We start from the raw sequence: 57,671 nt of genomic DNA on the forward strand, positions 1-57,671 counted from the left end.
ATATCATAGTATATTATTTTCGTCAACAAGTTTTTTAAGATAATTTGTATCTCTCATTTGCTGACTCTGCCTATTATATAGAGTTTTCTATCGCTATGCAAGTATTATTATAAAAAAATAAAGAGGGGAGAAATCTCCCCTCTTATTCTTCTGAAGAAACCTCTTCGCTTGTTTCTTCCTCATCATCTTTTTGTGCTTTTGCTACTGTCGCTACCTCTTGCTCATCCTCTAAACGAATTAGACGAACACCTTGTGTATTACGTCCCATTTGAGAGATTTGATCAACTGGCATACGAATAATAACGCCTGCCGCTGTAATTAGCATGATGTCTTCTTCACCTGTTACAGACTTAACTGCTACTAATTTACCGTTCTTATCTGTAATGTTACAAGTCTTCAGACCTTTACCGCCACGACTTTGTAGACGATATTCATCAATCGGTGTACGCTTTCCGTAACCATTTTTCGTTACAATTAGAACATTTACATCCTCTTCGACAATTTCCATGCCTACGACTTGATCTTCATCACCTAATGTAATTGCTTTTACACCAGCCGCATTACGTCCCATAGAACGTACATCTTGCTCGTTAAAGCGAATTAACATACCATTGCTTGTTCCTACAATAATATCCTTATCACCAGATGTTAAACGTACAGATATTACTTCATCCTCTTCACGAAGAGAGATTGCAATTAAACCATTCGTACGTATATTCGCAAATGATGAAAGTGGTGTTCTCTTAGAAATACCTTGTTTTGTTGTGAAGAATAAGAATTCATCGTCACCAAATTCCCGAATTGGAATAATGGCGTTGATCCATTCACCCTTATCTACACCTAATAGGTTAATAATCGGTATACCTTTTGCTGTACGGCTATACTCTGGGATTTCATATCCTTTCGTACGGTATACTTTACCCTTATTAGTGAAGAATAAAATATGATCATGCGTAGAAGTAGTTAATAAATGCTCTACGAAATCATCATCATTTGTTCCCATTCCTTGCACACCACGTCCACCACGGTTCTGTGTTTTGTACGTAGAAGCTGGCAACCTCTTAATATAACCATTATGAGTTAACGTAATAGCGATGTTTTGCTCTGGAATCAAATCTTCATCTTCAATAAATTCCATGCCACCAATTGTAATTTCCGTTCGTCTCTTATCATTGAAGCGCTCTTTAACTTCCGTTAGTTCTTCACGAATAATCTCAAGAACTTTCTCTTCATCTGCTAAGATTGCTTTTAATTCAGCGATTAACTTCATTAAGTCTTGATATTCTTGCTCAATTTTTTCACGTTCTAATCCTGTTAAACGTTGCAGACGCATATCTAAAATTGCTTGTGCTTGTTTCTCACTTAAACCGAAACGTTCCATTAAGCCTTGCTTTGCAATATCTGCTGTTTTCGAACTACGAATTAACGTAATAACTTCATCAAGATGATCTAGAGCAATTCGTAATCCTTCTAAAATATGAGCACGCGCCTCTGCTTTTTCTAATTCATAAGCAGTACGTCGACGAATTACTACCTTCTGATGCTCCAAGTAATGATATAAATTTTGTTTTAAATTCAACACTTGTGGCTCTCCATTTACAAGAGACAACATATTAATACCGAAACTTGTTTGAAGTGCTGTATGTTTATATAGATTATTTAATAGTACATTGGCATTGGCATCACGGCGTACTTCCATAACAATACGCATACCGTTTCGATCTGACTCATCACGTAAATCCGTAATACCTTCGATTTTCTTATCACGAACTAATTCTGCAATTTTTTCAATTAATCGCGCCTTATTCACTTGATAAGGTAGTTCAGTTACGAGAATAGATTGTTTACCATTTGACTTCTCTTCAATTTCAACTTTAGCTCGAAGCATAATAGAGCCTCTACCTGTTTCATATGCTCTTCGAATCCCACTTCGTCCCAAAATTAAACCTGCTGTTGGAAAATCTGGTCCTGGAATAAACTCCATTAATTCAGCAATCGTAATATCGGGGTTATGGCTTAGTGCCAATACACCATCAATTACTTCACCGAGTTGATGCGGTGGAATATTTGTTGCCATACCAACCGCAATACCCGTCGTACCATTCACTAATAAATTAGGGAAACGCGCTGGCAATACAATTGGCTCTCTTTCAGAACCATCATAGTTATCTTGATAATCAATCGTATTTTTTGAAATATCACGTATTAATTCCATAGAAATCTTAGACATTCTTGCTTCTGTATAACGCATTGCTGCTGCTGAATCACCATCAACAGAACCGAAGTTACCATGCCCATCAACAAGCATATAACGTTGGCTAAAATCTTGCGCCATACGTACCATCGTCTCATAAACAGCTGAATCACCGTGAGGGTGATACTTACCGATTACTTCACCGACAATACGTGCTGATTTCTTATACGCTTTATCAGCTGTAATTCCTAAATCATTCATCGCATATAAAACCCTACGATGCACAGGTTTTAATCCATCACGAACATCTGGTAATGCACGAGATACGATAACACTCATTGCGTAATCTAAAAATGAGGTACGCATTTCATGACTAATATTAATTTCTCGAATTCGTGCTTGTTGTTGATTGTCTGACATCAACGAGCACCTCCTCTTACATTTCCGTTACACATACATTGATTTATATGTAGAAGACAGGAATACTTAGATTCCTGTCATTACTCATTTAAATATCAAGGTTTTTCACGTATTTTGCATTTTCTTGGATAAAGTTACGACGTGGCTCTACTTTATCTCCCATTAAAATTTCAAATGTTTCATCCGCTTCAATTGCATCTTGAAGAGAAACTTGAAGTAATGAACGTACTTCTGGGTCCATTGTTGTCTCCCATAACTGAGTTGGATTCATTTCCCCTAGACCTTTATAACGCTGAATCCCTGGCTTAGGTTGTGCTGGTAATTCCGCTAAGATTTTTTCAAGTTCTTTATCATTATAAGCATATTGAATTTTCTTACCTTGTTGTACTTTAAACAAAGGTGGCTGTGCGATATATATATAACCGCACTCAATTATTTGACGCATATAACGATAGAAGAACGTTAATAATAGGGTACGAATATGTGCACCATCAACATCGGCATCGGTCATAATAATAACTTTATGATAACGTGCTTTTTCAATATCGAAGTCTCCGCCGATATTTGTACCGATCGCTGTAATAATTGTACGAACTTCATCATTTGATAAAATCTTATCTAAGCGTGCCTTTTCAACATTAATAATTTTACCCTTCAGCGGTAAAATCGCTTGGAAATGACGATCGCGCCCTTGTTTTGCAGATCCACCCGCAGAGTCACCCTCTACGATATAAATTTCACTAATTGCTGGATCTTTAGAAGAACAGTCTGCCAATTTCCCTGGTAAACTTGAAACTTCTAAAGCACTCTTTCGGCGAGTTAACTCACGAGCCTTTTTAGCTGCTACACGCGCACGCGCTGCCATCGTACCTTTATCTATAATTTTACGTGCAACATTGGGATTTTCCAGTAAGAACTTTTCAAATGCCTCTGAGAATACTGACTCTGTAATTGTTCTTGCTTCGCTATTTCCAAGTTTCGTCTTCGTTTGTCCTTCGAATTGTGGATTCGGATGTTTAATTGACACAATTGCCGTTAAACCTTCACGAACATCTTCACCAGTTAAATTACTATCCGCATCTTTTAAAATATTATTTTTACGACCATAATCGTTGATCACGCGAGTTAAGGCTGTTTTAAATCCTACCTCATGTGTACCACCTTCATACGTATGAATATTATTCGTAAATGAGTAAATATGATTTGTATATCCTTCGTTATATTGAAGCGCAACTTCAACCTGAATACCGTCTTTTGACCCTTCTACATATACAGGTTCTTCATGAATTGGCTGTTTTGAACGATTTAAATGTTCAACATATGATTTAATTCCACCTTCATAGTGAAACTCTTTCTTTTGCTTATGTTCACGCTTATCTTCAATTGTTAATTTAATATTACGATTTAAAAATGCCAGCTCACGCATACGAGTCGCTAACGTATCAAATTCATATTCTGTCGTTTCTTTAAAAATCTCTGGGTCCGGCTTAAAGCGAGTTATTGTTCCAGTTTTATCTGTATCACCGATGACTTTTAAATCTGCAGCTGGAATACCTCTTTCATACTTTTGATAATGGATTTTTCCATCACGATGTACAAATACTTCTAGTTCTGTTGATAAGGCATTTACAACAGATGCACCAACACCATGCAAACCACCAGAAACCTTGTAACCACCACCGCCAAATTTACCTCCGGCGTGAAGGACAGTCATGATAACTTCTACTGCAGGACGTCCCATTTTTTCTTGTATACCAACTGGAATACCACGTCCATTATCCGTTACAAGAATACTATTATCTTCTTCGATACTAACGTTAATTTCATCACAATACCCTGCAAGTGCTTCATCAATACTATTATCGACAATTTCCCACACAAGATGGTGAAGTCCTTTTCCACTTGTAGATCCAATATACATCCCAGGGCGTTTTCGAACTGCTTCTAGTCCTTCAAGTACCTGTATCTGACTTTCATCATACGAATTTTCTTCCATTTGTTTTTGTTCCATTGACACAAAGATCACCTACTTTTCCATTTAAACAGGGATTACGCCCTATCTATTTCACAATCTACCGTGCCGTTCGTTACATGAATTGTTTTCGCTTCTTTTAATGTTTCGTGTTCAATTCCGTCGACACTCGTCGTTGTCACAAATGTTTGCACTTTTCCTTGAATTGTATTTAACAGATGCGATTGACGATAATCATCTAATTCTGATAATACATCATCCAATAAAAGAATCGGATATTCCTTAACTTCTGAGTAAATCAATTCAATTTCAGCTAATTTTAGGGACAGTGCGGTCGTTCGTTGTTGTCCTTGCGAACCAAAGACTTGAACATTTTTACTATTAACGAAGAATTGTAAATCATCACGATGAGGACCAATTAAAGTCGTACCACGGAAAATCTCACGTTGTTTCACAGATTGAAAATTTTCATAGTATACTTCTTTTATTTTCGACAAATCCATTGATTCTGATACATCTACGCTTGGTTTATAGACAATTTCTAATTCTTCTAATCCACGGCTTATACCGCGATGAATTGGAGCTGCCCATTCTTGTAGTAAATGCAAAAATTCAAACCGTTTTTGCAATATTTTTGTACCATGCTCAATAAGTTGAAGTGTAAATACATCCAACATCGTTTCCTCATTCTTACTATTCCCTTGCATTTTTTTCAGCAAGTGATTTCGTTGCGTGAGCACCTTTTGATATTGACTCAATTCATACAAATAGACTGGAGCTATTTGGCCTAATTCCATATCTAAAAAGCGTCTTCTTACTTGAGGGCTTCCTTTTACAAGATTTAAATCTTCTGGGGCAAACATGACAACATTCATCATGCCAATATATTGACTCAATTTTTGTTGTTCAAGTTGATTTAATTTTGCCTTTTTACCTTTTTTCGAAATATTTAATTCCAAAGACAAAGAACTATTTCTCTTTTGTAATTTCCCTTTAATTTGACCGAAATCTTCATCCCAGCGGATAAGCTCGCGATCATTAGAGGTTCTATGAGATTTCGCCATCGCTAAAACATAAATAGCTTCCATCAAATTCGTTTTCCCTTGCGCGTTTTCACCGATAATTACATTTACTTTATCTTCAAAGGAAAGCTCTAACTTTTCATAATTGCGATAGTTTTTTAATTGTATTTCTGAAATAAACAAAGGGCTCCCCCTTTATGCCTGAACTTGGAAACTTCCGCTTCCTGGAATTTCAATAATATCGTTCGCATATAGTTTGCGACCTCTTCTATTTTCAAGTTCTTGATTCACGTACACTTCATATTCTTGTAAAAACCATTTTACAGCGCCACCTGTATCAATTACATCGGCTAACTTTAAAAATTGTCCTAGTGTAATATACTCTGTTGAAATTTTAATACGTTTCATAAAATCGCTCACTTTCTGAAAGTGTTCATTCTTTCATTGTACTAAATAAACTAACATTAGGAAAGTAATACCCAAAAATCAAATAAGGGCCACTAGCATCTGAAAACTAGCAACCCTTACTTCTTACTTAGTAAGTACGAACAGGTAAAATTAATTGAATAATGGACTCATCATTTACTGTACGAATTAAGAATGGTCTCATTGCGCCAGTAAAGCTAATTTTAATTTCAGTACTATCTAAGGCTTTTAGTGCATCCATCATATATTTTGCACTAAAAGATATTTTTAACTCTTCCCCATCTACTTTTTCACATTGAACTTCTTCTACTACTTTCCCGATTTCTGGTGAATTCGAAGAAATTTCCAGCATTTCCTGTTCTAAAGTTGATAATTTTACAACATTATTACGACCATCTCTTGCTAATAGAGATGCACGATCAATTGCTTGTAAAAATTCTTTTGTATTTACAAAAATATCTGTTTTACTCTCGGCTGGAATTAAACGAGTTGTATCAGGATAATTCCCTTCTAATAATCTTGAGAAGAATAATAAATGTTTTGTACGGAATAATACTTGATACTCCGTAATAACGATATCTACCATTTCTTCAGACTCATCTAGAATTTTGCTTAATTCATTTAAGCTTTTACCAGGGATAACAACATTTGCTTGGAATTCATCTGCAATGTTATATCCTTCGATTTTTGCTTTTCGAAGAGCCAACCTGTGACTATCTGTAGCAATGCAAGTTAATTCGCTGTTATATACCTTCCAGTTTACACCTGTCAAGATCGGTCTTGTTTCAGAAGTGGAAACTGCGAATACAGTTTGTCTGATCATATGTTTTAGTAAATCTGTTGGAATCTTAAAAACATGATGTTCTTCAATTTGTGGTAACAATGGATATTCAGCAGAATCTAAACCATTTAAATTAAACTCTGACTTTCCAGAAGTTATTTTTGTCATAAAATGATTTTCCACTGAAATTTCGACAGTCTCTTTAGGTAATTTTTTTACAATCTCACTAAAATATTTTGCTTGTAAAACAATACTGCCTGATTGTGCTACTTCTACGATTTCTTTTCCATCTTCTTCAACTGGGATAAAAGATTCGATAGAAATATCCGCATCGCTTCCTGTTAACGTAACTCCTTCTTCCGTAGCGACAACTTTAATTCCTGTAAGGATCGGAATTGTTGTACGAGAAGAAACTGCCTTCATTACATCTTGTACACTTCTTACAAGATAGTCTTTTTGTATTGTAAAACGCATAAAGAAAAACCTCCGGTAAGTATAAGATTTTATTTAATTAATAAAGATAAAAAAATAGTAGTAATAGTAGTAGGGCTTGTGGATATGTGGATAACTCCGTTGAAGGATGTAAAAACAGTCTATCTACATGTGGATAGACTGTGCGTAAAACAAGGAAAGTTATTCACACTATTCAGCTACTACTTTAAAATATCGTTAATTTCTTCAACTTGCTTTTGTAATTGCGTATCTGTTTTAAGCAGCTTAGAAATTTTTTCATGGGCATGGATAACTGTTGTATGATCACGTCCACCGAATTCTTCACCTATTTTAGGTAAGGAGGAGTCTGTAAGTTCGCGTGATAAATACATTGCAATTTGGCGAGGGAAGGCAACTGATTTTGTTCGCTTTTTCGCCTTGAAATCTTCCAGTTTTATTTGGTAAACATCCCCGACAGCCTTTTGAATATCATAAATAGAGATAATTTTTGGTTTAGAATTTGGAATAATATCTTTAAGTGCCTCAGCAGCTAAATCAGCATTAATATCTTTGTTAATTAAAGATGAATAAGCTACAACTCGGATGAGTGCACCTTCTAGTTCACGAATATTTGAATCGATTTGATTTGCAATATAAAGCATAACCTCATTTGGTATATCGAGTCCTTCAGCCTTTGCTTTTTTACGTAAAATTGCAATTCGTGTTTCTAAATCTGGTGGCGTAATATCCGTAATGAGTCCCCATTCAAAGCGAGAACGAAGACGATCTTCTAAAGTTGGAATTTCTTTTGGTGGCCGATCACTTGAAATTACAATTTGTTTACTTTCTTCGTGTAATGCATTGAATGTATGGAAAAACTCTTCTTGAGTTTGTTCTTTTCCTGCTAGAAATTGAATATCATCTATCAATAAAACATCTACATTGCGGTATTTATTACGAAAATCGACCGCTTTATTATCACGAATAGAATTAATGAACTCATTTGTAAATTTTTCTGATGATAAATATACAACCTTCGCGTTTGGGTTATGTTCAATTACATAATGACCAATTGCATGCATTAAATGGGTCTTTCCAAGTCCAACTCCCCCATAAATAAAGAGGGGATTATATGCTTTAGCTGGCGCTTCGGCTACGGCCAATGAAGCAGCGTGGGCAAAACGGTTACCAGAGCCAATAACAAATGTATCAAACGTATATTTTGGATTTAGCATACTCTGTGGTAAATGATTAGAATCATCCTGTGCTGAATTTGGTTTAGAAGGAGGAAGATCAATCTCCTCTTCAGTTTGACTTTGGGGAATAATAAAGCGAATAGCTAACTTTGCCCCTGTTAAATCATAAAGTGTTTCCGAAATTAGCTCTGAATAATGAGATTCTAACCAATCACGAGCGAATTCATTTGGAGCTGTAATTGTTAATACGTCTTTCTTTAAATTATGTGCGGTTGTTGATTTTAACCATGTTTCATAACTAGGTTTACTGACCTTTTTTTCTAGTTCTTTTAAGGCGCTGTTCCATAAATCAGAGATGTTTTCCAAAGGTGTCCCTCCTTTACTAAGATGGTAAAAGAATAAGGTTGCGCAACAAATGTACAACCTAAATAAATATAAAATGTATATTTATACGAAACGTATTTTAAAACCTAAAAACGTCGTTTGTATATGAGATAGGGTTTTCGACAAAAAAAGTAAATGTGGATAATCATTTACCCACATGTGATTAAAACTGTCCACATGTTATACACAAATTGTGGATAAGATAAAGATGTGGAAAACTTATTCAAAGTGAAAACACAACTATAATATCAAAAAAAAGTAGCTATAGCAATGAAATTAAGAAAGTTATCCACAAAATCAATACCTTGTGGAATAAACTTGTCCACAACACGATATACTGTGTAAAAGTACGAAAAGAGTTTGTGGATATAAAAAACAAGAAAAAACATTTATCCACAAGGAAATATGGGGTCTGTGAAAAAGTATGTGAATAGGTTCAAAATGAATATTTGATGAAAATTTCAAGAACCATTGACATTTTCCTAGTTGATTAACTATAATTTATAAGACTGTCTTTAACAGATATTCCTCAGGGAGGTGTCATATAATGAAAAGAACTTACCAACCAAATAAACGTAAGCGCAGCAAAGTACATGGTTTCCGCAGCCGTATGAGCACAGCGAACGGACGTAAAGTGCTAGCAGCTCGTCGTCGTAAAGGAAGAAAAGTATTATCTGCGTAGACCACTGATCGTTCAGTGGTCTTTTTTTCTAATAATAGTGAATTTCCGCTGATGAACTACAGGAGTGTCAATTGATATGAAGAAAAAACATCGTATAAAAAAGAATGATGAATTCCAGACGGTTTTTCAAAAAGGAAAATCTTATGCGAATCGTCAGCTTGTTGTCTATCAACTAGATAAAGAAGGACAGCCAAACTTTCGTATTGGCCTTTCTGTCAGCAAGAAAATAGGAAATGCAGTAGTGCGTAACCGAATTAAACGTATGATTCGCCAGTCGATCACAGAATTAAAAGATGAGATAGATTCTGGAAAAGATTTTGTTATAATAGCAAGGAAGCCTTGTGCAGAGATGACATATGAAGAATTAAAGAAAAGCTTAATTCATGTCTTTAAACGCTCTGGTATGAAAAGAATAAAAAAGTAGCGTAAGGAAATGAATTACACTATATACATACCGATACAAGGAGGAGTAGGCTTTGAAAAAGAAATTAGGTTTACTAGCCATGGTTATTGCATTAATGGCGATTACTGCTGGCTGTAGTGAAGTAAAACAGCCAATTACACCAAAAAGCACTGGAATTTGGAATGAATACTTCGTATACCCGCTTTCTCAGTTAATTACGTATTTTGCCAACTTATTTGGTAGTAATTACGGTTTAGCAATCGTTGTTACGACTCTTATTATTCGTTTTGCATTATTACCATTAATGATTAAACAAACAAAGAGTACGAAAGCAATGCAAGCGTTACAACCAGAAATGGTGAAGTTAAAAGAGAAATATAGCTCTAAAGATCAAGCAACACAGCAGAAACTACAACAAGAAATGATGCAGTTATATCAAAAAAATGGTGTAAACCCATTAGCAGGATGTTTACCAATCTTTGTTCAGATGCCTATTTTATTCGCGTTTTACCATGCGATTATGAGAACAGCAGAAATTAGTAAGCATACATTTTTATGGTTCGACTTAGGACAGGCAGATCCGTACTATATCTTACCGGTTGTTGCGGCAATTACGACATTTATTCAGCAAAAGCTTGCAATGGCAGGAACAGCTGGTCAAAACCCGCAAATGGCAATGATGATTTGGCTTATGCCAATTATGATTTTAGTCTTTGCAATTAACTTCCCAGCTGCATTATCACTTTACTGGGTTGTTGGTAATATCTTTGGTATCGCTCAAATGTACTTGATCAAGGGGCCAGAAATTAAGGCTAGTAAGGCAGGAGGATCAAGCAAGTGAGTATAATTACTGCTAAAGGACAAACAGTCGAGCTGGCAGTACAAGATGCTTTAAGGCAACTAAATGTTTCAAAAGACCGAGTAGATATAAATATTATCGATGGGGGTAAAAGAGGGTTCTTAGGTTTATTTGGGAATCGACCTGCAGTAGTAGAAGTTGTATTGAAGAAAGATCCAATTCAAGAATGTGAAGAATATTTAAAAAATGTTATTCACGATATGGGTGTGGAAACTGAGATTAGTAAAATTGTAAAAGGACGCGAAGTTGAATTTACAATTTCTGGCGAAAATATAGGTGTTTTGATTGGAAAAAGAGGAAACACCTTGAATTCTTTACAGTATTTAACAAAACTTGTGGCGAATCGTAATACGAAGCAGTATATTGGTATCACACTAGATGCTGAGAATTATCGTAGTAAAAGAAAAGGTACATTAGAAGCACTTTCTTATCGATTAGCAAAACAAGTAGTAAGTACGAAAAAAAGAGTTGTATTGGAGCCTATGCCATCTTTTGAACGAAAGATTATCCACCAAGCATTATCTAATCATCAAAATATCATTACAACTTCTGAAGGAAAAGAACCACATCGACATGTTGTAATATCTTCCAAGTGACCGGTTACTCAATTGAGTGCCGGTTTTTTTGAGGGAAAAATAGATGTGGATAACTAAAAAACACTAAACTTATCCACTGTGAATAAGTTTAGTGTTTTTCACATGAGGACATAATAAAATGAGTTATTATTCTTTTGTAGATAGGTTCGTTATGGTATTCTAATAATTTAGTGAAGAAAATAATCATGTTGAAATAGAGATAAATAAGCAAGTGAGGTGAAAGGACATGGAATTTGATACAATTGCTGCGATTTCCACGGCGCTTGGAGAGGGTGCAATTGCCATTGTTCGAGTAAGTGGGGATGATGCGGTTGAAAAAGTTAATCGTATTTTTAAAGGGAAGGATTTAACAGAGGTTCCTTCGCACACAATTCATTATGGTCATATCGTTGATTTAGATACAAATCAGGTTATTGAAGAAGTGATGGTGTCTATTATGCGTGCACCAAGGACTTTTACACGTGAAAATATAGTAGAAATTAACTGTCATGGCGGACTTGTTTCAGTAAATAAAGTATTGCAACTTATTTTAGCGCAAGGAGTACGATTAGCGGAGCCTGGTGAATTTACGAAACGTGCTTTTTTAAATGGTCGTATTGATTTATCACAAGCAGAGGCTGTTATGGACTTAATCCGCGCAAAAACAGATCGTGCAATGAACGTAGCGATTAATCAAATGGAAGGGCGTTTATCTAAATTAATTGGCCGTCTGCGTCAGGACATATTAGAAACGTTAGCTCATGTTGAGGTAAACATAGATTACCCAGAATATGATGATGTGGAAGAAATGACACATAATATTTTAATTGAGAAAGCTACACATGTTCGTACTGAAATTGCAAAAATATTAGAAACATCGAAGCAAGGAAAGATTTTACGTGAAGGTATTGCTACTGCAATCATCGGTAGACCTAACGTTGGGAAATCATCGCTATTGAATAGTCTCGTTCAGGAGAAAAAGGCAATTGTAACCGATATTGCAGGAACAACTCGTGATGTTATTGAAGAGTACGTTAATGTGCGTGGTGTACCACTTAAACTTATAGATACAGCCGGAATTCGTGAAACAGAAGATGTTGTGGAACGAATTGGTGTAGAGCGCTCAAAAGAAATGATGAGCCAAGCTGATTTAGTGTTAGTTGTCGTTAATTATAGCGAAGCTTTAACGAATGAGGATGAAGATCTATTCCGTGCTGTACAAGGAAAAGATTTCATTGTTATTGTAAATAAGACAGATTTACCGCAAGCAATCAATATGGAACGTATTACAGAATTGGCAGCGGGAAATCGTGTTATTACAACATCGTTAATTGAGGAACAAGGAATAGATGAACTTGAACAGGCAATAGCTGATTTATTCTTTGAAGGAACAATTGATTCTGCAGATGTGACATATGTTTCTAACGCGAGACATATTGGATTATTAACACAAGCAGGAAAAACAATTGGAGATGCAATTGAGGCGATAGAAAATGGTGTTCCAATTGATATGGTGCAAATTGATTTAACAAGAACGTGGGAAATACTTGGTGAAATTACTGGTGACACAGTCCATGAGAGCCTAATTGACCAGTTGTTCTCTCAATTTTGTTTAGGAAAATAATATAGAGATGTTTTAGAAAGATAGAGATTATTAGGAGGAATAAACAATGGGATACAATGCCGGTTCATACGATGTCATAGTAATCGGTGCAGGTCATGCAGGATGTGAAGCTGGTCTTGCGGCAGCACGAATGGGCTCCAAAACATTAATGTTAACAATTAACTTAGATATGGTAGCGTTTATGCCATGTAACCCTTCTGTTGGTGGACCAGCAAAAGGGATTGTTGTTCGTGAAATTGATGCATTAGGCGGAGAAATGGGACGCAACATTGATAAAACATATATTCAAATGCGTATGTTAAATACAGGTAAAGGACCAGCTGTACGTGCACTTCGAGCACAAGCAGATAAGTTCTCTTACCAGCATGAATTAAAGAAAACAATTGAAGAAACACCAAACTTAACGTTGTTCCAAGGAATGGTAGAGCGTTTAATCGTTGAAGATGGCGAATGTAAAGGGGTAATTACGCAAGCTGGTGCTGAATATACAGCAAAAACTGTTGTAATTACGACTGGAACATTTTTACGTGGTGAGATTATTATGGGAGATTTAAAATATTCGAGCGGTCCGAATAATCAACAACCATCTATTACTTTATCTGAACATTTAGAGGAGCTTGGATTTGATCTTGTTAGATTTAAAACAGGTACACCTCCGCGTGTAAATAGTAATACGATTGATTACAGTAAAACAGAAATTCAGCCAGGTGATGATAAACCACGAGCTTTCTCTTTTGAAACGACAAAATTTATTATGGATCAAATTCCATGTTGGTTGACGTATACAAGTACGGAAACACATCGTTTAATAGATGAAAACTTACATCGCTCAGCTATGTATTCTGGTATGATTAAGGGAACAGGACCTAGATATTGTCCTTCGATTGAAGACAAAGTAGTAAGGTTTAATGATAAACCACGTCATCAAATTTTCTTAGAGCCAGAAGGACGTAATACACAAGAAGTGTATGTACAAGGTTTATCCACAAGCTTACCAGAAGATGTGCAACGTGATATGCTTAGAACAATACCTGGCCTAGAAAACGTTGAAATGATGCGTACAGGTTATGCAATTGAATATGATGCAATCGTGCCAACACAACTATGGCCGACACTTGAAACGAAAAAAATCAAAAATTTATATACAGCAGGACAAATTAACGGAACTTCTGGTTACGAAGAGGCGGCAGGACAAGGGCTTATGGCTGGGATTAATGCAGCATGTCGTTCTTTAGGTAAAAAAGAAGTTATTTTAGGTCGCGCAGATGCTTATATTGGTGTCTTAATTGATGATCTTGTAACGAAAGGTACAAATGAACCATATCGTTTATTAACGTCTCGTGCAGAATATCGCCTATTATTACGCCACGATAATGCTGATCTACGTTTAACTGAAGTTGGTCGTGAAATTGGATTAATTAAAGAAGAGCGCTACGAGCGATTTACAAATAAAAAATTACAAATTGAACAGGAAAAGGAACGTTTAGGAAGCATTATTATTAAACCACGTCCTGAAGTTCAAGAATTAATTCGTAGTATTGGCGGAAGTGAATTGAAAGATGGAATACGTGCAAGTGATTTATTACGTCGTCCAGAGATGACATATGAGCATATTCATCTTTTAGTACCAAGTGAAGTAGAATTAAGTGATGAAATTACAGAACAAGTTGAAATTCAGATTAAGTACGAAGGATATATCGAAAAATCTTTACAGCAAGTAGAGCGTATGAAGAAAATGGAAAACAAAAAAATCCCTGTGGATATTGATTATGATGCAATTTCTAGTCTTGCCTCAGAAGCTAGACAGAAATTGAAAGATGTTCGTCCACTTTCAATGGGTCAGGCTTCACGTATTTCTGGCGTAAATCCAGCGGATGTTTCCATCTTGCTTGTGTATATTGAACAAGGAAAAATTGCGCGAGTATCGAACCAATAAATAGTAAGGAGATATTGTTAGATGAACATAGAACAATTTCAATCTATGCTAGAAGAGAAGGGTATCATCCTCTCTTCTAGACAGTTAGAGCAGTTCGAAATCTACTTCGAAACATTAGTAGAGTGGAATGAAAAAATGAACTTAACGGCTATTACGGAGAAAGAAGAAGTATATTTAAAACACTTTTTTGATTCCATTACCGCTGCTTTCTATTATGATTTTTCAAAACCATTCTCAATTTGTGATGTTGGTGCAGGAGCTGGCTTCCCAAGTATTCCTTTAAAAATCTGTTTCCCGCACTTAAAAGTGACAATTGTAGATTCATTGCAAAAACGTATTAACTTCTTAAATCATTTAGCACAAAAATTGGGATTAAGTGACGTTGCGTTTTGTCACGATCGTGCTGAAACATTTGGGAAAAAAGAAGGTGTACGTGAATCGTACGATATTGTAATGGCACGTGCAGTTGCGCGTCTTTCGGTATTAAGTGAATTATGTTTACCACTTGTAAAAGTTGGGGGAACATTCATTGCAATGAAAGGTGCCGCAGCAAATGAAGAAATTGAAAATGGCAAGTATGCTTTAGAGGTGCTAGGCGGGAATTTAAAAGAAATGTCTACGTTCCAATTACCGTTTGAAGAAAGTGAACGTAATATTTTATTAATCGAGAAAAAGCGCAAGACACCAAAGAAATATCCACGCAAACCGGGAACACCCAATAAATTACCTATTGAAAAATAAATCTTATTAGACGTAAGATTAAATTATATAAATGAAAACGTAAATGTTTCATAGGAAACATTTTATGGAGAATAGTCAATAGGCCTAAAAGGTGGTGGAATATGTATGAAAAATACGTTTTCTCGTTTATTTGGCTTTGGAGATAAAGAGAGCGAATTCGAATTACAAGACGAAAGCCATGAAGAAATAGATAAAAAGGTATATGAAGAAATACAGGAAATTCCGATAGTAAATATTACCCCTAACCGTTATCAACCACGAACAGTTTTTGATGATGCGCGTATTGAAGAGCTAGCATTAACGATTCGTACACACGGACTGATTCAGCCAATTGTTGTGAGGCAATATGAGGATGATAAGTACGAGATTATCGCTGGAGAAAGGCGTTTCCGTGCGGCAACAAAGTTAGGGTGGGAAAAGGTACCTGCAATTATAAAGAACTTAAATGATACAGAGACAGCTTCTGTAGCTTTAATTGAAAACTTGCAGCGTGAGGAACTAACAGCAATCGAGGAAGCTGTGGCATATCAAAAGCTAATTGAGTTACATAATTTAACACAAGAAGCATTGGCACAACGACTTGGAAAAGGACAATCCACAATCGCAAATAAGTTGCGATTGTTAAAGTTGCCTGAAGAAATAAAAGGTGCGTTATTAGAAAAAAGTATTACAGAACGCCATGCCCGTGCGCTCATTCCTTTAAAGAATGAGGAATTACAACTGAAGGTTTTACAGGAAATTGTGGAGAAACAACTGAATGTAAAGCAAACAGAGGAACGAATTGCGAAATTACTAGAGGAAGCAAAACCGAAGCGTAAGGCGAAGCAAAAAGCAGTAAGTCGAGATACGAGAATCGCCATGAATACAATTAGGCAGTCATTACAAATGGTTGCTGACAGTGGTTTAAATGTTAATTCTGAGGAAGAAGAATTTGATGAGTACTATCAAATTACAATTAAAATTCCGAAGAAAAAATAATAATGGCATGTTAGAGACCTTATCCTATTGGATAGGTCTCTTTTACTATATTTTCTTGTTAGATGAAGAAGGAGTTTAGAAATAAATTTTGAAGTTTAATAAGGACGTAAAAGAAAAACTTTTATTTCATGTTACAATAAACGTAATTGTTACTAGAATAAGATAGAAAGGTTGAAAGTAGGTGACATCATGGGAAAAATCATTGCTATTGCCAATCAAAAAGGTGGCGTTGGGAAAACAACAACATCTGTTAATTTAGGGGCTGGATTGGCACAAGTAGGTAAGAAGGTCCTTCTTGTAGATATTGATGCTCAAGGAAATGCAACGACTGGTGTGGGAATTGAAAAATCCGAATTAGATCAATGTATTTACAACGTTCTTGTGGAAGATGCAGATGTTCAAGGGGTTGTACGGAAAACCGCAACTGAAAACTTAGATGTTCTACCCGCTACAATTCAATTGGCAGGTGCTGAAATTGAATTGGTACCGACTATTTCCCGGGAAGTACGTTTGCAAAGGGCATTACAGTCAGTTCGTGATGAATATGATTATATTATTATCGACTGTCCCCCGTCCTTAGGGTTATTAACGATTAATGCATTAACAGCAGCAGATTCTGTTATTATTCCTGTTCAATGCGAATATTACGCACTAGAAGGATTAAGTCAGCTATTAAATACAGTTCGACTTGTGCAAAAGCACTTAAATAAAAATCTAGCAATTCAAGGTGTATTGCTAACGATGTTGGATGCCCGTACAAATTTAGGGATTCAGGTTATAGATGAAGTGAAAAAATACTTTAGGGATAAAGTATACCGTTCGATTATTCCTCGTAATGTTCGTTTAAGTGAAGCACCAAGTCATGGGAAACCAATTATGCAGTATGACGCTAAATCAAGAGGGGCAGAAGTATATATAGATTTAGCAGAGGAAGTGATTGCAGGTGGCTAAAGGATTAGGAAGAGGAATCAATGTGTTTTTTCCTGATTTAGATGTGAAAGAAGAAGAGACAATTCAGGAGGTTGTGATAACTGAATTAAGACCGAATCCATATCAACCACGTAAACACTTTAATAAAGAGGCGATTCAGGAATTAGCGGCTTCTATTAAGGAACACGGTATATTGCAACCGTTAATTGCTAGAAAGAGTATTAAAGGATATGAAATTGTTGCAGGTGAAAGAAGATATCGTGCTGCCAAAGAGGCAGGACTCGAGAAGGTACCTGCTGTTGTAAGACAATTAAGTGAGCAACAAATGATGGAGTTTGCATTGCTTGAAAACTTACAACGAGAAGATTTAAATCCAATGGAAGAAGCAATGGCATATCAAATGTTAATGAATGAGCTAAATGTAACGCAAGAACAATTAGCGAAACGTCTTGGTAAGAGCAGACCTTACATTGCAAATTATACGCGGTTATTAAGCCTCCCCTCTTTTGTGCAAGATATGATTGCAAATGGTCAGCTTTCAATGGCTCATGGGAGAACTTTGCTTACGATAAAAGATGAAGAACAATTAAATTCTTTATTAAAACGAATCGAAAAAGAAGGATTAAATGTTCGTCAATTAGAGAAAATTGTTCAGGAGATTAATCAACGCGTTTCACGTGAAACAAAACAAGTGAAAAAAGAGAGAAACATATTTTTCGTAGAACGCGAAACGTTCTTAAGAGAAAAGTTTGGTACAGATGTGAAAATTAAAGAAACGAAAAGAGAAAAAGGTAAAATCGAAATTGAATTTTTTAATAAAGAAGATTTAAATCGTATTTTAGAATTGTTAGCACAGAAAAACTAAAAAGCAAACCATCTTATTATTTATAGATGGTTTGCTTTTTTTAATACAGATAGTTTTTGGTCGGTTTCTTTTATACTCTGCGCAATTACATCAGCCATTTTCATGACTAAACTTAGTCTTGTATTTTGCAGGACGAAAAACTCCATAAAACCATTTAGGTTTACGATGCCATGAATATGTAAATCACCAACTGCAGGTAATTTTTTATTCATTGCAGCTCCAGGCTTACTAGGCCCCATTCCGGTAGTGATGGAACCAATACTTTGAGACTTTCCTAAACAGGCATCAACCGCAATGATAAATGAAGTAGGATTATCTTTCTGTATATTCTGAATTTTCTCTTCTAAATTTAGCGCGTGTACTGGCTCATCTAGTGTGCCGAAAACTTGGAAGTTTTTAATTCCTACTTGTTCTAGTTTCGTACCGACTAACGGACCGAGTGCATCGCCTGTAGAACGATCTGTGCCGATACAAATGAGAATAACCGGTATATTCGTTTTAATAGGGATGTGGGCAAGTAAGAAGTTACTAATTGTCTCGGAGGCTTCTACGTCTTGGTGCATAACATTTTGAGTTTCTTTTTCGAAAAAAGGTAAGCGAAAACTTCCAATATTCATGAAGCATCCATCCTTTTAATAAATTTTCAAAATATGTTATATGGTGAGTAAAATGGAAAACTATAAGTGCGTAATTCCTGTAAAACTTGAGTGGAAACGGAAATAATAGTACTAGTATATATATATTCATTCCATTTTATACCTGTATGGAAGTTAACAAATGCAATTAAAGTCATAAAAATTTTTCAGCAATTAGGAGACTTCTGATACAATAAGAAGGATAACTAAAAAGAAATTTTGGCTGGAGAGGTAGAGGTACATGGATTTATTAACACAGTGGTTTAATGCCACGAAACAGTATTTATTAAATGCTGATCGTTGGGCTGATATTGGAACGGCGACATTGAAAATATGTATTATTTTAATAATCGGTGCAGTTGTGGTACGAGTTGCGCGTGCAATTGTACGAAATGCGTTTCGCATGGGAAGCCGTTCACCAATTCAAATTTCAGAACGTCGTACAGTTACAGTAGCGAAGTTACTTGAAAATATTGTGGCATACGTTGTTATGTTCATTATGTTAATTGCGATTTTAGGTGTGTTTAATATTAATGCATCTGGTTTATTAGCAGGTGCCGGGGTAATTGGTTTAGCGGTCGGATTTGGTGCTCAAAGTTTGGTAAAAGATGTCATTACAGGATTATTTATTTTGTTAGAAGATCAATTTTCAGTCGGTGACTATGTAAAAATTGGTCAGTTTGAGGGAGTCGTTTTAGAAATTGGACTTCGTACAACAAAAGTAAAGAGTTGGACAGGCGAAATTCATACTTTACCAAACGGAAGTATTATTCAAGTTACGAACTATTCAGTTAGTAACAGTGTTGCATTTGTTGATGTATCTATTTCGTATGAGGCTGACATAGCGAAGGCGGAGCAAGTCATTGAAGAGTTATTAGAAGAATTACCTGCACAGTATGCGCAAATGGTAACAACGCCTCAGTTATTAGGTGTGCAAACATTGGCTGCATCGGAAGTTATATTACGTGTTATTGCGGAAGTAGAGCCGATGCAACATGCGGTTGTTGCAAGAGCACTTCGTAAAGAAATTAAAAATCGTCTAGATTTACATGGTATTGAAATTCCATATCCACGTATGGTTTTATATAATCGTGAAGAATTGGTGAGTGGAAAAGCAATTTAGTATGGAGAGGGGTTTGGAGAATGGAGCAAAAGCAGTATAACTTGTACGATGTTGTGGAAATGAAGAAAGCCCACCCATGTGGTGAGAATCGTTGGAAGATTATTCGTATGGGAATGGATATCCGCATTAAGTGCGAGGGATGTGACCATTCAGTAATGATTCCTCGAAGAGAGTTTGATCGTAAGGTGAAAAAAATACTTGTGAAGCACGAAGAATAGAGAGAAAGTAACAGTTGCAATGGGTAGCTGTTACTTTTTTTCGTTTGGAGGAAACTTGTCATTTTTTTCGTTACTATCTATAATGATGAAAGATTGAGACATAGGAGTGAAAAATATGGGATTAACGGCTGGGATTGTTGGATTACCTAACGTAGGGAAGTCCACTTTATTTAATGCAATTACACAAGCAGGAGCAGAATCTGCAAACTATCCATTCTGTACAATTGATCCAAACGTAGGAATTGTAGAAGTACCAGATGAGCGTTTAAATAAATTAACGGAATTAGTAGAACCGAAAAAAACTGTTCCGACTGTATTTGAGTTTACTGATATTGCAGGTATCGTAAAAGGTGCTAGTAAAGGTGAAGGTTTAGGAAATAAATTCTTATCTCATATTCGCCAAGTAGATGCAATTTGCCAAGTTGTTCGTTGTTTTGAAGACGAAAATATTACGCACGTTTCAGGGAAAGTAGATCCAATCGATGATATTGAAACAATCAACTTAGAGCTAATCTTAGCAGATTTAGAATCTGTTGATAAACGTATCGAGCGTGTTGCAAAATTAGCAAGACAAAAAGATAAAGAAGCAGTATATGAGCATGAAATTTTAGTGCGTTTAAAAGAAGCTTTCGAAGAGGGAAAACCGGCTCGTACTGTTGAATTTACAGAAGAGCAAATGAAGATTGTGAAGGGCCTTCATTTACTTACAACGAAAGAAATGTTATACGTAGCAAACGTAAGTGAAGATGATATTATGGATCCTTCTGAAAACAAATACGTACAAATGGTAAAAGAATTTGCTGCAAATGAAAATTCTCAAGTAATCGTTGTATGTGCAAAAATCGAATCAGAAATCGCTGAGTTAGACGAGGAAGAGAAAAAGGTATTCCTTGAAGAACTAGGCATTGAAGAATCTGGTTTAGATCAATTAATTCGTGCTGCATATGATTTATTAGGACTTGCTACATACTTCACAGCTGGTGTGCAAGAAGTACGTGCATGGACGTTTAAACAAGGTATGAAAGCACCACAATGTGCTGGTGTAATTCATACAGACTTTGAGCGTGGATTTATTCGTGCAGAAACAGTTTCTTATGATGATTTAATGACAAACGGTTCTATGACAGCTGCAAAAGAAGCTGGAAAAGTACGTTTAGAAGGAAAAGAGTATATCGTAAAAGACGGAGACGTTATGCACTTCCGCTTCAACGTTTAATTTAATATTTCCTAGGAAAAATAAAGATATGAGCTTGGCAAATATATTATGTGTTTGCCAAGCTTTTTATGTATGGGTGAGTTGATTCATCCAACTTACTATGATATAATCTAAACTCGTGAGTAATTACTATAAATTAATTGCTCCTTGCCCATTATGGGCCGTTTAGACCAAAAGGAGGTGAAAGTGTAATGAGAAAGTACGAAATTATGTACATCATTCGTCCTGGCGTTGAAGAAGAAGCTCAAAAAGCTTTAGTTGAACGTTTTGCAGGTGTTTTAACAAACAATGGTGCAGAAATCATTAACACGAAAGAGTGGGGTAAGCGTCGTTTAGCTTACGAAATCAACGACTTACGTGAAGGTTTCTACATGATCTTAAACGTGAACTCTAACGCAGAAGCGATTAACGAATTCGACCGTTTAGCTAAGATCAACGAAGATATCCTTCGTCATATCGTTGTTAAAGAAGAAGAAAAATAATTGATATATAAGGGAGAGTGGTTCGATTGATGAATCGTGTTATCCTCGTTGGTCGTTTAACTAAGGACCCTGACTTACGTTACACGCCCAATGGTGTTGCAGTAGCTACTTTTACGTTAGCTGTGAATCGCGCATTTGCCAATCAACAAGGTGAGCGTGAAGCTGACTTTATTAATTGTGTAATATGGCGTAAACAAGCAGAAAACGTAGCAAATTATTTGAAAAAAGGTAGCTTAGCAGGCGTAGACGGACGTCTTCAAACTCGTAATTACGATGGACAAGATGGTAAACGTGTATACGTAACAGAAGTTCTTGCGGAAAGCGTACAATTTTTAGAGCCGCGTAATGGCGGTGGGGAGCAACGTGGTTCATTTAATCAGCAACCATCAGGAGCTGGTTTCGGTAACCAAGGCTCTAACCCATTTGGTCAATCTAGTAATCCGGGTAACCAAGGTAACCAAGGTAACCAAGGTAACCAAGGTAACTCTGGATTTACGAAGAATGACGATCCATTTTCAAATGTAGGTCAACCGATCGACATTTCCGACGACGATTTACCGTTCTAATACAGTAAATTTGTTAGTTTTAACAAAGAATGGAGGGAAATAGATATGGCAGGACGCAAAGGTGGACGTGCGAAACGTCGTAAGGTGTGTTTCTTCACAGCTAACGGCATCACTCGCATTGACTATAAAGATGTTGATTTATTAAAACGTTTCGTTTCTGAGCGTGGTAAAATTTTACCTCGTCGTGTAACAGGAACAAGCGCGAAATACCAACGCAAACTTACAGTTGCAATTAAACGTGCTCGTCAAATGGCACTTTTACCATATGTTGGTGAATAATAGCGTATGAAATGCACAGTAGAGTCGGACTCTACTGTGCATTTTGCTATGCTTTTCTTTTTTGAAAGAGAGGTTAGAGGATGAAAAATACGAAATTTATTACTGAGGGTGCAGCGTTGTTAGCAATATATGCAATGTTATTGCTTATATCTATGTATGTTCCGATTTTAGGTACGGTTGTAACGTTTGCGTTGCCATTGCCATTTATATTGCTAACGATTAGATATAAATTATCTAATGCCTTTGTAATTTTTACGGCGGCGCTTTTTATTACTGTTATTGTCAGTCAGCCGATGAACCTAGTGAAGACAACTATGTTTGGATTGATAGGTATCGTTTTAGGATATATGTATAAAAAACAAAAAAAGCCGGTAGAAATTTTGATAGCGGGGACGCTTGCATACTTAATTGGTATTATGCTCATTTATGTTGCGAGTATAAAGTTTTTTAACATAGATTTAATGAAGCAAATGCAAAATATGTTCAATGAAAGTATGACGCAAAGCGAAAAGATAGTCAGTGCTGCTGGTATGCCGATTAGTAAAGAACAAAAAGAGTTATTTGCACAAATGAATGATATGTTACAAACGTTATTTCCAAGTATACTTGTGCTCGTTTCTGCATGTTTTTCTTGGATCACAGTAATATTATCGGGCAGTGTTTTGAGAAAGTTAAAACATGATGTTATACCTTGGCCTAAATTTAAAGATATACAATTACCAAAGAGTATTGTTTGGTATTACGTTATATTTATTTTGCTATCAACTTTTATAAAAGTAGAACCGACATCATATTTACATATGGTATTTTCTAACCTAAATGTCATATTTGCATTATTACTCGTACTGCAAGGTCTGACATTTATTGCTTTTTTAGCGCATAGAAAAGGTTTTACGAAAGGTGTTCCTATTATTAGTTTTATTGTCTGCATGTTTATTCCGATGCTGTTTCCTCTTGTGACAATCTTAGGTATAATTGATTTAGGGATTTCATTGCGTTCTAAAATAGGAGGATAAAGTAATATTCCTTATACTATTTTAATCTGTTTAACTAACTGGAAGGTGAGTTAGTTTTACTTTATAGGAGTTGTATACATGCCTGAATTTTATAAGAAACAGTGGTTTTTATATCCTGTTTATGTATTGGCATTTTTCGTGTTTGTGCTCATTTCGATCCTCTGTTATTTTCATTTAATGATGGGGATAGCCGCCTTTTTTATTTTTTGTATCGTCCTTTTTGTTGTTGTACGATTTGAACTTACCTTTCAAAAGAATTTTGAAAAACATACGACAGATATGATTACAAGGGTAAAGAAAGTGAGTAATGAGGCATTTAACCAAATGCCGATCGGTATTTTGTTATACAATAAGGATTATGGGATTGATTGGGCGAATCCTTATTTATCTTCATGTCTGGGACAGCATGCGTTAGCTGGATGGCACCTTTATGATGTATCAGAAACGTTACTTCTTTTTATTAAGGGAGAAACTTCCGATGATATAGTCTCTTTAAATAATCGAAAGTTTCGTGTTTTTGTAAGGAAAGAAGAAAAGTTAATTTATTTCTTTGATGTAACGGAACAAACAGAGATCGAAAAGATGTACGAGGATCAACGTACTGTTTTGGCTGTCATTTATTTAGATAATTATGATGAAGTTACACAAGGTTTAGATGATCAATTACGTACGAATATAACAAGTCTTGTAACTTCACGACTAAATGAATGGGCCGTTAAGTATGGGGCATATTTAAAACGTGCATCTTCAGAAAGATTCTTCGTTGTACTAAATGAAAGTATTTTAGCACAGATGGAGAAAGGGAAATTTAGCATTTTAGATCAGGTGCGTGAAGAAACTTCCAAAAGGAATATACCACTTACTTTAAGTGTGGGTGTTGGATCAGGTGATTTACCTTTATCAGAGCTTGGGGCGATGGCGCAGTCCGGTTTAGACCTTGCGCTTGGCCGTGGTGGAGATCAAGTAGCTATTAAACAGGCAACAGGTAAAGTTAAGTTTTATGGTGGTAAGACAAATCCGGTTGAAAAACGTACTCGTGTACGTGCCAGAGTTATTTCGCATGCATTAAAGGATTTAGTATTAGAAAGTAGCAATGTCATTATAATGGGGCACAGGGCTCCTGATATGGACGCAATTGGTGCTGCGATTGGTATTTTAAAGGTAGCGCAATTAAATGAGCGCAAAGGATATATTGTGCTAGATGAAAATGATTCTGATAAGGGAATTAAGCGTTTGATGGATAAAGTGAAACAAAACGAAGAATTATGGTCACACTTTATTACACCAGGACAAGCGATGGAATTTGCAAATGATGATTCTTTACTTGTAGTTGTTGATACGCATAAACCTTCAATGGTGATGGAAGAAAAGCTTTTACGCAAAATTGAAAATGTAGTTGTTATTGACCATCATCGCCGAGGAGAAGATTTTATTGAAGATCCATTGCTTGTTTACATGGAGCCATATGCTTCTTCTACGGCAGAACTTGTTACAGAATTACTTGAATACCAACCGAAAAATTTAAAAATGACAATGTTAGAAGCGACAGCATTGTTAGCGGGTATTATTGTTGATACGAAAAGCTTTACATTCCGGACGGGTGCTCGTACGTTTGATGCTGCTTCTTATTTACGCTCACATGGTGCAGATACTGTACTTGTACAAGAGCTTTTAAAAGAAGATATGGATCAGTATTTACGGGTTGCAAAAGCTATTAAAAATGCGTACATTTATACAAATGGAATTGCGATTGCAAAAGTTGATAGTGATGATTACTACGATCAAGTGCTTATTGCGCAATCGGCGGACACATTATTAACAATGACAGGAATTATTGCGTCATTTGTTATTGCAAAACGTGGCGAGAATTTCATTGGAATTAGCGGCAGGTCTTTAGGTGAAGTGAATGTGCAGCTAATTATGGAAAATTTAGGCGGTGGTGGGCATTTAACGAATGCAGCCACACAAATGAAAAATGTTACAGTAGATGAAGCTGAGGAGAAGCTTCGATTTGTTATTGATGACTATTTACAGGGAGGCACACAATCATGAAAGTAATTTTTCTAAAAGACGTAAAAGGTAAAGGGAAAAAAGGAGAAGTAAAAAACGTACCAGATGGTTATGCAAATAACTTCTTATTAAAACAAGGATTAGCTGCTGAAGCAACAAATAGCAGTATGAAAACTTTAGAAGCTCAAAAGCGCAAAGAGGAAAAAGATGCAGCAGCAGAGGTTGAAAATGCAAAAGAATTGAAAGAAACATTAGAGAAACTAACTGTAGAAGTAAAGGCAAAATCTGGAGAAGGTGGCCGTTTATTCGGTTCTATTACGAGCAAACAAATCGTAGATGCAATGCAAAAATCACACAAGATTAAACTTGATAAGCGTAAATTTGAAATGGATGATGCAATTCGTGCATTAGGCTATACAAATGTTACTGTGAAATTGCATCCGCAAGTAACAGCAACAGTAAAAGTTCATGTTAGTGAACAATAAAAATAAGTTAAGCAAGGAGGATTGCGTATGAGTGATGTAATGGCTGATCGTACCCCTCCGCATAATATAGAAGCTGAGCAGGCAGTCTTGGGTGCTATATTGATTGATCAGGATGCGTTAACGTCAGCATCGGAACTATTAGTACCTGACTCATTCTATCGAACGAAACATCAAAAGATTTTTGAAGTCATGCTTGGGTTATCTGATAAAGGAGAACCGATTGACTTAGTAATCATGACATCAGCGATGGCTGATCAAGGATTATTAGAAGAAGTTGGTGGAGTTTCTTATCTAGCAGAGTTAGCAGAAGTTGTTCCAACGGCTGCTAACGTAGAATATTATGCACGTATCATCGCTGAAAAGGCACTTTTACGTCGTTTAATTCGAACAGCGACTCATATTGTGTCAGATGGATACGAGAGAGAAGATGACGTGGACGGCCTTCTAAATGAGGCTGAGAAAAAAATATTAGAAGTATCTCACCAAACAAATGCAAAAGCATTCCAAAACATTAAAGATGTTCTTGTAGATGCTTATGATAAAATTGAACTTTTGCATAATCAAAAAGGTGAAGTTACTGGGATACCAACTGGATTTACTGAATTAGATAAGATGACCGCAGGTTTCCAGCGAAATGATTTAATTATCGTAGCGGCACGTCCATCAGTAGGGAAAACCGCATTTTCATTAAATATCGCACAAAACGTAGCGACGAAAACGGATGAAAATGTAGCGATTTTTAGTTTGGAGATGGGCTCTGATCAGCTTGTTATGCGTATGCTTTGTGCAGAAGGAAATATTGATGCGCAAAGACTTCGTACCGGATCATTAACTTCTGATGATTGGGCGAAATTAACGATGGCGATGGGTAGCCTTTCTAATGCTGGTATATATATTGATGATACACCAGGGATTAAAGTAAATGAGATTCGAGCGAAATGTCGTAGATTAAAGCAAGAACAAGGTCTTGGGATGGTTTTGATTGACTATTTACAGCTTATTCAAGGAAGCGGGAAATCAGGAGAAAACCGTCAGCAGGAAGTATCTGAGATTTCTCGTACACTAAAAGGGATTGCACGTGAATTGCAAGTGCCTGTTATTGCCTTGTCACAGTTATCTCGTGGTGTAGAATCTCGTCAAGATAAACGTCCGATGATGTCTGATATTCGTGAATCGGGAAGTATTGAGCAGGATGCTGATATTGTAGCCTTCTTATATCGTGAAGATTACTACGACCGAGAAACGGAAAATAAAAATACGATTGAAATTATTATTGCAAAGCAGCGTAACGGTCCAGTAGGCTCAGTAGAGCTCGCATTCGTTAAAGAGTTCAATAAGTTCGTTAACTTAGAACGTCGCTTCGAGGATGGACATGCGCCGCCTGCATAAAGATAGTATAAAAAAGAAACACATTTCTTATAATAAGATGTGTTTCTTTTTTTTTATAGGAAAGATAAGGCTTTCATAATGTGAAAATATAATTCTTACGAACGAAAATGTTTTTTTATAAAAAAATGTTCGCTTTTTGGTTGACTTCTTTTTCGGTTTTGGTACAATTATATTGTTTGAATAGATCGTTTGAAAATTGCGGAGGTGCTTTAATAATGTCTTCAGTAGTAGTTGTAGGAACACAATGGGGCGACGAAGGAAAAGGTAAAATCACTGATTTTCTTTCTGAGCATGCGGAAGTAGTTGCAAGATATCAAGGTGGAAATAACGCGGGACATACAATTGTTTTCGGCGGAGTTAAATATAAATTACACTTAATTCCATCTGGTATTTTCTATAAAGAGAAAATTTGTGTAATCGGAAACGGCTTAGTAGTAGATCCGAAAGCATTACTTGAAGAGTTAAAATACTTACACGATCGTGGTGTAAGTACTGATAATTTACGCGTAAGTAACCGTGCGCATGTTATTTTACCTTATCACTTAAAACAAGATGAGTTAGAAGAAGCGAGTAAAGGTGATAACAAAATCGGTACAACGAAAAAAGGTATCGGTCCTGCATATATGGATAAAGCTGCTCGTATTGGTATTCGTATGGCTGATCTTTTAGACCGTGAAGCATTTAAAGAAAAGCTTGAGCGCAATTTAGTAGAAAAAAATCGTTTATTTGAAAAAATGTACGATACAGAAGGTTTCAGTGTAGAAGAAATCTTTGAAGAGTACTTCGAGTACGGACAACAAATCGCGCAATATGTATGTGATACGTCTGTTGTATTAAATGATGCACTAGATAACGATCAACGTGTATTATTTGAAGGTGCACAAGGTGTTATGCTTGATATCGACCACGGTACGTACCCGTTCGTTACATCTTCTAACCCGATTGCTGGTGGTGTAACAGTTGGAACTGGAGTTGGTCCTGCGAAAGTTACTCGCGTTGTAGGTGTATGTAAAGCATATACAAGCCGCGTAGGTGATGGCCCGTTCCCTACTGAGCTTAATGATGAAATTGGTCATCAAATTCGTGAAGTTGGTCGTGAGTATGGAACGACAACTGGTCGACCACGCCGCGTAGGTTGGTTTGATAGTGTTGTTGTAAGACATGCACGTCGTGTTAGTGGTTTAACAGATCTATCATTAAATTCTATCGACGTTCTAACAGGTATTCCAACTCTTAAAATTTGTGTTGCTTACAAATACAATGGCGAAGTTATCGATGAAGTTCCAGCAAACTTAAACATTTTAGCGAAATGTGAGCCTGTATACGAAGAACTTCCAGGTTGGGAAGAAGATATTACTGGTGTAAAATCATTAGACGAGCTTCCTGAAAATGCACGAAAATACGTAGAACGTGTTTCTGAGTTAACAGGAATTCAATTATCTATGTTCTCAGTTGGACCAGATCGTAACCAAACAAATATCGTTCGTAACGTATACGAAGCTTAATTGATATTTTTGAGAAAAAACTCATGTCCGCATGAGTTTTTTCTTATCTTTTATAAAAAAATAAAAAAAGATGTTGCAAAAAATAAAGAAGATATGTTATGATACATCTTGTCGTCACGAAAATATGACGTTGGTGAGTATGAGCCATTAGCTCAGTTGGTAGAGCATCTGACTTTTAATCAGAGGGTCGAAGGTTCGAATCCTTCATGGCTCACCATTTTATTTTTCGTGGCCCGTTGGTCAAGTGGTTAAGACACCGCCCTTTCACGGCGGTAACACGGGTTCGAATCCCGTACGGGTCATGTTTTTTTTATTTTCATTTTTGGTCCCGTGGTGTAGTGGTTAACATGCCTGCCTGTCACGCAGGAGATCGCCGGTTCGACCCCGGTCGGGACCGCCACTTTTGTTTATACCACCATTAGTGGTTTTATATATAGTTTTGGCTCGGTAGCTCAGTCGGTAGAGCAGAGGACTGAAAATCCTCGTGTCGGCGGTTCGATTCCGTCCCGAGCCACTCTCAGGATATTAAGTGGGCCCACTTAATATCCTTTTTATTTTGTGTAGTTTTACAAATGTGTGTAGTTATTTTACAATAGGATGAGGAGCCTCTAGCAGTTGAAGCTAGAGGTTTTTCTGTAGATCGTATAGGATTCCGTGTAAAGGTGGATCATACATGAGTCTATGAGAATAGAGGAGAGAACACTTAAATAAAGGTTGCTGTCATATAGGGATATACTATAGAAACATCAATATATTTAAGAATCATTGACCATATTTTTATGAGGAGGAAATAGACGATGATGGGAAAGAAAATTTTAGTAGTTGATGATGAAAAGCCGATTGCGGACATTTTGAAGTTCAACCTAGAAAAAGAGGGTTTTGAAATTGTAATGGCGCATGATGGTGATGAAGCAATTGAGAAAGCGAATGAAGAACAGCCAGATATGGTTTTATTAGATATTATGCTACCAGGTAAAGATGGTTTAGAGGTTTGCCGTGAAATACGTAAAAGCTCAGAAATGCCGATTATTATGCTTACAGCAAAGGACTCTGAAATCGATAAAGTATTAGGGCTTGAGCTTGGGGCAGATGATTATGTAACGAAGCCATTTAGTACGAGGGAATTACTTGCTCGCGTGAAGGCGAATTTACGTCGTCATCAACAAGGTGGTGCTGCAGAAAAAGAAGAAAATACGGAAATGGTTATTGGACCAATTGTTATCAATCCAAATGCGTATAGTGTAACGAAACGTGAGGAAAATATTGAACTTACACATCGTGAATTTGAGCTACTACATTATTTAGCAAAACATTTAGGACAAGTTATGACACGCGAACATTTATTGCAAACAGTTTGGGGTTATGACTATTTTGGAGATGTACGTACAGTGGATGTAACAGTGCGTCGTTTACGTGAAAAAATTGAAGATAATCCAAGTCATCCTACTTTAATTGTAACTAGACGTGGAGTAGGGTATTACTTGCGTGACCCAGAGCAGGAATAGTATATGAAGAAAGTCGGTTTTTTTCAATCTATTCATTTAAAATTTGTACTCATATATATGCTATTAATATTAATAGCTATGCAAGTTATTGGAGTATATTTCGTAAGAGAGTTAGAAAAGAGCCTTGTGCAAGGCTTTAGAGATTCTTTAACGCAGCAAACGAACTTATTAGCGTATAACTTGAAACAAGAGTTTAAAAAAAGTTATACAAAAGCAGAAACAGAGTCAACAGATGAGACGATTAAAACGTCAATTCGAAAATTTGCCTCTGATCGAAAGAAAGATATTCAAGAGGTAAGTGTATTTGATTCGCATAGAAAGTTACTCGCTATTTCAGATGAGTCAAAGCAAAATAAGGTAAATAGAACATCAACTGATATAGCTGTTCAGCGGGTATTGGTACAAAAAAAGCCAGAAGTGAAAATTGAGAAGGATGGCCGTACGGGCCATCGCGTACAAGTTATGCTTACTCCGATTCTAGATGATAACGGCAAAGATGCACTTGGTGTTATTTACATTGTTGCATCTATGGAAGATGTTTATAAACAGATGAAGGATATTAATCAAATTTTTGCGACTGGAACTGTAATTGCATTACTCGTAACAGCTGTACTTGGAATTTTGTTAGCTCAAACGATTACGAGACCAATCTCAGATATGCGAAGACAAGCGATTGAAATGGCAAAAGGAAACTATTCAAGGAAAGTAAAAGTGCATAGCCATGATGAAATTGGACAATTAGCATTATCTTTCAATAATTTATCAAAAAAATTACAACAAGCTCGTTCTTCAACGGAAAGTGAAAGACGTAAATTATCATCTGTTTTATCACATATGACAGATGGAGTAATTGCTACTGACCGAAAAGGGGACATTATTTTATTAAATGATCCTGCGGAAAAGATGCTAAATGTTTCGCGTGAAACGGCGCTCGATCAGTCTGTTTTAGAAGTATTAGGGATACAAGAAGAATTTACACTTGATCATTTATATGAAGAGCCGGATTCTGTTTTATTAGATTTTAGTACAAGAAATGAGCCATATATTTTACGCGCTAGTTTCTCTGTTATTCAAAAAGAGACAGGGAAAGCAAATGGTTTAATTGCCGTATTATATGATGTAACTGAGCAGGAGCGTATAGAAAGGGAACGCCGTGAGTTTGTAGCAAACGTTTCTCATGAATTAAGAACGCCATTAACAACAATGCGCAGTTATTTAGAGGCACTTACAGACGGTGCGTGGCAAGATCCGAATATTGCACCGCAATTTTTAACAGTTACACAAGAAGAAACAGAAAGAATGATTAGACTTGTAAATGCGTTATTGCAACTATCTAAACTTGATAGTACAGAACATCGTTTAATGAAAGAATGGGTCGACTTTACTGACTTCTTTAATAACATTATTGATCGTTTTGAAATGTCTAAAGAGCAAAACGTAAGTTTTAAACGATCTTTCTCTAAAAAATCCCGATTTATTGATATGGATACGGATAAAATTACGCAAGTTTTGTATAACATTATTTCGAATGCATTAAAGTATTCACCAGAAGGTGGAACGGTAACATATCGCTTACGTGATCGCGGGGAATTATTAGAGATTAGTGTAAGCGACCAAGGAATGGGTATTCCGAAAGAAAACGTCGATAAAATCTTTGAACGTTTTTATCGCGTAGATAAAGCACGTTCCAGACAAATGGGTGGTACAGGACTTGGATTAGCAATTGCGAAAGAAATGATTGAGGCACATGGTGGCTCGATTTGGGCGAAGAGTGAGGAAGGAAAAGGGACAACTATTTATTTCACATTGCCAATGGCAGCGGATGAAGAGGACGATTGGGAATGAGTATGGAAAATGTTAAAACGATAGTTTTAATTAATTTAGTTGTAATTAGCCTATTTCTTACTTTTAACTTATGGACGTATGTGCCAGATTCCACATCTATGCAAAACGCAAAATTTGTGCAGGGGAACGAAGGAACTACTCAAACTAAAATCGCTGATGTTGTCCGCCCTACTTCTATCATCGTGCATAAAGATAAAAATCATTACGGGAGCAAAAGAGAGGGAGATATAGAATCAATCTATAAACCTTTGGAAGCAGGGGAATTACATGATTTCAGAGAGATATCGATTGCTAAGGCTGATTTCCTTTCTTATGTGCATGGTGAAGGGAAAATTGAGCTTGTTTTTCCTACCAACGTCCCATTTGATGCAGTTAAATCTATGTTTAATATGAAAGAAAAAAGTATAGATAAGCCGAAACATTTTAATCGAATTATTCTTGATCCTTCTAGAAGTAGAGATCAAGAAATTAAAATTAATTTTGTTTCTGATAGTGATAACTCTAGAATATATGAAGCAAAATTAAGTGGTGTGTATTTAAAAGATGTTGTAAACGCACAAAATCAATTTATAGTATCGGCGAAACCTTACTTTGATTATCAAATTAATGATATGAAGAAGCTATTTTTACCAGATGGAACGACAGAATTAAATAATATAACATATATTTCATCTAATTTAGCAGTTGATACATTTAAGAATGCTCTTTTTAGTGACCCACGTTATTTAAGCCCAATTACCGAGAAATCGAAAGAGACATTTACAGATGGTATTAGATCCATGGAGATTGAAAACGATTATCATATGCTAAAGTATAAGAATTCTTCTGTTTCAAGTGAGAAAACGACAGATAATTTAATGCTTTTACAAAAAAGCTTTGATTTTGTAAATGGTCACAGTGGGAGTTTGGATTCATATCGTTTGGACTATATGAATAAAGGACAGACAGTATTCCGTTTACATGAAGATGGATATTCCGTATTCAATACAGATGGATTAGCTGAATTGAGACAAGTATGGGGATCAGAAGAAGTAATGGAATATGAAAGACCATTGTTGTCTTTAAATACGAAAGGTATAGAACAGAAGGTTACTCTTCCATCAGGTCACGTTGTGATAGCATCTTTAGAAAATAATGCCGCGGTAGATAAACGATTCATTAAAGACATTGGTATTGGATACAAATTATCACTAGATGGGCAAGTGGCTCGACTACAGCCAATCTGGTATGTAAAGTTTGTTGAAGATGAAGCTGGCAAACAAAAAATATATGAGTGGAGTGAGGGAGGACTAAATGGATTGGGATCGGATTAAAACCATATTTATTGTGACCTTTTTTGTTTTGGACCTCTTTCTCATTTTTCAATTCATTCAAAAGCAAGATAGTAATCAATTGGAGCTTATTGCAGAAACAAAGATAGATCAAGAATTAAAAGCAAACAAAATTACTATGGGTAATTTCCCTAAAGAACCGAAAAAAGAGTCATTTATTAGGGCGGAAAACAAGGCATTTAAAGAAGAAGATGTACAGTCTTTAAAAAATCAAACGGCGCATATACAAAATATGTACAAGATAGAAAGTAAGCTAAAAGAGCCCTTTTTAAATACAAAATCATTATCTAAAGACAAGTATAGTGATTTTTTGAAGAACTATGTATTGGATGGACAAAAGTATGAGTTTGGCGCGATGAAAGACTCTAAAATTTACTTCTTCCAAAAATATAAAGATAAGCCTATTTTCTATAACGATCAGGCAATGATTGTTGTGGAATTAAATGAAAAAAATGAACTTGTGTCGTATACGCAGACGATGCTAACTGATTTAAAAGAAATGGGCGAAAGTGAAAAAACGAAACAGCAAGAAATTATTACTGCCCAAACGGCTTTAGAAAATCTGTATTTAAAAAATAAAGTTCATGGGAATACACATGTAAAAGAAGCACAAATTGGTTATGCCACCCTTACCGCATCTACTTCTAATAACCAAGTACTCGCTCCAACATGGAATTTAAAAACGGAGCAGAAACAGGACTTCTTTGTAAATGCAATTGAAGGACAAGTTATGGAACTAGGGGAAAGGGAAAATCAAGTGGTTGATGAACATACTGGAGTGAGAAAGAATGGGTTTGCATTTTAGCGTGCTTGCAAGTGGAAGTACAGGGAATATGCTATATGTAGGAACGGATGAAAAAAAATTACTCGTCGATGCAGGTTTAAGTGGTAAAGCAACAGAGGCTTTATTTAAACAGGCAGAACTAAATATAAATGATGTATCAGGTATTCTTGTAACACATGAACATAGTGACCATATTAAAGGATTAGGTGTATTGGCACGTAAATATGATTTGCCTGTTTATGCAAATGAGAAAACATGGAATGCAATGGAACATTTAATAGGAAATATCCCAACTGAGCAAAAATTTATTTTCTCAGTTGGGGATGTAAAAACATTCGGCGATATTGAGGTCGAATCATTTGGAGTTTCTCATGATGCTGCAGAGCCGATGTTTTATGCTTTTCATAATAATAATAGAAAGTTAGCCCTTATTACAGATACGGGGTACGTGAGTGACCGTATGAAAGGTGTTATTAAGGGAGCTAATGCTTTCGTATTTGAAAGTAATCATGACGTGGAAATGCTTCGTATGGGACGTTATCCATGGAGTATTAAGCGACGTATTTTAAGTGATGTTGGGCACGTATGTAATGAGGATGCTGCATTAGCGATGGCGGATGTAATTACAGATGAGACAAAACATATTTATTTAGCCCATTTAAGTTTAGATAATAACATGAAAGAACTAGCACGTATGTCAGTATCACAAGTATTAGAGGAAAAAGGATTTGGAGTGGGAGAAGCTTTTGAAATTCACGATACAGATCCGAAAATGCCTACAAAAATTCAATACGTATAATTCTTCATTTTAGTAAACAATAAAGGTGAATATAGTTGTTTTCAGGAAGATAGGTGAACAAATATGTCCTTTATTGATGAAGAAAATTACCGTATGAAACGTGCAAGGAAAAAGAAGCATAAAGGTATTGTTATTTCTAGCATAGCAGGAACAATTGTAGGAGCTTCATTATTTGCATTTGGAGCTCCTTTATTTTCAAATGATACGGACGCGTTTCCGCAAGCTGAAGCAAGTGGAAGTAATATGGCCGAAGCTCAAGGAATTAAACAGATTAGCTTTGTGGATGCTGTTGATCGTGCGTCTGAAGCTGTTGTTGGAGTTATTAATATTCAACGAGATAATTTTTCAGAGGCAGATTCAGAAGCAGGTACGGGATCAGGTGTAATTTATAAGAAGACAGATGGTCAAGCTTATATTGTAACGAATAATCATGTTGTTGCTGGAGCAAATCGTATTGAAGTAAGTTTAAGTGACGGTAAGAAGGTTTCAGGAAAGGTATTAGGAACCGATGTAGTCACAGATTTGGCTGTACTAGAGATAGATGCAAAGCATGTGAAAAAAGTAATTGAGATTGGCGATTCTAATACTGTTCGAAGAGGAGAACCAGTCATTGCGATTGGAAACCCACTAGGGCTACAATTTTCTGGAACCGTCACACAAGGCATTATTTCGGCTAATGAGCGTATTGTCCCTGTAGACTTAGATCAAGATGGACATTATGATTGGCAAGTAGAAGTATTGCAAACAGACGCAGCAATTAATCCAGGTAATAGTGGTGGTGCGCTTGTAAACGCAGCAGGTCAATTAATTGGTATTAACTCAATGAAAATTGCTGCAAAAGAAGTAGAAGGAATTGGGCTAGCTATTCCTGTTACTAGAGCTGTTCCAATTATGAATGAATTAGAGAAGTATGGAAAAGTAAGAAGACCGTATGTTGGAATTGAACTGAGATCATTAAATGAGATTCCAAACTACTATTGGTCAAAAACATTGCATTTACCAGGCAATGTAACAGAGGGAGTTTGCATTTTAGATGTGAAAAGTCCTTCGCCAGGTACAGATGCTGGTTTACGAGAACACGATGTAATTGTAGCAGTAGATGGAAAACCGGTTCGCGATATTATCGGATTCCGTACGGCCTTATATGATAAAAAAATTAATGATAAAATGACTCTTACGTTTTATCGTGGTACAAAACGAGCAACAACAACGGTTAAACTAGGCATTCAAAAGTATTAAAAACAGGAGGGCCTACCTCCTGTTTTCTATTGTAGAAAAGTGAGGTGAAGAATATGAATTTACCTTGTTGTTTAGAACATGTTGAATTAGCTTTAGATATTATTGTGGATGAGTGTGAAGTTGCACCAGTTATCAACAATGTGGATAACTCAGAAAAAGAGAAAAAAACATGTGAATTTTGTCAAAATGAGGCGACATATGTTGTATCGAACACAGATTCTCACACAATATGTGGGTAACATTTGTGGATATGTGGATAAGTCCTGTGGATAACATGTTTGTAAGGTGGGGAATACGTGTGAATATCTCGATTATTTCAATTGGGAAATTAAAAGAAAAATATTTAAAACAAGGTATAGCAGAATATTTAAAACGATTATCTGCATACGCAAAAGTAGAAGTAATTGAATTGCCAGATGAAAAGGCACCAGAAAATTTAAGTGAAGCAGAAATGTTAATTGTAAAAGAAAAAGAAGGTATACGTATACTGGATAAAATTTCTGATGATACGCACGTGATTGCGTTAGCGATAGAAGGAAAGCAAAAATCATCAGAAGAATTTGCGATAAGCTTAGATCGTCTTGCTACATATGGAAAGAGTAAAGTTGCCTTTGTAATTGGTGGATCCCTTGGACTAAGTTCAGAAGTAATGAAGCGTTCAAACGAATCTCTTTCTTTTTCAAAGATGACATTACCACACCAATTAATGCGATTAGTATTGCTTGAGCAAGTGTATAGAGCATTTCGGATTAATCGTGGTGAACCGTATCATAAATAAAACTACTTTTATATATAACAAGAGTAAAAAGGACCATTGGACAAAAATTACCGATGGTCTTTTAAACATTAATAGATGGTATATAGGTTTCCTAAAATAAGTATGTTTCTATTTCTAAAAAAGTGTGATGTAATATGAAGAGGAAAAAAGTATAAGTAGTCATAGAAGTGAGGAATTAAAGGTGAAGAAGTTTAAAAAGTTTTACTTGGAGATTACGAGTGTATGTAATCTTGCGTGCAGCTTTTGTCCGCCGACGGAAAGGCAGAAGCAATTCATTTCTGTGGAGGATTTTGCTAAAAGATTAGACCAAATTAAACCTCACACAGACTACATTTATTTGCACGTGAAGGGTGAGCCGTTGCTTCATCCGAAAATAGATCAGCTGTTAGATTTAAGCCATGAAAAAGGGTTTAAAGTTAATATTACAACGAACGGAACGTTAATTAATAAGAGAAGGCATAGACTGTTAAATAAGCCTGCGTTAAGACAAATGAATTTTTCACTGCACAGTTTTGATGGACACCCAGGCTCGCAAGATAAAGAGGGCTATGTAAGAAGTATACTTTCCTTTATTAGGGAAGCGACAAGTCAATCGGATTTAATTGTTTCGCTAAGGTTATGGAATTTAACTCAGGATAATAAAACAAATGCTGAAATCCAGAAAAATAGAGATTTATTATCCATCATTGAAAATGAGTTTGATCTATCTTATCAAATTGAAGAGAAGCTTACACCAGGAAAAGGTATAAAAATTGCGGACCGTGTCTTTATTAATCAAGACTATGAATTCCAGTGGCCGGCATTACATGAAGAAGAGGATGATGGAAAAGGATTCTGTCACGGTCTTCGTAATCAGGCTGGAATTTTAGCGAACGGAACGGTTATTCCTTGCTGTTTAGATGGTGAGGGAATTATTAACCTTGGGAATATTAATAATGACTCATTTTCTAACATTATAGAAGGTGAAAGAGCAACAAACATTGTCGATGGATTTTCGAAAAGAGTTGCAGTCGAAGAGCTATGCAGGAAATGTGGATACCGTAAAAGATTTGGAAAGTAAATATGAAATAAGCCCTCATAAAGCGAGGGCTTATTTTTTATTCTTGATAAGAGCGCTCTAATTCATCAATTAAGGAACCGACGTAAGAAACAGCTTTACGGATTGCATCTGGTTTGGACATATCTACTCCGGCGTGTTTCATTAATTCAAGTGGTTTCATCGTACCACCAGCGCGAAGTACATCTAACCAGCGATCAACGGCAGGTTGTCCTTCTTCTTTAATCATTTGGGCTACCGCAGTAGATGCAGTGAGGCCTGCGGAATAGGTGTAAGAATATAAGCCCATATAATAATGAGGTTGACGCATCCAAGTTAAGCCAGCGCCTTCGTCAATTTCTACGGAATCTCCCCAGAATGTAGAAAGTACATTTGTTTTTATTTCAGTTAAAGTTGTAGCTGTAAGTGCTTCGCCTTTTTCTGCTAGAGTGTATACTCTTCTTTGATATTCTCCCTCAAGTAAGTGAGTAACAAAGTTATGATAATACGTGCCGAGTAGTTGCAGAATGACCCATCTGTGCATTCTCTTATCGTCAGTAGTCGCTAATAAATGCTGGGCTAATAGTAATTCGTTCATCGTAGACGGTGCTTCTACAAAGTACATAGATGGACGTACATTCATAATACGCTGGTTTTTATTTGCTAAATAAAAATGACCAGCATGCCCAAATTCATGGGCTAATGTGAAGCATCCACGCATCGTATTTTGCCATGTAATTAAAATGTATGGATGAGAACCATATGGACTTGAACAAAATGCACCTGTCGATTTCCCTACATTATCTGCAAGATCGACCCATCTTTCTTTGAATCCTTTTTTGATAATGGAACTATATTCATTGCCGAGTACTTGTAAAGAGTCTTGAATAAGTTTTCCAGCTTCTTCGTAAGTAATTGTCGGATTAAATTCAGGATCTAAAGGTGCATGTAAGTCGCAGAACAGCATTTGATCGAGTCCTAATACTTTCTTTTTTAAATCTGCAAAACGGCGCATATGAGGCGCTAATTCGTTATAAATAATATCAAGTTGATTGTTATACATTTCAAGTGGGACTTTTTGTGGTTCTAAAAGCATATGCGTAACAGATTCAAACTTGCGTAAACGAGAAAGTGTTACTTGTTTTTTTACTTCAGTAGCATATGTTGTTGCCACTGTATTTTTATATCGTTTCAAGGTGGAAACAAATGATGAGTATGCTTTTCTGCGTATGTCTACGCTTGGAGAAAACTCATATTTGCTCTCAAATAATGCAAATGAGACAGGGAGTTCGTTTCCTTGTTCGTCCTGTATGGAGGTAAAATCCATATCGGCTAATTTAGTCATACCGTAAATTTTGTATGGAGAACTATGTACTTCGCCAAGCGCAGCAAGAGCTTCTTCTGTTTCAGGAGAGAGCGTGTGCGACCTTTTTTGTAGTATGTCTAGTAATGATTTACGGAAAGGTTCAAGCTGTGTTTCTTCAGTTAAATATTTTTCAATTGTACCTTCATCGAATGAGAGGATTTCATTATGAATAAAGGATAGTGCCGTATGTACTTTCGTCCATAAAGCGGCAATTTTGGAAGAGTTCGCTTGAATAACTGGATTTGTACGATCAGTAGATTCTTTTAAATTTGCATAGGAGTATAGTTTTGTTAACTTCATTAAAAGCTCTTCTTCTAAAAGTAGGCAATGTAATAAGGTAGTAGGGCTAGTATGTAATTGTCCTTTAAATGCATCAAGTTTTTTTATATCATCTGTTAATACACGTAATGCAGTTTCCCACTCTTTATCAGATTCGTATAAATCAGAGAGGTCCCATGTTAGTTCAGTAGGAACTTCTGCGCGAATATGGCGTTTCTCAATTACATCTTTCATTTATTATATCCCCCTTATTATAAGTATATAAAAACATGATACTAGAAAATTCAGTTAAATGAAAATATTTAACATTTTTATACATAAAAAGAAGGACAAGCATAAAAATACTTGTCCTTCGAGTTAAATTTAAAAATTAATATACTTTATCACCGTTGAAAATAGAGTTTTTCACGACTACATAATCTACAGTACGAATTGAGTCTAATTTTGTTCCGCCAGCGTAAGAGATAGAAGATTGAAGATCTTGTTCCATTTCGATTAAAGTGTCTTCTAAAGAACCTTTATGCTCAACGAACATTTTCTTACCTTCAACGTTTTTCTTCTCTCCTTTTTGGAATTCAGAAGCAGAACCGAAGTACTCTTTATAAAGTTTGCCGTCTTTTTCGATTGTTTCCCCTGGAGACTCTTCATGACCAGCGAATAGAGAACCAATCATAACCATAGTCGCTCCAAATCGAATAGATTTAGCTACGTCGCCGTGTGTACGAATACCACCGTCAGCGATAATTGGCTTACTTGCAGCTTTTGCACACCAGCGAAGTGCAGCTAGTTGCCAACCGCCAGTTCCAAAGCCTGTTTTAATTTTAGTAATACAAACTTTACCAGGTCCAATACCAACTTTTGTTGCGTCAGCACCAGCGTTTTCTAATTCTCTTACCGCTTCTGGAGTTCCAACGTTTCCAGCGATAACGAAGCTTTCTGGTAAATGCTTTTTAATATGTTGAATCATGTTGATCACAGCATTAGAATGTCCGTGAGCGATATCAATCGTGATGTATTCAGGTGTAAGTTGCTCAGCAGCTAATTGTTGTACGAACTCATACTCGTCCTCTTTTACACCAACGCTAATAGAAGCGATTAATCCACGTGATTGCATATCTCTAATGAATGAGATTCGTTTCTCTGGTTGGAAACGATGCATGATATAGAAGTAATTATTTTCAGCTAAATAAGTTGCAATTCTTTCATCAATAATCGTTTGCATATTTGCAGGTACGACAGGTAATTTAAATTTATGTTTACCTAAAGTGACAGTTGTATCACATTCAGATCGGCTGTTTACAATACATTTTGCAGGAATTAATTGAATATCTTCATAGTCGAATACGTTTTCCATCATTTACACCCCTAAAATACGAATATTTTATTCATTTCATTTAAAAATGTTCGTCCAAAAGATAATTTACATTATTTTCACTCATAAGTCAAAGGTTTTGATGTTTATATTTACAAATTGAGTCTATTTAAGTTGATTATAGGTTTGTATTGTCAAAAAATGTTTTAATATAGGATTTTCTGATATAGAATTATGTGAGGCAAAGAAAAAATTAAATATACAAATTTGGGAGAGATTTTAATGAAGCGATTAATGTATATGGACTGGTTGCGAGTATTAGCGACAATCGCAGTTGTTACAATTCACGTTTCTGCTGGTTATGTTGCCGTTTTAGATGCCAATAATGTTTCACGCTGGATGGCTGGTAATCTATTTGAATCGATTTCACGTGCGAGTGTTCCGATTTTTGTAATGATTAGTGGAGCTTTATTGTTAAAGGGGACAAAAGATATTTCAGTCGGGGAATTTTTACAGAAGCGTGCAAGTAAAGTGATTATACCTTTTGTAGCTTGGAGCGCTATATTTTATGCATATGGAGCATATGCAGGATATTTCCCAGTATCTTTAAAGCAAGGGATCAAGCACTTTTTAACAGATACTATTGGGGGACATTTGTGGTTCTTATACATGATTGTAGGGATATACTTGATTACACCTCTACTGAAAATCTTTGTGAAGAACGCTAAAAAAAGAGAAATAGAATACTTTTTAATTTTATGGCTATATGCATCTGTTGTAGTCAATTTAGCGAAATATTATTATCCGATCAACTTTAATATTGAATTATTTTACGTTACAAATTATGTAGGGTATTTCCTACTTGGTTATTATTTATCTAATTTTGATATTTCGAAAAAATGGAGAAATATTTCTTACATTGGAGGATTTGTAGGATTTATTAGTACATTCTTTATTACTTATTACTATACAGTAAAAGCAAATGGACAGTTAGAGCAGTTTTGGTACGGATACTTTGCGCCAGGCGTTGTACTGATGGCAATTGGATTATTTGTATTTTTCAAATATGCTTTCCAAAAATCAGAAAGAGAATTACCATTGTTATTCCGTTTTATAAATCAAGCAAGCCTTGGAATCTATATTCTTCACTTCTTCTTATTAAATAACTTGTTGTATATGGTTTTCCCTAAGGTAAATGAGCGTGTGCATGCAATATTGGCAATACCTATTAATGTAACGATTACAATTGTTCTTAGTATGGCAATTACGTTAGTATTGCAAAGAATACCAGTTGTGAAAAAACTAGTTCCGTAAAAAATGAATATGGTATAGATAGGGCAGACTTATTATTAAGGCTGCCCTTTACTATTTTAAAATTATATTTAGATAAATTTAGGTTTAAACGAATTAAAAACAGTGGATTAATATAGTATCTTACTATAGTCTAAAGTGAGGCATGAAGAACATAATAGGTTAAATATAAAATCAAATGAGGTTAATATATGAGTAAAAAAAGCTTTAGTAATTATGCATTAAGTAAAGAAGTAAGACGAGCACTTACTGGTTTAGGATATGAGCATCCAACAGAAGTGCAAGGAGAGGTTATTCCAGTTGCGTTGCAAAAGAAGGACCTTGTTGTAAAGTCACAAACGGGAAGTGGAAAAACGGCTTCGTTCGGTATACCACTTTGTGAAATGGTAGAGTGGGAAGAAAATAAACCACAAGCATTAGTTTTAACACCAACAAGGGAACTTGCTGTTCAAGTGAAAGAAGATATTACGAATATAGGGCGATTCAAAAGAATTAAAGCTGCTGCAATCTATGGTAAATCTCCATTTGCGCGTCAAAAATTAGAGTTAAAACAAAAGACGCATATTGTAGTAGGGACTCCAGGACGTGTGTTGGATCATATTGAAAAAGGGACTCTTTCTTTAGATCGATTGAAATATTTAGTGATTGATGAAGCAGATGAAATGCTAAACATGGGTTTTATCGATCAAGTAGAGGCAATTATTGATGAATTACCTACAAAAAGAATGACAATGCTATTTTCAGCAACCTTACCGGAAGATGTTGAAAAGTTATCCCGTACATATATGAATGCACCAACTCATATTGAAATTAAAGCGGCTGGGATTACAACAGATAAAATTGAACATAGACTTTTTGAAGTGAGAGAAGAAGAGAAGCTTTCACTTCTTAAAGATGTAACAACGATTGAGAATCCAGATAGTTGCATTATTTTTTGTCGTACACAAGAAAACGTAGACCATGTATATAGACAGCTAAAACGAGTTAATTATCCTTGTGACAAAATACATGGTGGTATGGTACAAGAAGATCGTTTTGAAGTTATGGATGATTTTAGAAAAGGAAAATTCCGTTATTTAGTAGCAACTGATGTAGCTGCGAGAGGAATTGATATTGATAATATTACACATGTTATTAATTATGATATTCCATTAGAAAAAGAAAGTTATGTACATCGTACTGGAAGAACAGGACGAGCTGGTAATAATGGAAAAGCTATTACATTTATAACGCCTTATGAAAATAGATTTTTAGAAGAGATTGAGGAATATATTGGGTTTGAAATTCCAAAAGAACTGGCCCCTTCAAAAGAAGAAGTTATAAAAGGGAAAGCAGTATTTGAGGAAAAGATATATGCTAAACCAATTATAAAGAAAGATAAAAATGCAGATATAAACAAAGGAATTATGAAATTGTACTTTAATGGCGGAAAGAAAAAGAAAATTAGGGCGGTAGATTTCGTCGGTACAATTGCTAAAATTCAAGGTGTTTCCGCTGAAGATATAGGTATTATTACAATACAAGACAATGTTTCATATGTTGAAATATTAAACGGAAAAGGGCCACTTGTTTTAAAGGTCATGAAGAATACGACGATAAAAGGTAAACAATTAAAAGTTCATGAGGCAATTAAGTGAGGGTAACTATCCACTATAAAGGTGGATAGTTTTTTATTATTCATATAGAGGTATAATAGCCAATTGTTTTCATAGGGAAATTAGCTAATAAATTAATTATATTTGAAGGTAACCAATAGAGAGAGTAATTCATAATGAGCTTGAATAATCTCTATTGACGATTTTTTTAAAACATAATAGTATTTTCATTTGATTTTTTTCAATAACGAATGTGAAAATCAGGTATAATTTTAATAATGTAATTTAAAGATATATAGAAGTAAGGACGGTGTTTCATTGATGAATTTGATTGGGGATAAGCGAAATTTGAATTGGCTTCATTTTTATTTGTTCTTAGCAATTTTTGCTTCTCTTTTATTACGTATATATTTAGCATTTCATTTAGAAGGATACGAACGAGATCAACTATTTTTCGTGGATTGGATGAATACTGTAGGTAAATATGGACTAGGTGATGTGTATGCACATGGGGATTTAGTAAACTATCCGCCATTTTTCTTAGCTCTTTTAGGTATTTATGGAGATATATTGTCATTTTTAAATATACATGTGGAAGCTGCGGGTGTTTTAATTCGAATCCCGTCCATTGTATTTGAAGTAGTAGCTATTATTATTTTTGCTATAGTTTCTAAAAGAATAGACAATTCGATTATGAGAGCAGCATTAGTAACATTTTTTGCCTTTAGTCCAGCCGTTATAGTGGATGGAACTATTTGGGGGCAAGTAGATATGCTACATAGCATATTGATGGTTAGTTCAATTTTATTATTAATGTCTAAGCCAACTTGGTCTGGTGCTATTTACGCTATAGCACTACTAGCTAAATTTCAATCAATCGTAATTGCCCCTGTTTTTGCTATGTATTTCTTAAAAATCATTTGGGAAAAAAAAGAAGGCAAGCAATTAACCAAATTTGTAATCGGGTTCTGTATTCCTTTATTACTATTCGGTCTTTATTTCGCAGCGTATGGAACATTTATCACGATGTTAAAACAAGCATATTTAAATGCGGTAGGTACGTTCCCAACAGTAACTGTATTTGCTATGAACATTTGGTATTACGCAATTGGTACGGATCCTAATACAGTGGATACGATTCAAATTTTACCGCATATTACATTGAAAACAGTTGGATTAATACTCTTGTCTATTGCGGCAGCGTTGACTTGTCTGTATATCTTTTTCCATCGTCACATGAATACAGCGGTTCTATTAAAAGCTGCGACCTTTATAAGTTTTGCGTTCTTTATGTTACCTACGCAAATACATGAGAGATACGCTTTCCCAGCGTTAGTATTTGTCATCTTTTTACTACTATATGAAATGAAGTGGACAGGAATAGCTTTAGGATTAACGTTAACAATCTTTTTAAATATAGTAATGGTTCTGTACGCGGGCTTTAATACAAATATGGGAATGTTTATTGTTATTATTAATGTTTTCATTTTTTATGCTATGTGTAAATTATTAGTAAAAGAGTATTATGATCGCTTTGAATTGTTAATAAAGAAGCAGTAAAAATTATAATTTTAGGGGAGGTACATTTTGCTAATATGCAGAATGTACTTTTTTTATTGAAAGAGTAAAATTCCAATAGAAAAATCAAAGATGAGAAGATACTTAGAAGCATAATTTCTAAAATACTACAATCATTCAGATAGTTGAAGTTAATAAAACGCTACCTAAAAGTAGGTAGCGTTTTATGGTTATTAGGATTCTTTTAAATCGTCAATTAACTTCTCAGCTAAGCGTCTATACATATTACTCATCGACACGAATGATGTTAGTAATAAAAACTTCTCTAAGTTTTGATCTTCTAAGGAAGAAATCTCACTTACTTCTGAAATACGGTTATTTACTTCTTGTTTAAAGCTTTGGACGTTGTTTTCGGTAAGAGAAAGATAATCTTTATATAGCATATTTAATTCGAATGAATCATCGCTTAATAAGGATTCATTTATATTTTCTAAGGAGCTTTTTATGTCATTAATGGAAAGAGCCCCTTTTAATTGATAAATTAAGCTGATTAAAATCATATGCTCTTTTGAGTATTTTTTATTTTTGATTGGAATAAACAATTTCCCTTTTGCATAATTGTTAATCATTGTTTTTGTTAATACTTTTTCATCATCAGTTCTTGTTGTATCCGCATAAGTATTTTCAAATAGTTGGACAACCTGGTCTACATACAAGTCGACATTTGGAATATCCTCGAGTGTAATATTTTTTTCTAAATGTAATGTTTCAAGCAATTTATTTATATTTTCCACGTAGAACCCCTCACTTTTATAACTTAGTGGAGCATAATGTTTAGTTTATCTCTAAATATGGTATTACGAAACAAATGAATTGTAAATGTTGACCTCTAATAATAATGCGTATATAATTACATGTAGTTATCAAAACTACATGTAATTATATGAGGGGTGTTTATATGAATGCGTATATAAGAGAACCGGTTAATGCTTTTACCCACTTGGGAGGAGCTGTATTATCATTTGTTGCATTATTAGCTATGCTTGTAAAAGTTTCTGTTAAGATGCCATCTTTTGCGGCAATTACAGCTGTTATGTTGTTTGGAATCGGAATGATGGTTCTGTATACAGCATCAGCTGTATATCATAGTGTTGTAGCCAGTGAACGTGTTATTTATTTCTTTAGGAAGCTCGATCACTCTATGATTTTTATATTGATTGCAGGTACATATGCACCATTTTGTTTAATTACATTACATTCCGCAAACGGTTTATTATTATTTTGTTTAGTCTATGCAACTGCCGTTTGTGGTATTGTTTTTAAAATGTTTTGGTTTAGTTGCCCGAGATGGTTATCAACAGCAATTTATATTACAATGGGCTGGTTAATTGTTCTGTTCTTTGCACCGTTAGCTGCTAACTTAAGTGCAGGAGGTATAGTGCTCTTAGTGCTTGGAGGCATTTTTTATACAATTGGTGGATTTATTTATGGAACAAAGCTAAAGTGGTTAGAGTTTAAACATATGGGGCATCATGAAATTTTTCACGTGTTCGTGTTATTGGGAAGCCTTGCCCACTTTTTAAGTGTATATTGCTACGTAATTTAACAATATAAAATTTCCAAGTGATTTTTATTCTTCTTGATTAATAAAAAAAGATATAGACACATATGTATGTTGAAGAGTTGCATAACTTAAAGGTTATGTGGCTCTTTTTTTATAAATAATAATTAAAAATATTTTTAGAATTATCAGTCTATTCGTGGTAGGATAGATGTGTATTGAGGTTATAAAATTTTATAATTAATAATCAGTGGGGGACTATATATGGCGATACTTATAACGGGTGGAGCAGGATATATTGGTAGTCATACATGTATAGAATTATTAAATAATAATTATAAAATTATAGTCGTAGATAATCTTTCAAATAGTTCAATCGAGTCTTTAAACCGAGTAAAAGAAATAACAGGGAAACAATTTGAATTTTATAAAGAAAGTGTTTTAAATCGTGAAAAAATGAATGAGATTTTTTTGAAAAATAATATTGAAGCGGTTATACATTTTGCTGGATTTAAAGCAGTGGGGGAATCGACTACAATTCCTCTTGCATATTATTATAATAATATAATAAGTACAATCGTACTATGTGATGTGATGCAGAAACATAATGTTAAAAAATTTATTTTTAGTTCATCTGCAACTGTATATGGAATTCCAAAAACATCACCAATTACAGAAGAATTTCCGCTGAGTGTGACAAATCCGTATGGGCAAACAAAACTAATGATTGAGCAAATTATGCGTGATGTAGCAAAAGCTGATGATGAATGGAGTGTTGCGTTACTCCGTTATTTCAATCCATTTGGAGCACATAAAAGTGGCCGTATTGGAGAAGATCCAAATGGGATTCCGAATAATTTAATGCCATATGTAACGCAGGTGGCGGTAGGTAAGTTAAAGGAGTTAAATATATTCGGAAACGATTATCCAACAAAAGATGGGACAGGTGTCCGTGATTATATTCACGTTGTTGACCTTGCAAAAGGACATGTGAAGGCACTTGAGAAAGTACTTGAGACGAAAGGAATCGAGGCATATAATCTTGGCACAGGTAAAGGGTATAGTGTATTGGAGATGGTAAAGGCTTTTGAGAAGGTTTCGGGTGAAAAAATACCTTATAAAGTGATAGGGCGTCGTCCTGGTGATGTAGCAATATGTTTTGCTGATGTATCTAAAGCGAAACGAGAATTAGGATGGGAAGCGGAATATGGGTTAGAAGAGATGTGTGTAGATTCTTGGAGATGGCAAGTAAATAATAAAAATGGCTATCAAATGATTTAAGGTAGTTAGTAAAGTATTCTCTTATTATTTTGTAGGATATTTTATGTATATAATAAATTGTATTCTTTATTATACTACTTGAGATCAGTAATATGTTCACTTTAGGAAAGAGAACATATTACTGATCATAGCGTTTGAACAGCAATTTGTTCTATATCAATTTTAGATAGAGGAAAGAACTATTAATGAATGCGAACAAGTTGTTTATGATACACCGTATTACCTTCTTGGCTTGTATAAGGCGGTACGCTTCGTCCGAAACAATTTGCAATAATATTGGAGTGAGTAGGATAAGAAATACGAATTTCATACAAATTAATAGCTTCATCTAAATTAGCATAAAATACTGCTAGATTGTTGCCTTGTAAAAGGTATGGAAATTCTACAACTGTATCTTCACCAATAAATACAGGTAATTTTACAGGACTAGAATAGTTAGACCAATCCCAAACCTCTATATTTATATAGTGTGCATAATATGCATCTAAATTTACAATGTTTATTACTGCTGAAACTGTTGCAGGCTCTCTTGTTAATACACCTGTTGAATGAATAACAGCTTGATGTGGATAATGAGGAGGCATAAATATCAGACCTTTCTAATTTAATATGATTTTACAATATTCTATGCAGATCATTGATAGAATGAAATAGGGAAAAAGTATCATTCTATTAATTTTTTATAGAAATAAAAAATGTAATGTTGAATAATATTCCAATACTTGTATCATTGGTAAAGTGCGTTTATAATCAAATAATCCTATTAGCTTTCTAATTGCATTACGCATTATTGAAAGCGTTTTTATTATGTGATACATTGCGATGGACATGATTACTGTATGACATGTATCAAAGGGATTTTTTTATCGTTTTTTAAGGTAGGAAGTCTGACTTATTTTCGAAAGAACTTTGTATGGAGTTGGAAGTAAGAAGGAGAATAAGGAATAATATAATTTTTACAAGATGGGGAGGGACAGTGTGGAAATGTAAGGTTTTCACATGAGAATATATGGGTTATGTAGGATTATTACTTTCGGGTGCAGCTTTGTTTTTAAATAGTCTTGTTATATTAGGAAAAGCAGAGATGAAAAGTGCGGGTGTTTTTAATTTATTTGTGGGTGCACTACAAATTATTATCCCGTTCTATTTAATCATGATTTCTGACCAAAGCAATTGGACAGTGTATTCATATGCAGCTACTTTCTTATTTGGATTAACCTATTTATATGTAGGTGTTACCTTTATAAAAGGAATGGATAGTAGCGGTCTAGGGTGGTTTTGTATTTGGGTAGCAATCATTGCTCTATTTTATATGGTTGTTTCATTTGTTCAATTCCACGATGTTGTTAATGCGTTAACGTGGTTTATGTGGGCATTACTTTGGTATTTATTCTTTGTATTAAATACACAAAAAAAGAATATCAATCAATATCTTGGAAGGATTGCCTTCGTACAATCATGGGTAACATTGACGTTGCCTTCACTCTTTTATTTTATGGGAGTATGGGGAGAGGGATTCGTATATGAGCTATGGGTTTATGTATCCGTAATTTCTATTTTATACTTCTGTTATTGTATTTATAAATATCGAGTACGTTAATATATTTTCTGTAGAAAAGCATGGAATCGTTAAACTAATTCCATGCTTTTTATATATTAGCATTTATAATAGAGAGGTAGTATTTTACAATTTATCACAATGGGGATGATGAAGTTGAAAAAAGTATTGGTACTAGGGGGAACAAGATTTTTTGGTAAACATTTAGTAGAAGCACTTTTGCAAGATGGACACGATGTAACGATTGCGACGAGAGGAATTACGGAAGATTCTTTTGGCTGTGCAGTAAAAAGATTTGTTGTAGATAGAGAAGACGAAAAACAATTAGCAGAGCGTCTAGAAGATAAAAGTTATGATATCGTATACGATAATTTATGCTATAGCTCGAATGCAGCGAAGATAATATGTGAAGTGTTACGAGGAAAAACGAAGAAATACATTATGACATCTTCAATGGCTGTTTATGAGCCAGCACTAGGCTTGTTAGAAGAGGACTTTAATCCGTACGAGTATGAAATCGCGTATGGAGATAGAACTGACTTCAGTTATAGTGAAGGTAAGCGATTAGTCGAAGCAGTTGTATTTCAACAGGCAACATTCCCAGTTGTTGCAGTGCGTTTTCCAGTTGTTATTGGAGAAAACGATTATACGAAAAGGTTACAATTTTACGTTGAACATATTATGAGGCAAAAATTTGTCGCCGTGAATCATCTAGATGGAGAGTTGTCATTTATACATGAAGAAGAAGCAGGAGAATTTTTAGCTTGGTGCGGGATGAAGGACATAGAAGGGCCAATTAATGCTTGTAGCAACGGGGCAGTTTCTACTCGAGAAGTTATTCATTTCATAGAAGAAAACACGGGAATAAAAGCACTCGTTCAAGAAGTAGGAGATAATGTAGCGCCTTATAATGAAGTGATTAATTGTACATTACATAATGGAAAAGCTAATGAATTAGGATTCTCGTTCCGAGAGTTGAAAATAGAAATAGAAAAAGTATTACGTTATTACATACATGCAATGAAATAATCATAAATCCCCCGGTGGCAATCCGGGGGATTCTGGAGGATTTCGACAATACTAATTTTACATTACTAAATTTACCTTATACGTACGACTAATGTTTTTGTGATTGAATTGCTTGTAAATACTTTTCATTTACCCGGTCCCAGTTCACGGTATGCCACCAATTGGTAACAAATTCTGGACGGCGATTTTGATACTTTAAATAATAGGCATGTTCCCATACATCGATGACGAGTAATGGAATCTTACCTTCTTGCAAAGGTGTATCTTGATTGGGTGTACTCATAACAGTAAGTTCTTCACCATCAAGGACAAGCCATCCATATCCACTTCCAAAACGGCTAATTGCTGCTTTGGATAGTTGATCTTTTAAGTTGTCAAAGGTATTGAAGTAATAATCAATTACTTTTGCAACGTCTCCATTAGGCTCGCCGCCACCTCGTGGGCTCATTACTTCCCAAAAAAGACTATGACAATAATGTCCACCACCGTTATTTCTGACAGCTGTAACAATTTCCTTTGGTAAAATTTCTAAATTACATAGTAATTCTTCTAAAGATTTATTATGTAATTCCGTATAGTTTTCTAAAGCGGCATTCAAATTACTTACGTATGTCGCATGGTGCTTCCCATGATGAATAGAAAGTGTGTTGCTATCGATATATGGTTCTAGCCCATCATAGTCATATGAAAGTTTTGGCAATTGAAATGAAGACATAACATTCCCTCCTTTCGTATTAAAAGTTGGTATAGGTAAAAATATTTTACCTGAGTCAAAAATACACTTATTTTTTATGTAAGTCAATAGCAATGTCTTTAATTTTCTGAAAAATATTACAATAAAAGTAACACTTCGACTTTTATTTGTGACTACTATCCTTTTTGCTTATACTGTAAAGTAGTAACGTTTTGTTGAAATAGAAGGAGATCGTTTATGAGTAAAACGAAACAATTAATCGAGGAAGCGAGTCATTTTATTACGATTTGCTATAAAGAGCTGAATAAAGAACAATTCATAGAAGAGCGCGTGAAAGAAATTCAAGTTGAGATAGAGAAGACGGGGACGTATGAGCATACATTTGAAGAACTTGTTCATGGATCGCGAATGGCATGGCGCAATAGTAATCGGTGTATCGGAAGACTATTTTGGAGTAAGATGCACATATTAGATGCACGTGAAGTAGATGATGAGGAAGGTGTATATAATGCATTAATTCATCATATTAAATATGCAACGAACGACGGAAAAGTGAAACCAACAATTACAATTTTTAAGCAATATCAAGGTGAAGAAAATAATATACGAATTTATAATCACCAATTGATTCGATATGCAGGATATAAAACAGAAAGGGGAGTAATCGGTGACTCCCATTCCACTACATTTACGGATTTTTGTCAGGAACTTGGCTGGCAGGGAGAAGGTACGAATTTCGATGTATTGCCACTTGTATTTTCCATAGATGGGAAGGCACCTATATATAAAGAAATTCCGAAAGAAGAAGTGAAAGAAGTACCAATTGAACATCCAGAATACCCGATTTCGTCGCTTGGAGTAAAATGGTATGGGGTTCCAATGATTTCAGATATGCGCTTAGAAATTGGTGGTATTTCCTATACAGCTGCTCCGTTCAATGGATGGTATATGGGAACGGAAATTGGTGCGCGTAACTTAGCGGATCATGATCGTTATAATTTACTTCCGGCAGTTGCAGAGATGATGGAGTTAGATACATCGAGGAACGGTACGTTATGGAAAGACAAGGCACTAATTGAGTTGAATATTGCTGTATTACATTCCTTTAAAAAACAAGGAGTTAGTATTGTGGATCACCATACGGCTGCACAACAATTTCAGCAGTTTGAGAAGCAAGAAGCTGCTTGTGGACGGGTTGTAACAGGGAATTGGGTGTGGCTCATTCCGCCGTTGTCGCCAGCTACTACTCATATTTATCATAAACCGTATCTAAATGAAATTTTGAAGCCGAATTTCTTTCATAAATGATATTTAGTATAGGGGTTTCTTCTGCAAAATATAATTTTTTTTAATTACTGTTACGTAGCAAATGGAAGCCTTTACTATCGGTTATTTTTGGAAGGGTCTTTTTGAACCAAGGAGTTCCTTATGTTATAATCAAATTTCTGTTTCGAAGACCTTATAGAAATATAAGGTCTTTTGTTTTGCTGTTTTATGTAATAGGAATAGAAATTTTCTTTTAAATAAGGGATTTAGCATATTTTTAGGGACAACATAAGTGTGTAGAAAATCGATAAATTATTATACTTATATAATTATTGTGTTTTGGGTGTAAACGATACAACATAATAAAGTTGTTTTTTTAGATTGCTGAGGAAGGAGGAAGTGTAAATGAGGATGAAGAGTCGGAAAACGGATTGGCCTGTATTTCTTATTAGTGGTGGCTCACTTTTATTATTTGTAATTGCAGTTATTTTAAATAAAAGTTACGTAGAGGGAGTCATTAATAGCAGTTTTGCGGCTTCAATTAAATATTTTGGTGCCTTTTGGCAAGTTTTATTAATTGGTACATTTGTTGTGGCTATGTGTATGGCGTTCTCGAAATATGGGAGAGTTAAACTTGGGGGGCTAGAAAAACCTGAGATTAGTACGACAAAGTGGCTCGCTATTATTATGTCTACATTACTTGCCGGAGGTGGCGTTTTTTGGGCAGCGGCAGAGCCGATGTACCACTTGATGACGGTGCCACCAATACATGAAGGTATATCTGCTGGAACGAAAGAAGCGGTAATGCCTGCTTTAGCACAAAGTTATATGCACTGGGGTTTCCTGGCTTGGACGATTTTAGGTACAATTAGTGCGGTAGTTATGATGTACGGACATTATCATAAAGGCATGCCGCTAAAACCTCGAACGCTTTTATATCCTATTTTTGGAGAGAAATTGCGAAAGAGTTGGCTTGGAACAATGATCGATGTGTTTGCAATTATTGCGGTAGCTGCAGGGACAATTGGTCCAATTGGATTTTTAGGACTACAAGCAAGTTATGGATTACAAGCATTGTTTGACATTCCTGATGTGTTTACTACTCAATTAGCTATTATTGTTTGTGTAGTAGCTGTTTCTACTATATCTGCGGTAACAGGAATTGATAAAGGGATTCAAATTATAAGTAATTTAAATGTTAGGTTAGCAGTTCTATTAATGGTATTTGTATTACTGTTTGGACCAGGTGGATTTATTATCGATTCATTTGTTTCTTCGTTTGGGTTTTATATAAATGAATTTATTCCAATGAGCACATATCGTGGGGATACAGGTTGGTTAGGATCGTGGACAATCTTTTTCTGGGGATGGTTTATTGGATATGGACCAATGATGGCAATTTTAGTGAGCCGAATTTCAAGAGGAAGAACAATCCGAGAAATCATCGTTGCAATTGGAATTATTGCACCCATTATTACAACATTTTGGTTTACTATACTAGGGGGATCAGGTGTGTTTTATGAGTTAATGAATCCTGGTTCTATCTCGGTGGCATTAAGTGAGTCGGGTATGCCGGCGGCTATGATTGCAATTACGCAGCAATTGCCACTTTCTAATATTATTGGACCTGCGTTTCTTTTATTAACAATTTTATTTGTAGTGACAACAGGAGATTCAATGGCTTATTCCATTTCAATGGCAGTGACTGGAGATGGAGATCCTAGAATTAGTTTGCGAGTTTTTTGGTCGCTTATTATGGGCGCAGTTGCAGCGATTCTTTTATACATGGGTGAGGGAAGTATTAACGCCTTACAATCCTTCATTGTAGTGACGGCTGTTCCTGTATCCATTCTGTTATTCCCAATGTTATGGTTAGCGCCTAAAGTTGCAGGGGAATTAGCATTAAAACAAGGTATTGTAAAAGAAGAAGATAAAACTTCCTTCTTGTTTCAAAAAGCTAGTAAATCAAAATAAAGAATAAACAAAATGATTGTATGTTTTATTTTATAATAAAGCAGATTATTTTATATAAAAAGAGGAAGCATTTTATTTGAGATGCTTCCTCTTTTCTATTTACCCAACTACTTTCCCTGAAGGGGATAGTACTCGAACAAACATTTCGTATAGTTTTAAGCTATTCTAATACTTTATCTTTCGTCTCTGGGACACATAATAGCATTGTAACTAAACCTATTGGATAGATAATGAAGATGAGAGATAGTGCGCCCATTAAATTACCACCTGCAGCAAGTAATCCGATAATAACAGGTCCAAATCCAGCTAACCCACGTCCTGTACCGAAAATAAAGTTTTCTGCTGTCGAGCGAGCTTCAGCAGGATAGTTTTCAGCTAAAATTGCTCCGAATCCTCCCATCATGCCATTTGCAAAGAATCCAAGCAATGCACTTCCCCATAACAATAATGTTGAGTCTGTGAATAAGAAGAAGTAAATGAGACAGTATATAGTACCACCGACATAATAGATTGTAAAAGTTTTACGGCGACCAATTTTATCGGCTAGAATACCAAAAGTTGCAATTCCAATTAGCATGCCGATTGTAGAGATGAACATCCAACCGCTCGCTTTTGCTAATGTGTAGTTATATTTATTCGCTAAAATAGTTGGCATCCATGTGAAAATTCCATAATAGCCGAAGTTCTGGATGAATGACATAATAATAAGACCAATTGTTGTTATCGTTACCTTTTTATTTGCAAATAACTTTCGAAGTGGGAACTTTTTTATTTGCTTGAGTTGTTCTGCTTCAGTAGTTGTTAAATTACCTTCAGCTTCTTTTTGTAACAATTCTTTTTTGTATCGTTGTTTTTGTTCCCATATTTTCGGTTCACTTAAACTTTTGCGGACATAGACAGCTAGTAGAGCTGGAATGAGTCCAAATAAGAAAACAGCTCTCCATCCGAAATGCGGGACGATAAATGCTGGAAGGAGTGAAGCGACTAGTACGCCAAATTGCCATCCAAGTGCAACAACTGATGTTGCCTTAGCGCGCATTTCTTTAGACCATGTTTCAGTTACGATGGCCATTCCAATTCCAAATTCACCACCAACTCCCATTCCAACTAAAAAGCGCAGAATTAATAATTGCCAATAATCTGTTGCGAAATAAATGAGTGCGGTTGCTAGTGAAAATAGTAAGATTGTGAAGGCCATCGTACGGATACGCCCAAATAAATCAGCAATAAATCCAAATAAATAAGATCCGATTAGCATTCCTATTGTGGTAGCTAATGTTAAGTTTCCACCTTCAACAGGGCTTAAATGAAATTCTTTTAAAATGTAGACAAGTACGAAAGATAAGAGCAACATATCTAAACCTTCTGCCGCATATCCTAGCGCAGAACCAAATAATGTTTTATATCTTTTCTCTTTCGTCTCCTCTGTTGTTGATTGTACATCAGTAGTGACGTTCATCATTACTCCTCCTTATTTTCTTCTACAGTCGCTATGGAAGAATAACAAAAGGCCTTCTCACCTGATATGATGAGAAGGCCAAAAAAGCATACGTATTCCTAAAAAAGGCCATACGTATAGTATATTCCGACTTCCTTCTCAACCTCACGGGGTTGGGTTAAAGGACTGTATTATATTACTTTATTTTTAGCACTCTTCTATTAGATTGTCAAATAAAGAAGGAATTGTTATGTGTAAAATATTTCAAAAGGTATGTCATTCTTCTTGACGCCCACTTCATTATCTTCCCATAATAAAACTAACGAATATAAAAAAGGAATGAATCAAAGATGCTAAATTTAGTACTTATGATGATTGAACGCGTTGGTCTTATTGTTATTTTAGGATTTTTACTCTCTCATATTAAAACATTCAGGCGCCTTCTTCATAGACAAGATGGATATGTAGATAAGTTTAAGCTTATCGGTATTTTTTCAGTGTTTACAATTGTAAGCAATTACACTGGAATTGAAATAGCAGGGAATACAATTATGAATGAAAATTGGCTACAAGGTGTTTCTTCATCGAGTACAATTGCGAATACACGTATTATGGGTGTTGGAATTAGTGGATTACTTGGCGGACCTATCGTTGGAATTGGAGTAGGATCGATTGCGGGTATTCATCGTTATATGCTTGGTGGAACGACAGCGCTAAGTTGTGCAATCTCGTCAATTTTAGCGGGAGTTATAACGGGATATATTGGATACATTTTTAAAAAATATAATCGTACAATTACGCCTAAATTTTCAGCGTTTTTAAGTGTGT

At 35.4% G+C, this 57,671-nt stretch carries 53 protein-coding genes and 4 tRNA genes (1 of these 57 running past the window's edge); 44 read left to right on the plus strand and 13 right to left on the minus strand.

The genetic code is table 11. The annotated features are described in order from the left end of the window. Window positions 1-142: 142 nt before the first annotated feature. From gyrA to dnaA, 6 genes are all read right to left on the minus strand, one after another. On the minus strand, window positions 143-2,614 hold the full coding sequence (gyrA, locus tag ACXY7N_RS21390) for a DNA gyrase subunit A (RefSeq protein WP_016085333.1): 2,472 nt from the start codon (window positions 2,612-2,614) through the stop codon (window positions 143-145). 88 nt (window positions 2,615-2,702) lie between these two features. Further along, window positions 2,703-4,625: a DNA topoisomerase (ATP-hydrolyzing) subunit B gene (gene gyrB, locus ACXY7N_RS21395; RefSeq protein ID WP_033659981.1), complete on the minus strand. Its 1,923-nt coding sequence runs from the start codon at window positions 4,623-4,625 to the stop codon at window positions 2,703-2,705. A gap of 38 nt (window positions 4,626-4,663) precedes the next feature. Beyond that, window positions 4,664-5,791 (minus strand): DNA replication/repair protein RecF, encoded by a 1,128-nt coding sequence (gene recF / locus ACXY7N_RS21400; RefSeq protein WP_016085335.1) that lies wholly within the window; start codon window positions 5,789-5,791, stop codon window positions 4,664-4,666. A 12-nt stretch (window positions 5,792-5,803) separates the two neighbouring features. Then, window positions 5,804-6,016 carry a S4 domain-containing protein YaaA gene (yaaA, locus tag ACXY7N_RS21405; RefSeq protein WP_000821366.1) on the minus strand — a complete coding sequence of 71 codons (213 nt, stop codon included), beginning with the start codon at window positions 6,014-6,016 and terminating at the stop codon, window positions 5,804-5,806. 127 nt (window positions 6,017-6,143) lie between these two features. Beyond that, window positions 6,144-7,289 (minus strand): DNA polymerase III subunit beta, encoded by a 1,146-nt coding sequence (gene dnaN / locus ACXY7N_RS21410; protein WP_016085336.1) that lies wholly within the window; start codon window positions 7,287-7,289, stop codon window positions 6,144-6,146. Window positions 7,290-7,468: 179 nt separating this feature from the next. Further along, the gene (dnaA, locus tag ACXY7N_RS21415) at window positions 7,469-8,809 is read right to left on the minus strand and encodes a chromosomal replication initiator protein DnaA (RefSeq protein ID WP_098985801.1); all 1,341 of its coding nucleotides are present in this window, start codon (window positions 8,807-8,809) and stop codon (window positions 7,469-7,471) included. A gap of 565 nt (window positions 8,810-9,374) precedes the next feature. Here dnaA and rpmH point away from each other — a divergent pair. From rpmH to spo0J, 10 genes are all read left to right on the plus strand, one after another. Next, complete coding sequence (gene rpmH / locus ACXY7N_RS21420; RefSeq protein ID WP_000831901.1) at window positions 9,375-9,509, plus strand: 50S ribosomal protein L34; 135 nt, start codon at window positions 9,375-9,377, stop codon at window positions 9,507-9,509. 76 nt (window positions 9,510-9,585) lie between these two features. Next, the gene (gene rnpA / locus ACXY7N_RS21425; RefSeq protein ID WP_016085338.1) at window positions 9,586-9,933 is read left to right on the plus strand and encodes a ribonuclease P protein component; all 348 of its coding nucleotides are present in this window, start codon (window positions 9,586-9,588) and stop codon (window positions 9,931-9,933) included. Between the two features lie 52 nt (window positions 9,934-9,985). Beyond that, on the plus strand, window positions 9,986-10,753 hold the full coding sequence (gene spoIIIJ / locus ACXY7N_RS21430) for a YidC family membrane integrase SpoIIIJ (RefSeq protein ID WP_016085339.1): 768 nt from the start codon (window positions 9,986-9,988) through the stop codon (window positions 10,751-10,753). Beyond that, entirely contained in the window at window positions 10,750-11,367 is a 618-nt protein-coding gene (gene jag / locus ACXY7N_RS21435) for an RNA-binding cell elongation regulator Jag/EloR (RefSeq protein ID WP_098985802.1), read from the plus strand. Before spoIIIJ ends, jag begins: the two co-directional genes overlap by 4 nt. A 226-nt stretch (window positions 11,368-11,593) precedes the next feature. Then, on the plus strand, window positions 11,594-12,970 hold the full coding sequence (gene mnmE, locus ACXY7N_RS21440; RefSeq protein ID WP_016085341.1) for a tRNA uridine-5-carboxymethylaminomethyl(34) synthesis GTPase MnmE: 1,377 nt from the start codon (window positions 11,594-11,596) through the stop codon (window positions 12,968-12,970). 46 nt (window positions 12,971-13,016) lie between these two features. Further along, a complete protein-coding gene (gene mnmG, locus ACXY7N_RS21445; RefSeq protein WP_016085342.1) occupies window positions 13,017-14,906 on the plus strand; it encodes a tRNA uridine-5-carboxymethylaminomethyl(34) synthesis enzyme MnmG in 1,890 nt (629 codons plus the stop codon). A gap of 21 nt (window positions 14,907-14,927) precedes the next feature. Continuing rightward, entirely contained in the window at window positions 14,928-15,647 is a 720-nt protein-coding gene (gene rsmG / locus ACXY7N_RS21450) for a 16S rRNA (guanine(527)-N(7))-methyltransferase RsmG (RefSeq protein WP_016085343.1), read from the plus strand. A gap of 105 nt (window positions 15,648-15,752) precedes the next feature. Next, window positions 15,753-16,625: a nucleoid occlusion protein gene (noc, locus tag ACXY7N_RS21455; protein ID WP_016085344.1), complete on the plus strand. Its 873-nt coding sequence runs from the start codon at window positions 15,753-15,755 to the stop codon at window positions 16,623-16,625. Between the two features lie 189 nt (window positions 16,626-16,814). Beyond that, complete coding sequence (gene soj / locus ACXY7N_RS21460; RefSeq protein ID WP_016085345.1) at window positions 16,815-17,576, plus strand: sporulation initiation inhibitor protein Soj; 762 nt, start codon at window positions 16,815-16,817, stop codon at window positions 17,574-17,576. Further along, the gene (gene spo0J, locus ACXY7N_RS21465) at window positions 17,569-18,420 is read left to right on the plus strand and encodes a stage 0 sporulation protein Spo0J (RefSeq protein ID WP_080117787.1); all 852 of its coding nucleotides are present in this window, start codon (window positions 17,569-17,571) and stop codon (window positions 18,418-18,420) included. The genes soj and spo0J overlap by 8 nt, the downstream gene beginning before the upstream one ends. Before the next feature lie 20 nt (window positions 18,421-18,440). Here the strand turns inward: spo0J and yyaC are convergent, their stop codons facing one another. After that, the gene (yyaC, locus tag ACXY7N_RS21470) at window positions 18,441-19,037 is read right to left on the minus strand and encodes a spore protease YyaC (RefSeq protein ID WP_016085347.1); all 597 of its coding nucleotides are present in this window, start codon (window positions 19,035-19,037) and stop codon (window positions 18,441-18,443) included. A 259-nt stretch (window positions 19,038-19,296) separates the two neighbouring features. Between yyaC and ACXY7N_RS21475 the strand changes: the two genes are divergently transcribed. The 24 genes from ACXY7N_RS21475 (at window position 19,297) to ACXY7N_RS21590 (ending at window position 38,685) form a co-directional block, all read left to right on the plus strand. Further along, the gene (locus ACXY7N_RS21475) at window positions 19,297-20,178 is read left to right on the plus strand and encodes a mechanosensitive ion channel family protein (RefSeq protein WP_016085348.1); all 882 of its coding nucleotides are present in this window, start codon (window positions 19,297-19,299) and stop codon (window positions 20,176-20,178) included. A gap of 20 nt (window positions 20,179-20,198) precedes the next feature. Then, a complete protein-coding gene (locus ACXY7N_RS21480) occupies window positions 20,199-20,396 on the plus strand; it encodes a DUF951 domain-containing protein (RefSeq protein ID WP_000436051.1) in 198 nt (65 codons plus the stop codon). 115 nt (window positions 20,397-20,511) lie between these two features. Beyond that, complete coding sequence (gene ychF / locus ACXY7N_RS21485) at window positions 20,512-21,612, plus strand: redox-regulated ATPase YchF (RefSeq protein WP_000524664.1); 1,101 nt, start codon at window positions 20,512-20,514, stop codon at window positions 21,610-21,612. 191 nt (window positions 21,613-21,803) lie between these two features. After that, window positions 21,804-22,094, plus strand: a complete 291-nt coding sequence (rpsF, locus tag ACXY7N_RS21490) for a 30S ribosomal protein S6 (protein ID WP_001233781.1) — start codon at window positions 21,804-21,806, stop codon at window positions 22,092-22,094. A gap of 26 nt (window positions 22,095-22,120) precedes the next feature. Next, window positions 22,121-22,660, plus strand: a complete 540-nt coding sequence (gene ssb / locus ACXY7N_RS21495; protein ID WP_098405315.1) for a single-stranded DNA-binding protein — start codon at window positions 22,121-22,123, stop codon at window positions 22,658-22,660. A 45-nt stretch (window positions 22,661-22,705) separates the two neighbouring features. Beyond that, on the plus strand, window positions 22,706-22,939 hold the full coding sequence (gene rpsR / locus ACXY7N_RS21500) for a 30S ribosomal protein S18 (RefSeq protein ID WP_000918873.1): 234 nt from the start codon (window positions 22,706-22,708) through the stop codon (window positions 22,937-22,939). An 80-nt stretch (window positions 22,940-23,019) separates the two neighbouring features. Beyond that, window positions 23,020-23,955, plus strand: coding sequence for a YybS family protein (locus ACXY7N_RS21505; RefSeq protein ID WP_116363704.1), 936 nt, complete (start codon window positions 23,020-23,022; stop codon window positions 23,953-23,955). A 78-nt stretch (window positions 23,956-24,033) separates the two neighbouring features. Further along, window positions 24,034-26,007 (plus strand): DHH family phosphoesterase, encoded by a 1,974-nt coding sequence (locus ACXY7N_RS21510; RefSeq protein ID WP_016085351.1) that lies wholly within the window; start codon window positions 24,034-24,036, stop codon window positions 26,005-26,007. Next, the gene (rplI, locus tag ACXY7N_RS21515; protein WP_000864237.1) at window positions 26,004-26,450 is read left to right on the plus strand and encodes a 50S ribosomal protein L9; all 447 of its coding nucleotides are present in this window, start codon (window positions 26,004-26,006) and stop codon (window positions 26,448-26,450) included. Before ACXY7N_RS21510 ends, rplI begins: the two co-directional genes overlap by 4 nt. A gap of 27 nt (window positions 26,451-26,477) precedes the next feature. Continuing rightward, window positions 26,478-27,839: a replicative DNA helicase gene (gene dnaB, locus ACXY7N_RS21520; RefSeq protein WP_001286242.1), complete on the plus strand. Its 1,362-nt coding sequence runs from the start codon at window positions 26,478-26,480 to the stop codon at window positions 27,837-27,839. Between the two features lie 215 nt (window positions 27,840-28,054). Next, window positions 28,055-29,344, plus strand: a complete 1,290-nt coding sequence (locus ACXY7N_RS21525; protein ID WP_016085352.1) for an adenylosuccinate synthase — start codon at window positions 28,055-28,057, stop codon at window positions 29,342-29,344. Between the two features lie 141 nt (window positions 29,345-29,485). Continuing rightward, window positions 29,486-29,561, plus strand: a tRNA-Lys gene (locus ACXY7N_RS21530). 13 nt (window positions 29,562-29,574) lie between these two features. Beyond that, window positions 29,575-29,646: transfer RNA gene (locus ACXY7N_RS21535), tRNA-Glu, on the plus strand. A 22-nt stretch (window positions 29,647-29,668) separates the two neighbouring features. Next, a tRNA-Asp gene (locus ACXY7N_RS21540) sits at window positions 29,669-29,744 on the plus strand. 41 nt (window positions 29,745-29,785) lie between these two features. Continuing rightward, window positions 29,786-29,858, plus strand: a tRNA-Phe gene (locus tag ACXY7N_RS21545). A gap of 283 nt (window positions 29,859-30,141) precedes the next feature. After that, the gene (gene walR, locus ACXY7N_RS21550) at window positions 30,142-30,849 is read left to right on the plus strand and encodes a cell wall metabolism DNA-binding response regulator WalR (protein WP_000971865.1); all 708 of its coding nucleotides are present in this window, start codon (window positions 30,142-30,144) and stop codon (window positions 30,847-30,849) included. A 3-nt stretch (window positions 30,850-30,852) separates the two neighbouring features. Beyond that, window positions 30,853-32,694 (plus strand): cell wall metabolism sensor histidine kinase WalK, encoded by a 1,842-nt coding sequence (gene walK, locus ACXY7N_RS21555; protein WP_000755363.1) that lies wholly within the window; start codon window positions 30,853-30,855, stop codon window positions 32,692-32,694. Next, complete coding sequence (locus ACXY7N_RS21560; RefSeq protein WP_098985807.1) at window positions 32,691-34,007, plus strand: YycH family regulatory protein; 1,317 nt, start codon at window positions 32,691-32,693, stop codon at window positions 34,005-34,007. Before walK ends, ACXY7N_RS21560 begins: the two co-directional genes overlap by 4 nt. After that, window positions 33,988-34,830 (plus strand): two-component system regulatory protein YycI, encoded by an 843-nt coding sequence (locus tag ACXY7N_RS21565; protein ID WP_016085354.1) that lies wholly within the window; start codon window positions 33,988-33,990, stop codon window positions 34,828-34,830. Before ACXY7N_RS21560 ends, ACXY7N_RS21565 begins: the two co-directional genes overlap by 20 nt. Then, window positions 34,814-35,608, plus strand: a complete 795-nt coding sequence (locus tag ACXY7N_RS21570) for an MBL fold metallo-hydrolase (RefSeq protein ID WP_000522836.1) — start codon at window positions 34,814-34,816, stop codon at window positions 35,606-35,608. The genes ACXY7N_RS21565 and ACXY7N_RS21570 overlap by 17 nt, the downstream gene beginning before the upstream one ends. 63 nt (window positions 35,609-35,671) lie before the next feature. Further along, the gene (locus tag ACXY7N_RS21575; protein WP_016136146.1) at window positions 35,672-36,847 is read left to right on the plus strand and encodes a S1C family serine protease; all 1,176 of its coding nucleotides are present in this window, start codon (window positions 35,672-35,674) and stop codon (window positions 36,845-36,847) included. A gap of 53 nt (window positions 36,848-36,900) precedes the next feature. Next, window positions 36,901-37,086 carry a CxxH/CxxC protein gene (locus tag ACXY7N_RS21580; RefSeq protein WP_001052827.1) on the plus strand — a complete coding sequence of 62 codons (186 nt, stop codon included), beginning with the start codon at window positions 36,901-36,903 and terminating at the stop codon, window positions 37,084-37,086. Between the two features lie 59 nt (window positions 37,087-37,145). Continuing rightward, window positions 37,146-37,625: a 23S rRNA (pseudouridine(1915)-N(3))-methyltransferase RlmH gene (rlmH, locus tag ACXY7N_RS21585; RefSeq protein ID WP_001027000.1), complete on the plus strand. Its 480-nt coding sequence runs from the start codon at window positions 37,146-37,148 to the stop codon at window positions 37,623-37,625. 181 nt (window positions 37,626-37,806) lie between these two features. Then, a complete protein-coding gene (locus ACXY7N_RS21590) occupies window positions 37,807-38,685 on the plus strand; it encodes a radical SAM/SPASM domain-containing protein (RefSeq protein WP_016085356.1) in 879 nt (292 codons plus the stop codon). Window positions 38,686-38,722: 37 nt separating this feature from the next. Here ACXY7N_RS21590 and pepF read toward each other — a convergent pair whose 3' ends face one another. Both pepF and guaC read right to left on the minus strand, forming a co-directional pair. Then, complete coding sequence (gene pepF, locus ACXY7N_RS21595; RefSeq protein ID WP_098985808.1) at window positions 38,723-40,540, minus strand: oligoendopeptidase F; 1,818 nt, start codon at window positions 40,538-40,540, stop codon at window positions 38,723-38,725. Between the two features lie 136 nt (window positions 40,541-40,676). Continuing rightward, complete coding sequence (guaC, locus tag ACXY7N_RS21600) at window positions 40,677-41,660, minus strand: GMP reductase (RefSeq protein WP_000432444.1); 984 nt, start codon at window positions 41,658-41,660, stop codon at window positions 40,677-40,679. Window positions 41,661-41,900: 240 nt separating this feature from the next. Between guaC and ACXY7N_RS21605 the strand changes: the two genes are divergently transcribed. The 3 genes from ACXY7N_RS21605 (at window position 41,901) to ACXY7N_RS21615 (ending at window position 46,084) form a co-directional block, all read left to right on the plus strand. Next, window positions 41,901-42,932, plus strand: a complete 1,032-nt coding sequence (locus tag ACXY7N_RS21605; RefSeq protein WP_016085358.1) for an acyltransferase — start codon at window positions 41,901-41,903, stop codon at window positions 42,930-42,932. Window positions 42,933-43,120: 188 nt separating this feature from the next. Then, window positions 43,121-44,566 carry an ATP-dependent RNA helicase DbpA gene (gene dbpA / locus ACXY7N_RS21610; protein ID WP_016136144.1) on the plus strand — a complete coding sequence of 482 codons (1,446 nt, stop codon included), beginning with the start codon at window positions 43,121-43,123 and terminating at the stop codon, window positions 44,564-44,566. A gap of 279 nt (window positions 44,567-44,845) precedes the next feature. Next, window positions 44,846-46,084: a hypothetical protein gene (locus ACXY7N_RS21615; protein WP_033659980.1), complete on the plus strand. Its 1,239-nt coding sequence runs from the start codon at window positions 44,846-44,848 to the stop codon at window positions 46,082-46,084. 191 nt (window positions 46,085-46,275) lie between these two features. Here ACXY7N_RS21615 and ACXY7N_RS21620 read toward each other — a convergent pair whose 3' ends face one another. Then, on the minus strand, window positions 46,276-46,836 hold the full coding sequence (locus ACXY7N_RS21620; protein WP_016136142.1) for a DUF1836 domain-containing protein: 561 nt from the start codon (window positions 46,834-46,836) through the stop codon (window positions 46,276-46,278). A gap of 164 nt (window positions 46,837-47,000) precedes the next feature. Here ACXY7N_RS21620 and trhA point away from each other — a divergent pair, with 164 nt between their 5' ends. Then, window positions 47,001-47,648 carry a PAQR family membrane homeostasis protein TrhA gene (gene trhA, locus ACXY7N_RS21625; protein ID WP_016136141.1) on the plus strand — a complete coding sequence of 216 codons (648 nt, stop codon included), beginning with the start codon at window positions 47,001-47,003 and terminating at the stop codon, window positions 47,646-47,648. A 219-nt stretch (window positions 47,649-47,867) separates the two neighbouring features. Beyond that, window positions 47,868-48,884 carry a UDP-glucose 4-epimerase GalE gene (gene galE, locus ACXY7N_RS21630; RefSeq protein WP_016136140.1) on the plus strand — a complete coding sequence of 339 codons (1,017 nt, stop codon included), beginning with the start codon at window positions 47,868-47,870 and terminating at the stop codon, window positions 48,882-48,884. Window positions 48,885-49,066: 182 nt separating this feature from the next. Here the strand turns inward: galE and ACXY7N_RS21635 are convergent, their stop codons facing one another. Then, window positions 49,067-49,468, minus strand: coding sequence for a hypothetical protein (locus ACXY7N_RS21635; protein WP_016085364.1), 402 nt, complete (start codon window positions 49,466-49,468; stop codon window positions 49,067-49,069). 425 nt (window positions 49,469-49,893) lie between these two features. Here ACXY7N_RS21635 and ACXY7N_RS21640 point away from each other — a divergent pair, with 425 nt between their 5' ends. Both ACXY7N_RS21640 and ACXY7N_RS21645 read left to right on the plus strand, forming a co-directional pair. Continuing rightward, entirely contained in the window at window positions 49,894-50,484 is a 591-nt protein-coding gene (locus ACXY7N_RS21640) for an AmiS/UreI family transporter (protein WP_000542569.1), read from the plus strand. 105 nt (window positions 50,485-50,589) lie between these two features. Continuing rightward, window positions 50,590-51,471: an NAD-dependent epimerase/dehydratase family protein gene (locus tag ACXY7N_RS21645; protein ID WP_082181541.1), complete on the plus strand. Its 882-nt coding sequence runs from the start codon at window positions 50,590-50,592 to the stop codon at window positions 51,469-51,471. Between the two features lie 88 nt (window positions 51,472-51,559). On the opposite strand, the gene sodA is transcribed toward ACXY7N_RS21645, so the two are convergent. Further along, window positions 51,560-52,186: a superoxide dismutase [Mn] gene (sodA, locus tag ACXY7N_RS21650; protein ID WP_016085367.1), complete on the minus strand. Its 627-nt coding sequence runs from the start codon at window positions 52,184-52,186 to the stop codon at window positions 51,560-51,562. Window positions 52,187-52,402: 216 nt separating this feature from the next. Here sodA and ACXY7N_RS21655 point away from each other — a divergent pair, with 216 nt between their 5' ends. Beyond that, a complete protein-coding gene (locus tag ACXY7N_RS21655) occupies window positions 52,403-53,473 on the plus strand; it encodes a nitric oxide synthase oxygenase (protein ID WP_016085368.1) in 1,071 nt (356 codons plus the stop codon). A 363-nt stretch (window positions 53,474-53,836) separates the two neighbouring features. Beyond that, window positions 53,837-55,405 (plus strand): BCCT family transporter, encoded by a 1,569-nt coding sequence (locus tag ACXY7N_RS21660; RefSeq protein ID WP_016085369.1) that lies wholly within the window; start codon window positions 53,837-53,839, stop codon window positions 55,403-55,405. 160 nt (window positions 55,406-55,565) lie between these two features. On the opposite strand, the gene ACXY7N_RS21665 is transcribed toward ACXY7N_RS21660, so the two are convergent. Next, on the minus strand, window positions 55,566-56,864 hold the full coding sequence (locus tag ACXY7N_RS21665) for an MFS transporter (protein ID WP_016136949.1): 1,299 nt from the start codon (window positions 56,862-56,864) through the stop codon (window positions 55,566-55,568). A gap of 329 nt (window positions 56,865-57,193) precedes the next feature. Here ACXY7N_RS21665 and lytS point away from each other — a divergent pair, with 329 nt between their 5' ends. Continuing rightward, window positions 57,194-57,671: the beginning of a two-component system sensor histidine kinase LytS gene (gene lytS / locus ACXY7N_RS21670; RefSeq protein WP_088084639.1), read on the plus strand. The gene runs 1,292 nt beyond the window's last position; 478 of the gene's 1,770 nt are visible here — the first part of the coding sequence; its start codon is at window positions 57,194-57,196; the stop codon falls past the right edge of the window.

The sequence above is a fragment of the Bacillus sp. 5w2 genome (genome assembly GCF_054353775.1).

What these genes read in the sequence shown, in the direction of transcription:
- gyrA (WP_016085333.1), bottom strand. Translation starts at nt 2,614, where the DNA reads ATGTCAGACAATCAACAACAAGCACGAATTCGAGAAATTAATATTAGT.
- gyrB (WP_033659981.1), bottom strand. Translation starts at nt 4,625, where the DNA reads ATGGAACAAAAACAAATGGAAGAAAATTCGTATGATGAAAGTCAGATA.
- yaaA (WP_000821366.1), bottom strand. Translation starts at nt 6,016, where the DNA reads ATGAAACGTATTAAAATTTCAACAGAGTATATTACACTAGGACAATTT.
- dnaN (WP_016085336.1), bottom strand. Translation starts at nt 7,289, where the DNA reads ATGCGTTTTACAATACAAAAAGACTATCTTGTAAGAAGTGTACAAGAT.
- rpmH (WP_000831901.1), top strand. Translation starts at nt 9,375, where the DNA reads ATGAAAAGAACTTACCAACCAAATAAACGTAAGCGCAGCAAAGTACAT.
- rnpA (WP_016085338.1), top strand. Translation starts at nt 9,586, where the DNA reads ATGAAGAAAAAACATCGTATAAAAAAGAATGATGAATTCCAGACGGTT.
- mnmE (WP_016085341.1), top strand. Translation starts at nt 11,594, where the DNA reads ATGGAATTTGATACAATTGCTGCGATTTCCACGGCGCTTGGAGAGGGT.
- mnmG (WP_016085342.1), top strand. Translation starts at nt 13,017, where the DNA reads ATGGGATACAATGCCGGTTCATACGATGTCATAGTAATCGGTGCAGGT.
- rsmG (WP_016085343.1), top strand. Translation starts at nt 14,928, where the DNA reads ATGAACATAGAACAATTTCAATCTATGCTAGAAGAGAAGGGTATCATC.
- noc (WP_016085344.1), top strand. Translation starts at nt 15,753, where the DNA reads ATGAAAAATACGTTTTCTCGTTTATTTGGCTTTGGAGATAAAGAGAGC.
- soj (WP_016085345.1), top strand. Translation starts at nt 16,815, where the DNA reads ATGGGAAAAATCATTGCTATTGCCAATCAAAAAGGTGGCGTTGGGAAA.
- yyaC (WP_016085347.1), bottom strand. Translation starts at nt 19,037, where the DNA reads ATGAATATTGGAAGTTTTCGCTTACCTTTTTTCGAAAAAGAAACTCAA.
- ACXY7N_RS21475 (WP_016085348.1), top strand. Translation starts at nt 19,297, where the DNA reads ATGGATTTATTAACACAGTGGTTTAATGCCACGAAACAGTATTTATTA.
- ACXY7N_RS21480 (WP_000436051.1), top strand. Translation starts at nt 20,199, where the DNA reads ATGGAGCAAAAGCAGTATAACTTGTACGATGTTGTGGAAATGAAGAAA.
- ychF (WP_000524664.1), top strand. Translation starts at nt 20,512, where the DNA reads ATGGGATTAACGGCTGGGATTGTTGGATTACCTAACGTAGGGAAGTCC.
- rpsF (WP_001233781.1), top strand. Translation starts at nt 21,804, where the DNA reads ATGAGAAAGTACGAAATTATGTACATCATTCGTCCTGGCGTTGAAGAA.
- rpsR (WP_000918873.1), top strand. Translation starts at nt 22,706, where the DNA reads ATGGCAGGACGCAAAGGTGGACGTGCGAAACGTCGTAAGGTGTGTTTC.
- ACXY7N_RS21505 (WP_116363704.1), top strand. Translation starts at nt 23,020, where the DNA reads ATGAAAAATACGAAATTTATTACTGAGGGTGCAGCGTTGTTAGCAATA.
- ACXY7N_RS21510 (WP_016085351.1), top strand. Translation starts at nt 24,034, where the DNA reads ATGCCTGAATTTTATAAGAAACAGTGGTTTTTATATCCTGTTTATGTA.
- rplI (WP_000864237.1), top strand. Translation starts at nt 26,004, where the DNA reads ATGAAAGTAATTTTTCTAAAAGACGTAAAAGGTAAAGGGAAAAAAGGA.
- dnaB (WP_001286242.1), top strand. Translation starts at nt 26,478, where the DNA reads ATGAGTGATGTAATGGCTGATCGTACCCCTCCGCATAATATAGAAGCT.
- ACXY7N_RS21525 (WP_016085352.1), top strand. Translation starts at nt 28,055, where the DNA reads ATGTCTTCAGTAGTAGTTGTAGGAACACAATGGGGCGACGAAGGAAAA.
- walR (WP_000971865.1), top strand. Translation starts at nt 30,142, where the DNA reads ATGATGGGAAAGAAAATTTTAGTAGTTGATGATGAAAAGCCGATTGCG.
- walK (WP_000755363.1), top strand. Translation starts at nt 30,853, where the DNA reads ATGAAGAAAGTCGGTTTTTTTCAATCTATTCATTTAAAATTTGTACTC.
- ACXY7N_RS21560 (WP_098985807.1), top strand. Translation starts at nt 32,691, where the DNA reads ATGAGTATGGAAAATGTTAAAACGATAGTTTTAATTAATTTAGTTGTA.
- ACXY7N_RS21565 (WP_016085354.1), top strand. Translation starts at nt 33,988, where the DNA reads ATGGATTGGGATCGGATTAAAACCATATTTATTGTGACCTTTTTTGTT.
- ACXY7N_RS21570 (WP_000522836.1), top strand. Translation starts at nt 34,814, where the DNA reads ATGGGTTTGCATTTTAGCGTGCTTGCAAGTGGAAGTACAGGGAATATG.
- ACXY7N_RS21575 (WP_016136146.1), top strand. Translation starts at nt 35,672, where the DNA reads ATGTCCTTTATTGATGAAGAAAATTACCGTATGAAACGTGCAAGGAAA.
- ACXY7N_RS21580 (WP_001052827.1), top strand. Translation starts at nt 36,901, where the DNA reads ATGAATTTACCTTGTTGTTTAGAACATGTTGAATTAGCTTTAGATATT.
- pepF (WP_098985808.1), bottom strand. Translation starts at nt 40,540, where the DNA reads ATGAAAGATGTAATTGAGAAACGCCATATTCGCGCAGAAGTTCCTACT.
- guaC (WP_000432444.1), bottom strand. Translation starts at nt 41,660, where the DNA reads ATGGAAAACGTATTCGACTATGAAGATATTCAATTAATTCCTGCAAAA.
- ACXY7N_RS21605 (WP_016085358.1), top strand. Translation starts at nt 41,901, where the DNA reads ATGAAGCGATTAATGTATATGGACTGGTTGCGAGTATTAGCGACAATC.
- dbpA (WP_016136144.1), top strand. Translation starts at nt 43,121, where the DNA reads ATGAGTAAAAAAAGCTTTAGTAATTATGCATTAAGTAAAGAAGTAAGA.
- ACXY7N_RS21615 (WP_033659980.1), top strand. Translation starts at nt 44,846, where the DNA reads ATGAATTTGATTGGGGATAAGCGAAATTTGAATTGGCTTCATTTTTAT.
- trhA (WP_016136141.1), top strand. Translation starts at nt 47,001, where the DNA reads ATGAATGCGTATATAAGAGAACCGGTTAATGCTTTTACCCACTTGGGA.
- galE (WP_016136140.1), top strand. Translation starts at nt 47,868, where the DNA reads ATGGCGATACTTATAACGGGTGGAGCAGGATATATTGGTAGTCATACA.
- ACXY7N_RS21635 (WP_016085364.1), bottom strand. Translation starts at nt 49,468, where the DNA reads ATGCCTCCTCATTATCCACATCAAGCTGTTATTCATTCAACAGGTGTA.
- ACXY7N_RS21640 (WP_000542569.1), top strand. Translation starts at nt 49,894, where the DNA reads ATGGGTTATGTAGGATTATTACTTTCGGGTGCAGCTTTGTTTTTAAAT.
- ACXY7N_RS21645 (WP_082181541.1), top strand. Translation starts at nt 50,590, where the DNA reads ATGATGAAGTTGAAAAAAGTATTGGTACTAGGGGGAACAAGATTTTTT.
- sodA (WP_016085367.1), bottom strand. Translation starts at nt 52,186, where the DNA reads ATGTCTTCATTTCAATTGCCAAAACTTTCATATGACTATGATGGGCTA.
- ACXY7N_RS21655 (WP_016085368.1), top strand. Translation starts at nt 52,403, where the DNA reads ATGAGTAAAACGAAACAATTAATCGAGGAAGCGAGTCATTTTATTACG.
- ACXY7N_RS21660 (WP_016085369.1), top strand. Translation starts at nt 53,837, where the DNA reads ATGAGGATGAAGAGTCGGAAAACGGATTGGCCTGTATTTCTTATTAGT.
- ACXY7N_RS21665 (WP_016136949.1), bottom strand. Translation starts at nt 56,864, where the DNA reads ATGAACGTCACTACTGATGTACAATCAACAACAGAGGAGACGAAAGAG.